Genomic DNA, 49,241 nt, shown 5'->3' on the forward strand with positions numbered 1-49,241 from the left:
GCTCCGGCCACGCCGCCGGCGACCAGCGCGCCTGCGCCCGCGACGGCCAGGCCGCTGGTCAGGGCCGCGCCCGCGCCCAGGGCCGGACCGCCGGTGACTAGCGCCGAGGCGAGGTTCGGAATGAAGATCGCCAACATGGCCAGCAGAAGTGCGGCGACCAGGATGGTCAGGGCTTCGTAGATGTCGGGGTTCGCCGATGGCTGGAGCTGGTCGAAGATCGTGCGGGCGCCGGAGACGACGATGGCCAGCGCCAGCACCTTGAGGCCGGAGGAGACGACGTAGCCCAGCGGCCGCTCGGCCAGGAAGGCGGTCTTGTTCCAGATGCCGAAGGGCAGGAGAACGAAGCCGCCCAGGGTGACGATCTTGAACTCCAGCAGGGAGACGATGATCTGCAGGGCCAGGATGGCGAAGGCCAGCATGATGCCGATCATCGCCAGACCGAGGATCAGGGCGTCGGCCATATTGCCCATGACATCGAGCGGGTTCTCGACCGGGGCCGGGGTCTCGCCAAGCGCCTTCACGATCTCCCATCCCTGCTGGAGGATAGCCCCGGGGTTCAGGAATTCCTCCCGCGACAGGGAGCCTCCTCCTGCCGTCAGACCGAGTTCCAGAAACCCGGCATAGATGGTTTCGGACAGGGCCTGCCAGTCGTTGATGATCCAGGCGAAGGCGCCGATCAGCAGCACCTTTCCGAAGCCGGACGCCAGGACCTCGCGATTGGGCGAGAGCGCCCACTGGATCCCCGTCAAGGCGACGACCAGGGCGATCAGGAGACCGAAGACGCCGTTGACCGATCCGGACAGGGCGTCGAAGCCGGCCGTGACGGTGTTGGAGAACACCACCATCAGCTCGTTCGGAGTGTCCATTCCGGGACCGGTCATGGCGGCGCTCCTCAGTCTCTCGCGTGGGGAAGCGGATTGAAGGAGGGGGCCGCGGGCGTGGACGCGCCACGCGCCCAGAAGCGACGCCGCGCCTCGATCGCGGCCTCCCGGTCGGCGGCCTGACGCGCGGCGCCTTCGGCCATGAGTCGGGACTGGGCCAGCAGCACGGTCCGCATGCTCGCCAGATCCTCGGCGAGGATCGACAGCATCTGAGTGGAGGACTGGATCGCGGCCGTCTCGCCTTGCGCCGCCTCGCTCGCGGCCATGGCGCCCCGCAAACGACCATCCCGGCTCTGGGCGAGGCGCTCAAGCTCCGCCGCCGTACGCGCCAGATCCTCCGCCGTCCGCCGGGCTGTCGTGGAGCGGTCGGCGCCGAGGGCGGTCAGGTCCGAGAGCGACAGGTCGTCCGGATAGAGGTCGGCGAACTGACGCTGCACGCCGTCCAGGGTCGCGGCCGTTCCGCGGACCGTTCGCGCCAGCTCGCCGATGTCACGCAGGGTCTCAGACGACTCCGCGAGATGACTGTAGGGCGAAGCGGCGAGGCTGCGGGCCTGATTGGCAAGGGTCCTGGCCTCGTTGGCCAGGCTCTCGACCTGCCGCGCCGCGGCGAGCGTAGCCTCCAGGTTTGCTCTCGCATCGAACACCGCAAGCTGCGCGACGGCGGGCTGCGGGGCGACCCAGCCTGCGAGAAGCGCCGCGGCGGTCAGCGCACCGAACCAGGTCCGCCTATTCTGCGGCGATGCTGTGCGGGACGGACGGATCGAAACTGTCGAAGACGTTGTCGACATGGTGGACTCCCTTGGCTTTGAGGAATTCGCGGGCGAAGCGGTCCGGCCGCGGATCGGCCGGATCGAGAGCCGCCAGCACGCTCTCGATGAGGGTCTGGTCCTCGGGAGACGAGGCGCCGCAGAGGGCGAGCCCGGCTCCGCTGAGCTTGAGGTCGAAAAGCCGCCGCCCTTCGGGCTGACGCAGGTAGTAGGTGCGCTTGGGGGTGGCCCAGGCGATGAGCTCCAGCTGACGGCGATTGAGGCCGAACATCCGGTAGAGGTCCGCCGAGGCCGGCTCGAGCGCGCGGGGGTTGGGCAGGAAGATCTGGGTCGGACAGCTTTCGATCAGGGCCGACGCGATCGACGAGCGCACGACGTCGTCGAGCGACTGGGTGGCGAAGACCACCGCCACGCCCTTCTTGCGGAGCGTCTTCAGCCACTCGCGGATACGGGCGGCGAAGGCGGTCTCGCCGAGGAAGAGCCAGGCCTCATCCAGGATCAGGAGCGTCGGTCGGCCGTCGAAGCCGCGCTCGATCTCGTGGAACAGGGCCGCAAGCACCGGCGCCACGGCCGAGGGCGTCGCCATCAGGCTCTCGAGCTCGAAGCATTCGAACGCGGCGAGCATCTCGTCTTCCGGAGCGACGCCGTCGATCAGCGTCCCATGCGGTCCCTTGAGCGTCAGGGGTTCCAGCGCCGCGGCGACGGCCTTGTCCTGAACCAGGGCGGTGAAGACCGTCAGCGTCCGCTGGGCGACGGGCGCCTCGGCCAGGGCGCCGAGCGCCGCCCAGATCTCCTCGCGAATACGCGGCGTGGGTTCGAGCCCCGCGAGCCGGACCGCATCGGCCAGCCATTCCGAGGCCCAGGCCCGTTCGGCGTCGTCGTCGATCCGCGCCAACGGCTGCAGGGTGAAGGCGCCGCCCGGCTGGAGCGGGTGCCAACGGCCACCGGCCGCCAGAGCGACCGCCCGTGCGCTGCGGCCCTTGTCGAACACGACGACCCGGGCCTGCGGATAACGGAACCACTGCAGGGCCAGGAAGGCGAGGAGCGCGCTCTTGCCCGAGCCGGTAGGCCCGACGACCATCGCGTGGCCGACGTCGCCGACGTGCAGGGCGAGGCGGAAGGGGGTGGACCCGCTGGTGCGCGCGACCGCAAGGGGCGGTCCGCCCAGCCGTGGATCGGCGATCGGGCCCGCCCACACGGCCGACACCGGCAGGAGATCGGCGAGATTGAGGGTGGAGACGAGAGGCCGTCGGACGTCCGCGTAGGGCTCTCCCGGCAAGGATCCGAGCCAGGCTTCGACCGCGTTCAGGTCTTCGGTCCGGGCCACGAAGCCCTGGGCGTTGAGCGTGGCCTCGATCGCCCGCGCCCGCTCCGCCGCCCGCTCGGGATCGCGCGCCATGACCGTGACGGTCGTGGTCAGATAGCCATAGGCGCTGGCGTCCGAACCGAGCGCCTCAAGGGCGCCGTCGCATTCGTCCGTCTTGGCGGCCGCATCGGTGTCGAGGAGCGGGACCTCTTCCTTCGTGATCGCCTCACGCAGAAGGACCCCGACGCCCTTGCGTTTGGCGAACCACCGCTTGCGCAGCTTGACCAGCTCGACCTCGGCGTCCGCCTTGTCGAGCCCGATCCAGCGGGCGCTCCAACGATAGGGGAACGGCAGGGCGCCGAGCGCATCGAGGAGGCCCGGACGGGTGCTCGCGGGAAGACCGCGCACCGAAACCACCTTCAACGTCTGGCCGTCGAGGGTCGGCGCGACGCCGCCCAGAAGGGGCGCGTCCGCCAGCCAGGCGTCGAGAAACATCGGCGTGGCCGGCAGTTCGAGCTGCACCTGTCTGGGGGAGACGCAGTCATGCAGCCAGGTCAGGACCTCCCCGTCCGTCAGCATCGCGACCTCCGGCAGGGCGTCGGCGAGGAGATCGACGATCTGCGCGGTCTCGCGCCTGAAGGCGTCGAGCGCCGTGCGCCAGTCCCGGCTCGCGGGGTCGGCGCCGTCGAACAGGACGCGCTCCACCCGGCGGGTCTGATCGGCCGGCGGCAGCCAGGTCAGGGCGGCTCGGTAGTCCGTCTCGTAGGTCGGCTCGCTGGTCTCGAAGAGGGAGCGCCGCTCTGCGTCGACCAGCCAGGCGGCCGCGATCCCGAAGTCGCTCTTCGGATAGGCTTGGGCGGGACGACGACGCGCCTCGACATGGAGGCACCATCCGCTGCCCAGCCGCTTCAGGGCGTTGTTGAGACGCGCCCGCACCGACATCAGCTCCAGGTCAGAGGCCGATTCCAGATCGGGGCCCCTAAACCGCAGGCCGCAGGTGAAGGAGCCGTCCTTGTTCAGCACCACGCCGGGGGCGACCATGGCCGCCCAGGGGAGGTGGTCGGCCAGAAGCGCGGGCCGGCGTCGATGTTCATCCAGAAACCGCATGATCAGCTCTCACGCATCGAGATGGGCGGGCAGGGCCAGGTGGCGTCGAAGGACGTCGAAGAACCGCTTGTCCGCGCGGGCGGCGTAGAGGCCGATGGCGTGGGCGACCGCCCACCACAGCAGGCCGAGCCACCAGATCCGCAGCGCCAGTCCAAGCACCACCGCGACGGTGCCCATGAGGATGGCGTAGTCCCTCGGCATGCCCGCAAGGGTCACCGGCTCCGTCAGGGCGCCGGCGACCGGCAGGTCCCAACCGGGCGGACGGTGATCGGACGACGCCTCCGACATCAGGCGATCTCCGCCCCGCCGGCAAAGCCGAAGAACTGCAGGAAGAAGGTCGAAGCGGCGAAGGCGATCGACAGACCGAACAGGATGCCGAGCCCGCGACGCATGGAGGATCCGTTCTCGCTCATGGCGACGCCGGCGCCGAACAGAACCACAGCCACGACGGCGGCAGCCTGGACCACGGGGCCGGTGATCGACTCCACGATCTGCTGAAGCGGACCCTCCCACGGCATGCCGGATCCGCCTGCAAGAGCTTGCCCCGCGAAGAACAGGCCGCAAGTTGCCGTCGCGGCCGAAAGGCCACGTTGAAGTAAACGTCGCATAGTTTGAGTTCCTGTGGTCGGGCCGGAAGATCGGCGTTGACGATCCACAGCAAGCAAAACCATCCACAGGGTGTCAACGCAGTCCCCGGAATATATTTTGGCGACGCGATTCTCAATTGAAGCGTTACAGATTTCACCGCCAGATGCGTTGTGATCTACCTATGGACGGCAAGTCGTCGACGAGTTGCGCATCCATAGCTAAACACCTTGGGCGCAACAGGTTTGCCGTTGGTCGTCGTAAAGCAGCCTTCTTTCTGCCATGGGCGCACAACGGCGATCAGCGCAGTCATTGGGCAGTGGAGACCATGCTCGCGCATCCCTGCGGACACTGCCTCTATATCCACATCAGCGCTTCGACTTGTGCCCCAGCGCCGAAACGACGGTGTGGAGGCCACCTGCGATCATCCCCTCAACGCTGACGCTTCGCTCACGCGGCGGCCGCTTGGCAAGACTCACCCTAAGGTCGCACCGCAATACAACTCTCGCTAAACTTGACATTCGGACACAACAATATCATTGTGTGAATATGATCCCTGATTTCGTCGATCTGGGCTCGCCGGCGCCTTGGCCGGTCCTGCCGCCGGGCATCCATGACGCGACCCTCGCCGAGGTGTCGGCGCGGTTCGCCACGACGCCCCACCGAGCCTGGCTCTTCGGAGGCTTCCTGCGCGTCGTCGAGAATCTGGAGGTGGCGGGATGTCGGACCGTCTTTTTGGACGGCAGCTTCATCACCGCCAAACCCCACCCCGGAGACTTCGACGGGTGCTGGGATCTCACGGGCGTCGATCCGCTGAAACTTGATCCGGTTCTTCTGGACTTCGCCGATAAGCGGGCGGCCCAGAAGGCAAAATATCTAGGCGAGATGTTTCTCGTGGAGCTCCCTCTGAATCCCGGACTGCTGGGTTTCTTCCAGACCGAGAAGTTCACTGACCGACCCAAAGGGATCATCCGCATCACCCTCAACGCGCCGAAAGGAGCGACCCTGTGATCACCAACGACAAACAGTACCGCTCGGCCCGCGCGGCCGTAGAAAGGCTCAAGGCTGATCTCGTCCGCATCGGCGAGGCGGCGACCGAGGTTCATCCGCTCCTGCGCAAGGCCCAGTCGGATGGGCTGGAGAGCCAGATCGACGAGCTGGAAGCCGAGGTGGCGGAGTATGACGCTCTCCAATCTGGCGCCGTCACCGACTTCGAGGCCGAGGGTCTGCACGACCTTCCGGACATCCTCATCCGCGCCCGGATAGCGCGGCGGATGAGCCAGAAAGATCTAGGCGCCTTCCTCGGGATCGCCGAACAGCAGGTGCAGCGCTACGAGGCTGAACGCTATCGGTCGGCCAGTCTCGAACGACTATCCGAAGTGACGGCGGCGCTCGACATCGCCGTGCGGGAAAGCGCCCAGCTTCGCGCTGCCCCTCCGGCCGCCGACGCTGCCCTGGCCACCTATCCGGTCACAGAGATGTTCAAGCGCGGCTATTTCGACGACTTCGGTGGCAATGCCGCCGAGGCGAGGAAAACCGCCGAAGTGCTCGTTCCCGCCTTCTTCCGGCAGGCCGCCTACGCCATACAGCCGATGGCGCTGCATCGCCGGACCTTCCGCAGCGGTTCAAACCCACAGATGGGCGCCTTGGCGGCATGGGAAGCGCGGGTCTGTATCCTGGCGGACCGGCAACGCCCGCCTTCAGCCTTCGACCCGGCGACGGTTACTGCAGACTGGCTGAACGGCCTAGTGCGGCTGAGCGTTCACGAGGACGGTGTTGGGCGTGCGCGGCGCTATCTCTTCGACGCCGGCATCGCCCTGGTGCTGGAACCTCATCTGCCCGGCACCCTACTCGATGGGGCGGCGATGCGCAGTCCGTCGCATATCGCGATCGCCGCCCTCACCCTCCGCCATGACCGGCTGGACAATTTCTGGTTCACCCTGCTGCATGAAGTCGGCCACTTGGCACTGCACATTCGGGAGGGCGGCTACCAGGCCATCTTCGATGATACGGACGCGTCAGACAGCTCCCCGGTTGAGGACGAGGCGGACCGCTTCGCCCAAGAGGCGCTGATCCCCGAGGAACACTGGCGCCTCTGCGTGTCGCGCTTCACCCGCACGGAGAAGGCCGTCGCGACCGACGCCGCCCGCCTGGGCGTCCATCCGGCGATCATCGCAGGCCGAATCCGCCGGGAAGCCGGGGACTACACCCTGCTGCGCGGCCTCGTGGGCGCCGGCGAAGTTCGACGGCAGGCGGCGCAGGAGGGGCTGGAATGGGAGTAAGCGCCAAGACCTATGTCCCGGTGCTGAAATGGCGGCAAGGCGAGTACCAGGCCCTGATGCGGCTTCACGCCGCCACCAAGGCGCAGGTCATGCCCCTGATCGAGGTGACGCCGCCGGAATGGGACTTCGAGACCCACAAGTTCAAGAAGACCATCGACAGTCAGCTGGCGCCCTTCGCCTCACGGCTCGAGAAGAAGTGGGGGACGCGTCCGGCCTTCCTCGACACGAGCCTGCTCGATCCCGTCGCGCGGATGATCGGCGGCGTGCATCCCCTGACCTATCTGTTGGATGGGGTTCGGACACGGGGTGGAACGGTCACTCCGGTCACAAGCCCGGGTCGAGATCTCGCCCACTACAATGCCGTCGCATCCGCCCTGGCGATGGACGGCCGGGGCGTTGCCGTCCGGGTCAGTCTGGACGACATCGCCGACCCGGGCTTTCCGGCGGCCCTGATGAGCTTGGTCGGATCCCTCGGCGCGGCCCTGCCGCAGACCGACCTGATCATCGATCTGGCCGCAAAGAATTTCGAGCCGCTCGCTGATCTGACCGTCTTGGTGAGCACCCTGCTGCAGTCGAACCTCGTCTATTTCGAAGTGCGAAGCCTGATCCTGGTCGGAACCTCGTTCCCGGCGTCGATGGGCGAGATTAAGGTGGGCAGCCACACCCTGCCGCGGCAAGAATGGAAGCTGTACAAAGGCGTCGTGGCCGCCTTGCCCGCAGGCTTCCGGGCCCTCGCCTTCGGCGACTACGCCATCGCCTCCGCCGACATTCCCGGAGGCGACATGCGGCTGCTCAAGCCCTCGGCCACCATTCGCTACACGGTCACGGACGGCTGGTTCATCACCAAGGGCAACAATGTCCGCGACAACGGCTTCGACCAGTACCGGGGCCAGTGCGCGACCGTGATGTCGTCAGGCCATATGGCGGCGACGGGCTACTCGGCCGGCAGTGACTACATCCGTGACTGCCACGCCAAGACGAAAAGCACGGGCAATCTGACGACCTGGCGATGGGTGGGCACCAATCACCACGTCACGCGGGTCGTGGACGATCTCGCCAGTTTCCACGGTCCTTGAGGGTCCGGCGAACGAGGTCGGCCAGCTTTGTCTTGGGATAGCGAGCCACCAGCTCGGCGTAGAGGATCGCCCGCGGGGCCCGTAGGAGACGGGCGTCGCAATCATGGCGTTCGAGAATGGCGCGGACCTCATCGCGCCAGAGTAACCGCGCCACGGTCATCGGATCCGTCGAGCGATTGGTGCGCTCTGCACGAAGACGCCGGAAAACGACAGCGCCATTCGCCGCCCGGCGCGCCGAGACGACACCCCACCAGTCCGGGAGCAACGACATCGCGACAGGGAGGTGACGCTCATCGGCGATGAGCGTCGCTCGATCGACGACCCGGCCGTAAGCCTCCACCTGTCTCGGCAGCCTGTCGAGGCTATCGGCCTCTGCCTTGATCTCGACGCCGCGGATGTGACCATTGATGACCGCGATATCCACGCGCGCGGCCCCATGGGCCAAGCCGAGCTCGTTGACGATGAGCGTGTCTGGCGCGGCGACCGCATGAGCCAGCAGACGGCCCATCGCCGCCGTGCGCAAATCCGCGTCCTTCAATCTAGGTCTCATTTCGATGTCATGCCGGAGCCGCCGGTCCGGCGCAATCGACATCCGAGGCGAGCGCGGGAGGTTTATCAGATTGCGTTTTTGCACACCTGGACGACGCAAACCGGCCCGTTCGTAAACCGAAAGTCGTCACGAGCCGACCGCCGTAAGCGAATAGCGGCCTGCCTTGTCGGCAGAGACCAAAAGAATGTCCTCGACTCTGCGCCCGTCTGAGGTGCGGGCGATATGGACGATCACGTCGATCGCCTGAGCGATGGTGCGGCGGGGGATGGCCGGTCCAACCTCGGCGACCAGATCCTCGATCCGCGACACGGCTTCCCGTGCGGAGTTCGCGTGGATCGTCGAGAGTCCCCCGGGATGACCGGTGTTCCACGCCTTGAGGGTCTCGAGCGCCGCGGCCCCCTCGCGCATTTCCCCGACGACAATCCGGTCGGGGCGCATGCGGAGCGCGTCCCGGACCAGATCGACCACGCCGATCTGAACAGGGTGCCGCCGTGTCAGCGTGGCGACGAGATCCCAGGCCGAGCACTGAAGTTCGGGCGTATCCTCGATGAGGAAGACGCGATCGTTCGCGAACGCCCGTTCCGCAAGAAGCGCATTGGCGAGCGTCGTCTTGCCGGACCCGGTGCCGCCGGAGATCAACAGGTTCTTGCGTGTCCGGACGGCTTCTCGCAGACGCTCGGCCTGAACCTCGGTCATCACGCCGTCGCGAACGTAGTCGTCGAGCGACCAGATGACGGCCGGCCGCTTGCGGATGGAGAACGCCGGGGCGGCGGTGACGGGGGGAAGGAAGCCTTGAAACCTCTCTCCGGTGACCGGCAGCACGCCGGCCAGCCGGGGGTTCTCTCGCGTGACCGGGTCTCCGACATAATCCGCCACCAGCCTGACGACGCGCTCCCTCGCCTCGGTCTCAAGGAAGACGCCGGTGTCCTTTCGCCCGGATTTCACGCGATCCACCACGAGACGGCCATCCGGATTGGCGAGGATCTCCACGATCTCTGGATCCGTCAGAGCGGCCAGGACGTCCGGCCCGAGGGCGTGGCGAAGCGCCTCGAGCTTTCGTTCGCCGACAATGGGATGGACCGTCATTCCGCCGCCCCTGCTGATGGTCCCTGCGGGCTCGCGCGCGGCGATCTGGCGCTCGAGATCAATCGAGCGGCTGTATCGTCCAGGAGCCGTTCGATCCGTTTATCCACCGCAGCCCGAGCGACGGGGTCCTGATCCGTGACGGCGTCGGGCAGCCGCATGAAGAAGGCGCGCGCGACTTCGATGACGAGTTCCTGGATAATCTGGACGTCGCGCGCCGTGGACCGCATGTGATCCCGGAGCGCCCGATCCAGCTGAAGCAGCCTGTCGTCCGGATCCGCCGGAAGGCTTCTGGCCAACCCCTTGGCGAGAGATCGGCCGGCCGCCTGGCTGATGGGGATATTGGCCGAACGCGCCTCGCGCTGCAGCGCCGCCACGACCCGAGGGTCCGTCACATAGACCTGAATCCGCGTGGCCGTCGTTTCACGCGCGCCCATCGGAATCTCCCTGCAAGCCGTCGAGCACGGCCTGTTCAGCCGCGAAGGCCGTCGAGATCCTCTCGTAGGTCTCGGCCGCCTTCGCCGCGACGCGGCGGTCATGGATGGCCGCCTCCACCTCCTTGAACAGCGGCAGCGCGGCCTCCGGATCCTCTCCCAGACTGCGACGCCCCGCCCACGGCTGGACCGGCGCGCCCGGTGTATCGATGCCCACCGCCTGATCGGGTGGCGGCACATCGGCGCGCCCGCGAAACGGCCTCTCCTTGTCGTAGCGAACCTTCCGGGTGCGTAGCGGCCGATGGCCGGCCGCGAACGTCAGCTGCACATCGTCAGGGAGAGCGCGCACCTCGCCGGGCTCGAGGAGTGGGCGTTCGACCTCCGACCGCGAGACCGAGTTCCGTCCCGCGCCCAGGCTGGCAGGCCCGCTCCGGCTGACTTTCCTCTCGAGCACGGTGCCGGTGAGCTTGGAGACCTTGTCCTGGGTCAGCGGGTCGAGCGCGCTGAAGGCGGTGTAGACGTGGCAGTTGTCCAAGATGGTGTTGTTGGCGCCATAGGTCTCGACGATGTCGTTCAGGGATTGCGCCACGAACATCGTCTTGATGCCGTAGCCGCTCATCAGCCGCAGCGATTTTTCGAAGAAGGCGAGCCGCCCCAGCAGGGGGAACTCATCCATCAACATCAGGAGATGGCGGCGCTTCTCTCGCCCTGCGTCGTCGGCGCGCTCGTCGGTCGTGAGGGCCTGGGCCGCCGCGTAGAAGAGGAGCCGGATCACCGGCCGCAGGGCGATGGCGTCCGCGGGTGCGACCTGGACATAGAGGGAGACCGGCGCTTCGGCGCACATCAGGTCCCCCAGTGCGAAGTCCGAAGCGGACAGCGCTCGCACAAGATCGTCCCCGGCCAGCCATTTGAGATAGCTGCGCGCAGTCCCCTGCACCGAGGTCCGGAAGCGATCATGCATCGCCGCGTAGCCCTTCACCGCGGTCGAGATGAAGGGATGGACCTCCGGAGCGCCATCGGGACCGTGACGGTGAAGCGTCCGCACCATGATGTCGGCCGCGGCGTCGAGATCGGCCAGCAAGGTGCGCACGGTCAGAAGCGTCTTGTCCGCGTCCGGCGCCGTGTAGAGCACGTGCAGGATCACCGCCTCGAGGATTTCCGAAGCGGCCTTGTCCCAGATCGCCTCGTCGTCCCGCGCGCCCCCGGGATCGCTCAGAATGGCGACCAGCCGCTGGACCTGGGCGAGCTCCTGTGGTCCCGGCCGGATCTCCGCCAGGGGATTGAAGCGGGCGGACAACGGGTCTCGGGGATTGAAGTAGAGCGCGTGGCTGTGTCCGGCTCGCCAACCGGCCGTCACCCGCCAGAGTTCACCCTTGGGATCGTGGACGAGAACGCTGTCCGTCCAGCTCAACAGCGTAGGGACGACATGGCCCCGCCCCTTCCCGGCCCGTGTCCCGCCCGTCACGAGCGTCGGACGAAGATCCGTGGTCGCCAGCAAACGCCCCTGCAAACGCCCCAGCACGCATCCGGCGTCGTGCCTCAGCCCGGCCCGGCTGGCCTCCGCGAGACCGCCCCATCCGCGCGTCCGTCGAACCGCGCCGCCGTCGAACAACAGCATTGTTCCCGCGCCGGCGGCCATCACGAGCATGAAGACCGAGAGCGGCAGGGCGAAGGCGTCCGCTTCCGCCTCGCCGAACCGCTGTCGCCAGACAAGGATCATCCAGGGCCAGTAGACGCCTGTCTCGTCCAGCCGCAGCGCCGACCCCAAACCCGGGTGGTAGCGGTAGAGCCAGGCGAAGGTCTGGGTGGCCGCCTGGAGCGCGACGAGAAAGGCTGCGGCAAGACTGGCGAGGCGCGCCTGTGGCATGGACAGCATCCTTTCGAAGACCATCGAGCCTTCGAGGGAGGGCGCTGTTTGAGGCGACTTTCTGGCAGGGCCACGGCCCGACGAGCGCCCGCGAGACGGATATAGAGGGCGCCCTCCGGATGAGCGGTTCAGACCTGTTCAGATCGCCCGAAATATATTCTCGTGCGACGGGTCGCCGATGACGCGCGAGCGGTCAGTTACCGCCTTCGCGGATCCCGGCGGCTCGCATGAGGTCGCCGATGCGCCGGCCGTTCAAGCGGCAGGTCGCGATCACCCGATCATAGACGATCACTCTCCCGCTGCGGCCACGCGTCGCCACGCAGTCCAGGCGCCGCCCCATCACCAGACGCCGGAGTTGGTCCAGCGCGGCGCGACCGCCCGTTGCGTTGAGCTCGGGCGCGTTGAAGTCGGCGAGGCGGACCTCGATCCAGGTGGAGGGGTCGGCACGGTCGCCGACGCATAGCCCATCCCCGTCGCCGACATAGCGAACGACTCCAGAGAAGGGCTGCCCCGCCTGGTTCGGCAGTCGTCCCTCGCAGGGATCGGCATGCGCGGTCGCCGGTACGGCGAGGATCGGAAGGAAGAGCCACCATTTCATGCGCTCAGGGTGAGCCGATCCGGCTTGATCGGAAAGAACGGCCAGGAAGAAAGGAAGGGCGGCCGGGAATGCTCCGATTGGGAGCTTGCTGGAGACCGCCATGCGCCCGCTACCTGACCTCGGACCCGCATTCGACCCAACGGCCCGTTCACCCGACGCAAGCGCGCTCGCCAACCTCGATGACCGCGCTCTCTTGGGCCTCCTCCTCGGCCGCAATCTGAGACAGGCGCCCGGTGCATCGGTTGACGCGCTGTTCGACCACTTCGGTGACCTGGCGACGATCGCCTCCGCCGATGTGCCGGAGCTGGCCCGCGCCGGCGGGTTGGGACCGATGGCGCTGACCGATCTGAAGCTGTTCCGCATTCTGAGCGAACGGCTCGCCCGGGCCGAAGCTTCACGGCGGCCGGTCATCACCACCTGGTCAGCGCTTCTGGCCTATGTTCGCGTGGCTCTGGCCGGGGAGCCCAGGGAGCAATTCCGCGCCCTGTTCCTCGACAAACGTAACCGGCTCCTGCGCGACGAACTCGTCGCGTACGGCACGATCGACCACGCCCCTGTCTACCCCCGGGAGGTCGTTCGCCGGGCGCTGGAGGTGTCGGCCGCCTCCATCATTCTCGTGCACAATCATCCGTCGGGAGACCCCGAGCCCTCGCGTGCGGACATCGAGATGACGCGCAAGGTCGTGGAGGCCGCCAAGGTCTTCGACATTCAGGTCCACGACCATCTCGTCGTCGGGCGAGACGGCACCGCCAGCCTGCGCTCGCTCGGACATTTCCGGTGAGCCTGCGTCAGATCGTGGCGGTCCTTGGGGGCGACGTCTACCAGAACGGGCTGCGCGCAAACGTTCCGGCGCCGGGGCATGGGAAGGCTGACCGGTCCGTCTCGCTTCTCCTGAGCGACGGCCGGGTGGTGATCCACACGTTCGGCGCGGCGGAATGGCCGGAGGTCCGGGACGACCTTCGGCGTCGGGGGCTGATCGACCGCGATGGACGGCTTGTCGGCGCCGGCGCCGCGCCGGCCGAGGCGGTCGTCGACCACCCCCGACGACGGGCCGTCGCACGCTCGCTCTGGCACGCCGGCATACGGCCCTCCCGGAACGGCGTGGTTGGACGGCACCTGCACCTCCGGGACGTGACATGGCGGCCCGACCTGGACGATCTGCTCGAGCACCCTTGCGCGCCCTTCTCGGTCTATCGGCCGGGCCGAGCAGGCCGGGCGATGATGGCCGGGATCCGCGCCCCATCCGGGGAACTCACGGCCGTCGAACTCACCTACCTCTCGACCAACGGACAGATCGCATCGGGTCTCAGGGTTTCGCGCAAGACCGTGGGCCAGGTTCCGCCTGGGTCCGCCGTCCGCCTGCGCCCCGCCTCGGCGAGAATGCTGGTGGCCGAGGGCGTGGTCACCACCCTGTCCGCCATGGTCCGCTTCGCCCTGCCGGGCTGGGCTTTGATGTCGGCGGGCAACCTGTCGCGGTGGCGCGCGCCCGATGACGTCGGCGCCGTCCTCATCGCAGGGGACCGCGGATCGGCGGGTGAAGCCGCCGCGCTGAGACTGGCGAGGCGACTGCGGAGCGAGGGCGTCGAGGCGATGCTCGCCTTCCCGCCCGCACCGTTCGGCGACTGGAACGAGGCCGCCCAAGGTCATGAGGAAGGCGGAAAGGAAGGGAGCGGCCGGGCGCCGGAAAGGCGGGGATGGGCCTCGCCGCCGGCGGGAGAGCCCTCATGACCCGTTCCACCGCCGACGCCATCGTCGCAACCCCTTTCCAGGTCGCCTCGACACGCAACCGCCCGCTGGTCCACTTGCGCGACCTCGACATCGCGCCGGAGAACCTGCGTTTCGGCGAGCCGCCCGATGATGACATTCCGCTGCTGGCCGAGACCCTGTTCGCCGCCGGCCAGCTTCAGCCGCTGACCGTACGGCCCGGTCGGAAGAAGGAGGCGGCCAACATGGCGCTCGACGGACGTCGGCGCCTGCTGGCCTTGCGACTGCTGGTCGAACAGGGCCGTATCGACGACGGCTTCCTCGTTGACGTCTTCGTCGAGTCGGATCCGGCCCGCCAGGCCGCGGCCGTCCTGCTGACGAATACCGCCGTCCCCGTGCATGTCGCCGACGTCATCGCCGCCATCGGACGGATGCTGAAGGGCAAGCTGGGCGTGCCGACCATCGCCAAGGCGCTCGGCTATGCGGAGCTCGACGTGAAGCGACTGGCGGCGCTCTCCTCGCTTCCTGACGTCGCGCTTCAGGCCCTGCGGCTTGGCCGGTTGAACCTGAGACAGGCGCGCCTGCTCGCCCGTCTGAACGACGCGGAGGAACAGGCGGAGCTCGCCAGGATGACTCTCGACGGTCACGGCTTCCAGGACTGGCGCGTGACGGAGAAGCTTGACGAGGGTCGCGTGACCGCCCGCGACGCCCGTTGCGCGTTGGTCGGCGCGGATCGCTACGCCCAGGCCGGGGGACGCACCGAGAGCGACCTCTTCGGCGAGCTACCGCCGGTGCTGCTCGACCCATCCATCCTCACCGAGGTCTGGACGAAGCGCGCCCGCGAAATCGCCCTGGTCCATGAAGCCGAAGGCCTCACGGTTCACGTCACGGCGGGTAACATGCCCGACCTGCCCGAGGACCTGGAACCGGCCGGCTATGTTTACGGCGGCATGCTTCCCGCAGCCGAGATGGCGGACTATCGCGACAAGCGGGACGCCTTCAACGCCGCCGCCGAGGCGGTCACCGAGCTGCTCACCGAGACCACCGACGCCGAGCCGGTCGACAGGGCCATCGACGCCATGATCCGGGCGCGACTGGCGATGGACCAGGCCGGCTGGGGTGGACGCGCGGCGACGACCGTCGTGTTGCGGCCGGCGGCGCGCACGGGGATCGAGATCCAGTGCTTCACTCCCGAGGAACCGGAGGAGGACGAAGAGACAGGCGAGCAGGATGTGGAAGCGGCCTCGCGCGTGCCGCCGGCGCCGGCCTATCAACCGCCTTCGGTCGAGACCCCCGAGCCCGAGACGGAAGGCGTGAACCACGCGCTCCACGCCGTGCGGACGGACGTGGCCACGCGCGGCCTCATCCGCGCCCTGGCTGACGATCCCGGCGCCGCCTTCACCGCCCTGATCGCACGACTGTTCAACCAGCTGGCGATCCGGACCTACGGTCAGCGTTCCGAGGCGGCGCTCGCCTTGACGGCTTCGGCCTTCAAGCCAGCAGGCGGGCGGGTGATCGACAGCCTGGATGGAGATGTGTGGCGCCGGATCGAGGATCGGCAAACCGCGTGGGAGGCTTCGGGTCAGACCGTGATCGGCTGGATCCACGCCCTCGCCCACGGCGACAAGATGGCCCTGCTAGCCGAACTGACCGCTCTCACCCTTGATCTGCGCGAGGAGCGGACGACCTTGATCCGCCGCGACGCCAGGGCCGAAGCGGCCGAACTCGCCGAACTTTGCGGAGCGGACATCGCACTGCATTGGACGCCCGATGCGGAGTTCCTGAAGTCCCACTCCAAGCCCCTCCTTCTGAAAATGCTGGAAGAGATGGACCGCGCGGACGTTCGGGCGGCGCTTCTGAAGAAGTCGGACCTCATTCCTTGGGTCGAGGAGAACGCCGCCGAGAAGGTTTGGGCGCCGGCTAGCCTGTCCTGGACCACCCCGCCCGAGGCGGACGCGGCGTCTGAGACCGGCGACCAGAATGACGATGCGGACCAGGCCCCACCGGACGATGGCGCCGGCGCGTTCGAGGTAACGCCGCTGGGCGAGGAAGCGCTCGGCGCTGCTGCCTGATCGGGCGGACCAGGAGCACGAGGCCCGTCGCGACATCGTCGCGGCGGGCCTTCGTCTTGGGGTGGGAGGAAGGGCGGCCGAGGCGAGCCTTGGAGGACTGGAGGGATGAGCCCGCCGCTCCAGGCGATCGGAGCCTCAGCCATGACCGACGCCTCATCAGCCAATCTCTCCCTGTTCGCCGTAGCGCGCGCCGGCGATCGCGCCGCCAATCTTCTGGCAGCCGCCCGGGCGCTCGCGGCACAGTTGGCTCGATCTCGTCCGCTGGACCGCAAACTGGTCTCCAGCGTCATGACCACCGGCTTCGGCGGGTCCGACGCCGAGGGCCTGTGGAACTGGCGGGACGCCTATGAGGCGATCGAGGCGGCGACCGTGCTGCAGATTCGTCGGCTGGCGCCACAGGTCGCTCGCCTTGAGGACGCACCGGCGGGCATCGCCGCTCTTCTGGCGACGGTCGGCGCGCTGGGCCTGACCCACAGCCGTCGCAGCGAAGACCAAGTCGCGCTCGACCAGTTCTCGACCCCGCCGGAGCTGGCGGCCCTTGTGGTGCTGGCTGCGCAGGTCAGACCCGGCGACCGCGTGCTGGAGCCGTCGGCTGGCACAGGCCTGATCGCCGCCGTGGCCGAGGCCTGCGGCGGCGAGCTGACGCTGAACGAGCTCGCCGACGGTCGCGCCGACCTGCTCGACGGCCTGTTCGTCTCGGCGACGCGGTCGCGGGTTGATGGCCGCCATGTGCAGGATCTGCTGCCCGGCGCAGGCGGGTTCGACGTCGCGGTCTGCAACCCGCCCTTCACCGATCTGGAGACACATCTGGTCGCCGCCCTTTCGGCTCTGGCGGATGGCGGGCGGGTGGCGGCGGTCGTGCCCATGACGGCCCTGACCGATGACGCCCTCATGCGCCGGCTGGGAGCCAAGGGCCGCGTCATCGCCCGCATCGGCTTCCCGCCGCGCGCATTTGCCCGACACGGCACAACCGTCGAGACCGGCCTGCTGGTCATGGACCGGCTGGACGGTGAGGCTGAGACCGCCCCCTTGGTCAAAGGCGAGGACCTCGCGGCCTGCGCCGTCCTGGCCTCGACCGTGACGGAGCGCACCGCCGCCAAACCCCGCGTCAGGCTGGAGGTCGCCGCCCACGCCTTGCTGGCGCCGAGGGACCGGTCTTTGGCCCTGCCGTCCGGCCGTCTCGGCTTCCTCGCGGGCGCTTCGCCCATCGCCTATGACACCCGAGCGTGGACGGGCGAGGGGCGGGATGTCGGCCTCTATCAGGCGCATCGGCTGGCGCGGATCGCTTTGGCCGAAGAGAAGCCCCACCCCTCGCCTCTGGTGGAGTCCGGCCCCATGGCCTCGGTCGCCCCGCCGGCGCCGACCTATCGGCCGGTGCTGCCGCCGTCGGTCCGGGAGGACGGCCGGATTTCCGACGCCCAGCTGGAGACGGTGATCTACGCCGGAGAGGCTCACGCCGGCATGCTGCCCGCCTGGTGGACGCCGGGAGAGGCGGCTCATCAACTCCGGCTGTCGCGGGAGGAGGACGAGGGTTCCGTCCAGCTCCGGCGAGGCTTCTTCCTTGGCGACGGCACCGGCTGCGGCAAGGGCCGGGAGATCGCCGCCGTCATCGCCGACAACATGGCCCAGGGACGAACCAAGGCCCTTTGGTTGTCCAAAACCGACGCCCTTCTCGACGACGCCCGGCGCGACTGGGGCGCCATCGGCGGCGGAGCCCACGACATCGTGCCGCTCAACAGTTGGAAGCTGGGCGAAGGCGTGCGGCTCGATCGCGGCATCGTCTTCACCACCTACGCGACCCTGCGCCAGCCGGCGCGCGGCCAGAAGATGTCGCGGCTCGATCAGATCGTCGCCTGGCTGGGCGAGGACTCCGACGGGGTCATCGCCTTCGACGAGGCGCACGCCATGGCCAATGCCGCAGGCGGCGGCAAGGGCGCGCGGGGGATGAAGAAGGCGTCCCTGCAGGGCATGGCCGGTCTGGCTCTGCAGAACCGGTTGCCCAATGCGCGGGTTCTCTATGTCTCGGCGACGGGAGCAACCACGGCGGAGAACTTGGCCTATGCGGCCCGTCTAGGTCTCTGGGGCGGGCCGGAGGCGCCCTTCGTGACACGGGACGACTTCTTGGACGCAATGGACAAGGGCGGGGTCGCCGCCATGGAGCTCGTCGCGCGCGAGCTCAAGGCGCTCGGCCTCTATGTGGCGCGGTCGTTGTCGTTCGAGGGCGTCGAGTACGAGCCGCTCTTCCACCCCCTGACCGAGGACGACATCAGCATCTGGGACGCCTGGGCCGACGCCTTCCAGCTGATCCACGCCAATCTGGGCGAGGCGCTGAAAGCGACCGGCTTCAATGATGAGGAAGGCAAGGCCAGGAGCGGCCTGGCCGCCTCAGCCGTCCATTCCGCGTTCGAAGGCGCCAAGCTGCGCTTCTTCGGTCACCTGCTGGCGGGGTTGAAGGCGCCGACGCTTGCGGCGTCGATCCGGGCGGACCTGACCGAAGGGCGTTCCGCCGTGGTCCAGATCGTTTCGACGAACGAGGCGGTGATGGAGCGAAGATTGGCGTCCATACCGCCCGAGGAGTGGAACAACCTCTCCATCGACCTGACACCGCGCGAATATGTCCTCGACTATCTGCGCGAGGCTTTCCCGGTGAATCTTATGGAGGCGATCGAGGGTGACGACGGCGCGGTGACGCTGGTCCCGGTCATGGTCGACGGCCGGCCCGCCGTGAGCCAGGAGGCGTTGCGCCGGCGCGAAGACCTGATCGAAAGAATGGCGCTCCTGCCGGCCGTGCCCGGCGTCCTCGACGCCCTTCTGGATACCTTCGGCACGGAGGCCGTCGCAGAGATCACGGGACGGTCGCGTCGCGTGATCTCGCGTGACGGACGCCGGCTCGTCGAGCGGCGCGGCGCCTCGGCCGCGCGGTCGGAGACCGACGCCTTCATGTCCGGGCGGAAACGCATCCTGGTCTTCTCGGACGCGGGCGGCACGGGACGCAGCTATCACGCCGACCTCTCGGCGTCGAACCAGCAGCGCCGCTCGCACTACCTGGTCGAACCGGGCTGGCGGGCGGATACCGCCATACAGGGTCTGGGGCGCAGTCATCGAACTCACCAAGCCTGTCCGCCGCTGTTCCGCCCGGTCACCACCGACATCCACGGCGAGAAGCGGTTCACCTCGACCATCGCCCGACGGCTGGATTCGCTGGGGGCCCTGACGCGCGGCGAACGCCGCACGGCGGGCGCCGGTCTGTTCCGGGCCGAGGACAATCTGGAAAGCCCGTGGGCGCGCCGCGCCTTGCTGGTCTTCTACGGCGCGCTCGGCTTCAGCGAACTGTCGTCCATGACCCTGGAGGACTTCGAGACCAAGACCGGCCTGAAGCTGCGGGATGCCGACGGCGGTCTCAAGCCGTCCGACGATCTGCCGCCGATCCATACCTTCCTGAACCGGCTGCTGGCCCTGCGTATCGCCGACCAGAACGCTCTGTTCGCCGACTTCGATGGCATCCTATCCGGCATCCTTGAGCGCGCCGCCGCCTCCGGCGATCTGGATCGTGGGCTGGAGGACATCGAGGCCGAGGAGCTTGACGTCGTCGAGGAGGAGACCATCCGTACTGACGTCTCGACGGGGGCGGAGACGGCCCTCGTCACCTTCGAACTGAAGGTGCGGCGCGAGATCATAACCTCGGGCGCGGCGCTCGACGGTGCGGAGGGGTCCGCGTTCCGCCTCGTGGTCAACGAACGCTCGGGCCGCGCCGCCCTGGCCGAGCTCGGTCTGACCACGACTACCGACGACGACCGGCTCGTCCCGGCCGTGCGGCTGCTGCGGCCTGACCAGCATCAGGTCATGCCGGAGAAGGCGTTTGAGGAATCGGCCTGGACCCACACCGATGAGGCAGCGTGGCGCGCGGTCTGGGACGCCGAAGTTGCCACGACCGATCCGTGGCGAACGCGCCGCCTGAGCCTGGCGACCGGCCTGCTGTTGCCGATCTGGGGAAAGCTGCCGTCTAAGGGCTGCTCGGTGCGACGCGTGCGCGCGCCGGACGGGCGGCGATGGCTGGGTCGGGTGCTGGACGAGGTTCAAGCCGTCAGTCTGAAGAAGGCGCTGGGCCTGACCGAGGTCGGCGACGCCTGGGCCGACGGCCGCAGGACGGCTGCGGCCGTACTCGACCGCAATGTGCAGCTCGCCCTCTCAGGCGGCCTATGGCTCAAGCGATCGCGGGTTATGGACCGCTGGCGGCTTGAAGTGGTCGGCGGCCGCACCGACCGTGACGCCCTCGTCGCGCTCGGCTGCTTCGTCGAGATTATCGCCTACGCGCCGCGGGTGTTTGTCGCGGTGGACCGGCCGGACGTGGTCGAAGCCGTCCTGCGCCGCCACCCCGTTCAGTCAGTGCTTGAGGGCTTCGCCGCCTGACCCGCTCGGCGTTGGACGGTCTTCATTAGGGCGGCATCAAGCTTGGGCCGGTCCCATGTCCGACCGCCTGGTATGGCGCCGAGAACCTCCGGAAAGCTTAGGTAGGTGAAAACGCGATCGACGACCTCGATCATCAGGGTCTTCATCTCTTCATCAGAGATGCGGCTCAGGTCGTTCCATGGAATCTCGCCGTCCGGCGTGACGACCCGCACATCGGAGTAGTCCCCGGCGCGGGATTGCGGATATCGACCGGCATGGAAATCCTCGAGCACGGTGTTTCGAACGCAAAGCTCGACCATCGACTTCGCCAGTTCCTCCAACTGGAGACGCTCCTGTGCTGACGGTTCCATACGTCCTCCGAAGATTCGCGGGTCAACGTCCAAGGCGTACATCGGTCTTCGCATCGAAGCGCAAGCAGGCCTTGAAAGACACGTCGACGGAGCGTCGTCAGAGATGGTCTTGTCGCTCCGAGCAGAGGACGAGGACTCGGAATTTTTGGAGCGGGCGTCAGACCAGAAGGCGAACTTTCAAATGTCAGAGAAGGGTGGGTCGCGGAAGTCGACCCAGTCTCAGCTCAGGAAGAGCCAGAGAACCGCAATACCTGCGACCGCTCCGATCGCTACGATACCCATGACGCCCGTTACGGTGAAGATTTTTCGGATGTAAGTCCGAAAATGCCTATTTGCGTCCATGCTGTCCCTCGCGCGTCGGAGCGGCGCTGATGTCTCGTACAAACAGGCCTGGCTCACCTTCCTCCACGGCGACGATGTCCGCAATAGATCGTGAGCCGCTATCGGTCAGGCTCCCAAGGCTTACATCGAAAAAGTTCTCCAAAGCGCACTGGATCGGTCGAGATCAGATCAGCCAGTGAAACGCGATCTCCGTCTCGCCGGCGACCGCGCCCGTCGCATCGAACCGCCGTTCCCAGATGCGGCCGCGTCCGGCCCGATCCACCGCGACGACCGTGCTGCATCGCGTGCCGTAAAGGTCATTGAGGAGAAAGATCGGTCGATCCACATCGGCTGATCGACCCTCAACTCGGTCGTCGAGAGGGCCGAGCAGTCCTTCGGGGCGTAACGGGTTCATCTCGAGCCAGGCTTGTGCGGCGGCGGTCAGCCGCTCCTTTCGATCCCAGGGCGCATCCAGAAGTCCGTTCGAAAGGGCGTGCCAACCTCGAGCAAGCGACCGGTCGAGCGGTTCGGGGCGATTGGTGCGCTCACGCGCCTGATCCTCGGCGACGATGATCAGATTGAAGGGGTTGTAGCGGGCGGCCTGCCCCGTCGCGAAAGGGGTCCGGCTGACCAGAGCGTCGTGCACGAGCCCGCCCCGGCTCAGCATATCTGGATCGGGCGCGCCCTGCCCGGTGACATTGGTGACGACGGCGAAGCGTGCGTGGGTCTCCGACACGCCCAGCCACATCCCGCCCGACAGAAGATCACGACCACCGACGACGCCGGAACCATCGGACCAGCGCGCCAGGGGCGCGGAGGGACGCGCATGGGCTTCGTCGCGGTTGCCCGCAGCGATCAGCAGCCAGTCCGGATGGACATCCCAGGCGAGGGTGAGAACGCACATGCCCTAGCATCGCGCGAAACACGATTGATGGCGACACTTGGGACCGTGACGCCCGGGCGAAAGCGCCCGGCCTGAAGCTGAGGAGGAAGGGAGGTCTCGGATGAAGCGGGATTGGGGAGATCGGCTCCCCGGCGGCTTCGGATCAACAGGAGACTGACATGCAGACCATGGTGTTCACGGGCCGCCTCGCGGCCGACCCCCAGATCAGCGACGACTTCGGCAAGGCGGTCTTCCGCCTGCTCGAGCAACGCGGAACCGACAACGCCGGCAAGCCCCGGCTGGTCGGTGTCAACTGCGTCAGCTGGTCGAAGGGCCTGAACGAGAAGGTCATCGCGCGCGGCCTGACCCAGGGATGCGAGGCCGTCGTGATCGGCGCCTTCATCGACACCGCCTACACCGCCCGCGACGGCTCGGAACGGACGGCCAAGGAGCTGGTCATTAACCGGCTCACCGTCCTCGACTGGGCCGAAGATCGCCGGAGCGACGTCGGCTCCGATGCGGCTGACGACCGCGTCGCAGCCTGACCCCCGCCCCCTCATCCAATCTGATTTTCAGGAGACTGACCATGCAAACCCTCACCCTCGAAGGCTATCTGGCCGCCGATCCGTCAATCCTGTCGGCGCAAGGGTCCGGCAAGAAACGGGCGAGCTTCCGCGTCGTGGAGACCACCCGCTTCCGTCGCGCCAACGGCGAACCGGGCGAGCGCACCACCGGCTTCAACTGCATCTGCTTCAACGAGGCGACGGCGGAGAACTACATCCAGCCCTATGCCAAGAAGGGCAGCCGCGTCGTGATCCAGGGCCATGTCGAAAACGACACCTGGACCGGCAAGGACGGGGTCGAGCACTACGACCTGCGTCTCGTCGTCAGCGACATCCGGTTGAAGAACCGGCGCGCCGGGAACGAACCGTCGGACGACCGCTCCGGTGTCGCCGACCGCAGCGTCGAGGCGGGCGGCGGCTACGACCTCAACGACGACATCCCGTTCTGATCCGAAGGGGAGATTTAAAGGGCTCGGGCGCGCTGCGCCTCGGGCCCTTCTTCGTGCTGCCGACGGGAAGGCCGGAGGAAGGACGCGGTCGGGCGAGCCATCGAGGCTCGACGAAGGAGACCGCCATGTCCGCCTGGACCCAAGACCGTATCAATCAGCTGAAGCGCTTGTGGCCCGAAGGGCGAAGCGCGGAGGTCATCGCCCGCGAGCTGGGCGGCGGCCTGTCCCGAAACGCCGTCCTCTCCAAGGTCGCCCGCCTGGGCCTGTCCGGGCGCCGCCCTGCCGGTCATGCACGACCGGGGGCGCAGGATCACGCCACGTTGACGCCGCCTCCGGATGGGGTCGCCACCATACTCTCGGTAAGGCGCCTGGACTGCCGATGGCCGTATGGCGATCCCGGCGACGCCGACTTCAGCCTGTGCGGTCGTCCCTCGGAGCGCGGCGCCTTCTGCGCCGCCCATGCTGCCATCGCCTATCGCCCGACCCCGGTGTCGGTGGAGAGCCTGATGCATTTGGCCGGCGTTTCCACGTGACGTTGGTTCACTGACCCGGGATGCGCCGCCGGCCCGCCGGCGTCGACCGACAGGAAGATCGATGCCTCATCTTCCGTATCGGCGCGAGGGCGCCGAATGGGGTCGTCGTCGCGAAGGGCGACGACGACTTGCCCCCACACAACGCCCTCCGACTTTGTCACGGCACCCCGGAAGTCAACGGCTGCGCCGTTCCCCTCCACGGAGGGCAAGCGGCCCTCCGCTCCGGTGACTGCCGGGGACCCCGCCGTGGCCAAAGCCGGGGTCGTTGCGCATGGGGCGCTTCGACATTCCCTTCTTCAAAAGGAATGGTTCGATGACCCACTTCAACACCGCCTTCTCCGCTTCCTCGAAGTCGGACTCCGCCTTCGACGACCTGACCGCGTCCCTGAGGGATGCGCGTCCGCACCCGACCGAGGACGCCCTGATCCAGCTGGGGCGCGCGCTCATGACCGAGCTCGTGGACGTGATCTCCGACACCGCTCTGGAGGACTTTCAGACGATCCTCGGTGAAGCCCTTATCGGCGCCTTCCACTCGGCCGCGGGACGGATCGAACGGGACGCCGACCGCGCCCGCGACGCGATGCGCGGCCTGGACCGGGACTTCGATGGATCGGAAGCGGCCGATGTCGAGCTTCAGGACGCAACGGCTAAAGCGAGATCCGGAGATGCGGCGACGCAGGCCTGCGAACTGATCCGGGATGCGGCGTCCGAAACCTGGACGATCGCGACCGGGGAGGTCTGGACCGCCTGGCGCGGATCACGGCGCGGCACCCATCTGACGGCGGCGCAGCTGGAGGCGAAACAGGCGATCCGGGCGATCCGAAATCGGCGGTCCGGAGACGCCGATCCGGGCGGTCCGGTGATCGCCTTCCGGGGCGCGCCGACGGCGGACACGGCCGAGGACGCCGGGCGGATCTTCGACGCCCTCAACTGGGCGAAGGGGGAGTGGCCGGACATGGCTCTGGCGACGACCGGAGCGAAAGGCTCCGAGAAGCTGGCGATCAAATGGGCTCAGCAGAAAGGGGTGAAGCTGATCCTCGCGCGAGCGGATTTCGACACCCACGGCAAGGCCGCTCCCTTCCGGGCGAACGACGAGTTGATCGCCCTCGAGCCGGAGGTCTGCCTGACCCTGGTCCATTCGCTGGCCGGTGTGCGGGAGGATCAGCGGCCGTTCGGACCCGCGCTCAACCTCGGGCAGAAGGCGATGGAGAACGGGCTGCGGCACGTGCCCATCAAGGCCCGGGCCGCCTGAGAGATTGCACCCTCGATCAACGACCCGCTCGGCTTCGGCCGGGCGGGCTTTTCTTTGTCGACCGGGGGATTTTTCACAGTCTTGTCGGGTGTTGATCGGTCGTGTCTTATGTTGGCTAAGGTGGGCGGGAATCGTCAGATTGAGGGCTTAGGGCAAGATAAAAGAGGGGTTTTGGCCTTCTGTTTTTCCCAGTCCCGGCAGACACTTGTGACAACCGCGGAGACGGTCGGCGACTTGCGTTGAGTTGGCGTCTGTTTCCGCGCCTGGAGCATGGTCATGCAGGTCCGCACCGCCATCGAAGTGCGCCTCGCCGAGGCGACCAAGGGCGACGTATCCACTCTCCGAGTGCGCCTTCCCCAGAGGCTGAAGTCGGACAAGACCAGCGTCCGCATCGCCATGTTCCAGCGCCTCGCGGCCTCGCGTCTGTTCGCCTATGGCGATCGCGCGGGATGTCTGCGCGCGGCCCAGAACCGCTCGGGTCGGCCCTTCCGTCTCGACGTCCGGCAGCGTGTGACGGTGAAGGCTCTGGTGTCGCGTCACATGGGCAAGGGGTTCGCCCGAGGCGCGGCGCTCGGCGCCCACATCGCCTACCTCGGACGCATGGGCGCCGGAGAGGATGGGGAGCAGGCCGTCTTCTTCGGACCGGTCCGCGAAGGTGTCGATGCGGCTGGCGCGACGGAGGGCTGGGCGAAAGACCGGCACCACTTCCGCTTCATAATTTCACCGGAGCATGGCGAGCGGATTTCGGATCTTCAGGGGTACACCAGGGAGGTGATGTCGAGGGTCGCCGACGACCTCGGAGAGCCGGGGCTGAACTGGATCGCCGTCTGTCATTTCGACACCGATCAACCCCACGCCCATGTGCTCGTGCGCGGTCGAAGAAGCGACGGCCGGGACCTCGTGATACCGCGCGACTACATCGGCTACGGCTTCCGCGCGCGGGCCCAGGAGGTGGCCCAGGAACGGTTGGGAGACCTCAGCCGTCAGGACGCCGAACGTCGCGTCTGGCGCGAGACCGAGGCCGACCGGTTCACGGCCTTCGACCGCCGCCTTCTGGCGGCCGCGGACGCGAACGGCTGCGTCGACGACGGGATCGGCGGAACGGATGCCTGGACCGCTCTGACGCGAGGTCGGCTGCGCCATCTGGAAACCTTGGGGCTCGCCGTACGGACAGGGCGGCGCTTCCGACTGTCCCAGGATATGGAAGCCCGACTTCGGCGACTCCAGCTTTCGAAGGACGTCATTCGCACCCTCAACCAACGGCGTCTCGAAGGCGCGCGATCGGCCGAACAGCTGGGCAAGGCTCCGGTTCAGGGCAAGGTGGTCAAAACCGGCTTCCACGACGAACTGGGCGGCTCCGCCTATGTGGTGGTGCGCGCGTCGGACGGCTCCGAACACTACGGCCGGCTGGGCGTCGGCAAGACCCCGCCGACGATGGGAAAGTCGGTCACCCTCTCTCTGGACTCGCGCGGCTTCGCCCAAATCCTCGGCGGCAAGCAACTTGGGCAGGACCTCGGGCGGTGACGGCTCGCCGGGCCTATGCCGCTTCGGGAAAGACCTTCTCGACCGACAAGCTGCCTTCGGGCAGGGCGTGCAGAAGCTCGGTCTCGGGCTTGCGCAGGTCCAGCCAGTCCAGGGCCGCCTCGGGCTTCAGCAGGACGATCTGACGATCGTGGTAGGGTTTGATGTCCGGCCCCGGCTCGGTGGTCAGCATGGCGAAGGCTTCGTCGCGGACCAGGCCGGCGATCCAGAAGATCGGCGCGCCTTTCATGGCGAAGCGCCACTTGGTCTTGCGCTTCTGACCCGGCTCCGCCTCCGTGAACTCGAAGAAGCCGTCCGCGGGAATGAGGCATCGGGTCGTCCCGGCGAAGGATCGACCGTCAGATCGGAAGTTGAAGACGGGTCGTCCCTGCGGCGATTTCCAGGCCCAGGGCGAGACGATCAGCTGCGCCCCGTCCGGACCTCGCGTGATGATGGGCGCCCGGTCGCCGATGCGAATCGACGCCATCGGTCCAAAGTTGGGCATGCCGCCCGGGAAGACGAGACGGTCGCCGGTCCTGTTGAACATCTCGATCACCTCATCGAACGGCAGGATGAGCTGGTACTCGTTGCACATGCGGGCCTCCGTTTCGGATTTCCATTGATCGCCGACTTCCCGAGAAAAGCCAGCACCGACCGTCTCCAGAGGGGTTTGAGCGGCCATCGCCGGCTCGTGCGAGCGGGGATAAGGGTTTGGCGAAGGTTGACTCCGCGCCCCATCAAGACCGAGAACATTACAAGAACATTCAACAGCCTTGGAACAGGAGGCCTCCAATGCATGCCCGCCTGCCTGCCGGGCTCGACGGCCTGCGCGATCGGATTCGCGCCCTGGAGCACGGGACGCGAGGCGTCCCCGGCGTTCTGCCGTTCGGAGTATGCGATCTGGACCGGCATCTGCCGGGCGGAGGCCTTCCGCTTGGAGCTCTCCATGAAGTCGCCGGCGGAGGAGAGGAAGCCGTGGACGGAGCCGCCGCCGCCCTCTTCGCCGCCGGGATCGCGGCCCGGCGGGAGGGCCAGGTGCTCTGGTGCGTCACCCGACCCGACCTGTTCGCTCCTGCCCTGCGTCAGTCGGGTCTCGGGCCGGATCGGGTCATCTATGTCGAGGCCGGGGACGAGTCCTCCCTCCTCGCCTGTTTCGAGGAAGGGCTTCGCCATCCGGGTCTGGCCGCCGTCGTGGCCGAGACCGCCCGCTTGAATCTCGTCGCCTCGCGGAGGCTGCAGCTGGCCGCAGAAGGCTCGGGAGGCCTGGGACTGGCGGTGAGACGATGGCGACGCGCGACCGACGCCGCCGAGTTCGGCCAGCACACCGCCTCCGCCACTCGATGGCGCATCAGCCCGGCATCCTCCTCGCCCCTTCCCGTTCCCGGCGTGGGGCGGGCGCGCTGGTTCATCGAACTCCTTCGCTGTCGCGGCGCCGAAGCCGCGGATTTCACCTTGGAAGCCTGCGATGAGACGGGTCGTCTCGCTCTACCTGCCGAACTGGCCCGTCGATCGTCTCCTGCGAGGGTTGGGCGAGGCCGCGCCGCCGCCTGACCTACCCCTGATCCTCGCCGGTCGGTCCGGCCGCCGACGCGTCGTGCTCGCCGCCAACCAGTCGGCTCTAACCCAGGGAACGCGCATCGGCATGGCCGCGACACAGGCCCAAGCCCTGATCCCCGGTCTGGATGTTCGTGATGCCGACCCGGCAGGAGATGATGCCGCGCTCGGCCGTCTCGCCATCTGGGCGATGCGCCGGTACGCCCCCGTTTGCCAACCTGATCCGCCTGACGGCCTCGCCATCGACGCCACCGGCGCCGCCCACCTCAAGGGGGGAGAGGCAGCCATGCTTGCGGACATGATCGAACGGCTCGAAGCCGAAGGCGTTCGCGCCGACGCAGCGATCGGACCGACTTACGGGGCGGCCCACGCGGTGGTCCGCTTCCGGGGCGTTTGCCGGGTCGTCGGGGATAACGCCGTCGACGCCGCGATCGGCGGCCTGCCCTTGGCGGCCCTACGCCTGCCGATGGAGCTGATCGCAAATCTGAACCGGATGGGCTTCGAGCGCATCGCGGACGTGGCGCATCGACCGCGCGCTCCCCTGACGCTTCGGTTCGGCCACGAGCTCGGCCGCCGGATCGACCAAGCCTATGGTCGTCTCGAAGAGCCGCTCATCCCCGTCGAGGCTCTCGAGGTCCCGTCGGTCGCGCGGGTCTTCGGCGAGCCGATCGGCGCCCCGGAGACCCTGGCCCGGCATATCGCGGCCCTAGTCGCCGACCTCTGCGGGGCGCTTGAGGCAGCGGGACTTGGAGTCCGGCGACTGGATTGGCTGTGCTTTCGGGTCGACAACCGGATCGAAGCCCAGAGGGTCAGCCTCGCCCGACCGACGAGGGATGCGCCCAGACTCACTCGCCTGTTGTTCGACCGGATCGACAAGGTCGATCCCGGGTTCGGCATCGAGCGCATGACCCTGTCCGCCGTGCAGGCCGAACCCCTCCATTGGCGGCCGGGGGAGAGCGCGCTCGGCGAGGCCGGGACGCCGGATCTTTCGGACCTTGTCGACATCCTGTCCAACCGTATCGGCCCTCAGCGGCTGTATCGACTGATCCCCATCGAGAACGACGTGCCCGAGCGCTCGGTCCGCAAGGCTCCGCCCCTGTCCGTCGCGCCGGCTCTGGACTGGTCGCCGGACTGGCCGCGTCCGGCGCGGCTGCTGAAGCGGCCCGAGCCCGTCGAGACAATGGCGCTCTTGCCTGACAATCCGCCGACCCACTTCACCTGGCGAGGCGTGCGACGCCGGGTGGTGCGGGCGGACGGCCCCGAGCGGATCTTCGGAGAATGGCGGCGGCGCGACGCCGAAGTCTGGGCCGTCCGTGACTACTTCCAGGTCGAGGACGAAGCCGGTCGGCGGTTCTGGCTGTTCCGGGCGGGCGATGGCGAGGATGGCCGCACGGGGTCGCAGGCCTGGTTCATCCACGGGCTGTTCGGATGATCGGTTGCCGCGTCACTCCGGGGCGACCTCGTTGGGCGCATCGGGATCGGTCTCGTCGGCCAACCAGTGCGAGGGGATTAGGAAATCAGCCTCGCCACGCCAGTTGGCCACCTGCATGACGCCCTCGATGTCGCCCCATGCGTGATGGTCCGCATGATCCAGTACGATGATCTGCAGACTGGAGTTAAACGACCTGTGGGCCCGGGCGAGGCTCGCGAAAATCTTGCGCGTACTCTCCAGATCGCCGAGCCGGCCTTTGCGCCGGCGAGCGGCGCCAATCGACTCTCCAGGTTCGTCAAGAGCGGCTTCGCCGCTGACAATCTGTTCGAAGGTGTCACTCGGGAAATAGACTTGGCTCGGCTGATCGATGACGAGAAAGGTCGGCACCGGATTGTTCTGGAGACGATTGAGGAAGACCCCGTGAAGCGCGAGCAGGGCGGCGAGATGGTAGGCCATCCAGTTCTCGCCGCTGCCGATTTCCCAGAGGAAATCCGCGCCCTTGGCGCCCTCGCGTTCGAACCGGAGATTCAGCTCGCGCTCGTCGAGCATGGGCCGACCTTCGGCGCCTTCGATCCCGAGATGCTCGATGAAGCGGACGATGTAGCTTGAGATACGGGCATGGACGTCCGAGGCGCGGCGGCGGCGTTCTTCGTCGTTGCCCTGCCGCTCGATATCCCGGATGTCGCCGCGAAGTTTGGCGACCTGGGCTTCTAGACCCTCGTCGCCCTGGATATCCCCGAGCATACGCAAGGCCTGTTCGGTCGATCCGATAAATCTGAAGATGTTCTCCAGGCTCTGCGACTGGCCGCGTTCCTTGTCGACCTGCGCCTCGAACTCGCGTCGGGTGCGTTGCAGCGCCTGAAGATCGTTTTCCGCCTGAAGCAGGGAGCTCTGAACAGCGATAAGGTCGCGGTCAACCATAGGCCGAGCGGTCGTCGCGCCAGTCGAGAGGCTCTGCAGCTCAGCGATCGGGTCGTTCAGTTCCTCCAGGGCGTCCCTTGCCGCTTCGGTGTCCGATCCGCACAGAACGCAAGACTCTGCGGCGACATGGGCCTTGAACCAGCCGACACCTTTCACGCTCGCCGACTGCTCGGCCAGCACGTCGGCATAGTCGACCACCGCTCGGGACAGGCTGCGCAGCTTGCGTAGGCGGCGCCGTTCGGCGCCGATCTTCTGGTCAAGCGCCTGCTCCTGGCGACGAATGTCGTCCAGCCGGGTCACCGCAGCGGTGACCCGGCCAGGAGCGGCGACAGATTGACCGCCGGCAGTTACCACCTCGGCGAGCACCGAGAGCAGTCCGCGCAGGTCTCCGGGCGGCTCTCCGGGCGGCACGAGACTGAGTTCCTGGGCGCGGAAGAAGGCGCCGCGGGCGTTTGCGCTCCAGTTGTCGATGGCGTTGCGCCGGGTCCGCAGCTCCGTCTCGACCTTGCGTAATTCGTCACGCAGCAGCCGGAGGCGATGGAGCCTTACCAGATCCTCATTGGTCACAATTCCCAGGGCGAGGGGCAGCACGTGGCGCAGGGTCTCGCGATGCTCCGAAGAGTCCGCCTTGAAGAAGAGCGTGTAGGGATTGGCCACGACATGTTGCGGCAGAAGGTTGAAAGCCGCCAGATCGCGGAAACTCGCCCGCCCGCCGAAGCCTTTGTCCTTCTCCGGATCGAGCGCCAGGTTGGACAGCCCGGAATAGATGTCGAGCAGCGCTTTGAGGCGCGCGACGTTGGAGTTGGCAGCCGGGCGCATGGGCAGAGCCTGCTCCACCTCAGGCCCCTGCTGCAGCCATATCTCCTCGGACACCTGACGCGCCGCCGGCTTAGGGCAGGCGATCCTCATAAGGCCGGCGTCGGTTTCGATGGTCAGTCCGAACCATGAAACCGCGTTGCGGATCACACCGACAGCGATCGAGCAGGAGCCCGACCCGAGCACATAGTCGATGATGTTGACGATCGAGGATTTGCCGGTGCCGCTCCATCCGGTCACCACCGACACCGCGCCAGGATCGAAGGTCAGCGTCCGGGGTTCGAAGCGAACGTCTTCCGGCCAGATGATGATTTCGCGGATGAAGAGCTTCATGGGTCAGAACTCGATGTTCAGCTGTCGCTGGGCGGCTTCAAAGCCGTCCATGGCGAACCAGGTCCCGAGCCGCTTGGCGGCGCTCAGGACGTGAGAGACCGGAGGGTCGAGATCCCGGATGGCTTGCGGAAGATCGGCGCCGCTCATCGCCCGGAAGCGAGGAAAGCCTTCTCCCCCTTCGCGGATCAGGAGGCCCGAGGCCACACCGACCTGCAGCGCCTTGAGCGCGGTATCGGCATGCGCCTCCACGCGGCGTTGCAGGCCAGCGAGCAAGTCGGGCCGCTCCACAACGGCTTTGAGGAAGCCACTGTCGAAATTCATGCCGTGGACCTTGTCCACCGTCGCGCGGTGAAGAAGCAGGGCGGCGCTGACCACAAATATGGGCAGGATGGGTGGCGCGCCGTGGGCCTTGCCGGCGTGGCGCTGGGCGACATGCCAGAAGGCGCTGGCCATCAGAGCCGGGTTCCTGGCCAGCAGTTCCTCGTGATCAATCTTCACCGGAGGGCTCCGGCGAATAGCTAGGGTCCCACCATACCTGGTTCTCGTCTGCAAGACGGTGGTAGTGGCCCGACGTCATGTAGAGCTCGCCGCAGGGCTGACCATCCAGCGGTTCCTGATGATCGTATGTGGCGTCGGCGAGCACCGTCTGTCCGATCTCCCACGACGGCCTGGGCTTCATCTCCCGGGTTCGCCGCCGCATCAAATTCTGCCATCGGGTGCGCAGGCGGTCACCCCGATCACGCCACTCCCCGTCGGCGACCTCACCCTCGATGACGAGCCGGTGCTTTTCGGCATTGAACTTCAGGAAATGATCGACGGCGTCGAAAACATCCTCGTCCTGGGCTTCGATCCGGCCGAGGTGCTCGACGAACGTCCGCGACAAGGCGCCGGCACGATCGGCGTCGGACACCCGCACATCCGAGGCCGCCCTCGGAAGAAGGCGGCTCCGCGCCTGGCGGGCCTGGAGCGCATCCTTCTGGAGTAGAACCGCGGCACGCGACACCATGCCGGGGCGCCCCGCATTCCATTCCTCACGCACCAGCCGCGTCAGCCATCCGAGCAGGCCGTCCAGAATGTCCTCTGCATTCGCCCTGGGACTCAAACCGAGGCCGTTCGCCATGGCGGCGCGATCCTCTGCCGGGTCGCCGGCCTCGACGATCTCGATGCGTCCAATCAGGTCGAGCAGGTCGTCGTCAGAGCGTTGGAGCACCCGGTCGATCAAGGCCTGCGCCTGCGTGACCTTGGTCGTCTTTTTGGACGGCGCGGTGCCTTCGGCTCGCAGGGCGACCAACGCCTCCGCCGCGCTCGCCTCGCCAAGCTTGCGCTTCTTCAAGAGGGTGGAAATGGCCGTCTCCACCGGCCGATTGACGAAGAAGAGATATCGCTCGCAGACGATCGCCTCAGGCGCCTCCTGCTGGAGCAACCAGATTTCCAGCGTGCGCCAGATCGCCTTGCTGCGGTCAGAGAGCAATCTGGCGCTGGGCGTCGCCGTGCTCTTGTCCTGTTCCTGAACGACGGCTTTACCGTCCTTGAGGACGACCACATCGTCCAGATGTTCCACGGCGATCACGGCGCCCACACCGGCATGGGCCAGATGGTGAAGCGCCCTTTCGAGTTGAAGGATATAGCCGGCCGCCTGCGGCGCCGCCGTGTTGTTTATCGCCGCCAACCCCCGACCCTAACTTCAACGGCGCTCTGCTTCGCCGGACATCGGTTAGTTGTACGGATTCCTGCAAGAACGCCAATAGCTGGCTGGAACGACGCCCTGAAATCCAGGCCGCCTCGACAGTTGGGATAGCGTCGGTCTGCGTTTCGCGTCTAGATTGCGGATCGGGCCGGATGGGAGGGAGGGACATGGAGCAATACACCAGCCGAGTGCGCGACAGCATCCTGCCCCTGTCCGTCGCGAAAACCTTGCCGGCGGCGTTCCGGGAATGGCGGTTCACCGAGCGGACCGAGGACCACGGCGCGCCGGTCGAGACCTGCCGCCTCTGCGGTCAGGAAGGGCTCCGCTATCATTTCGAGATCGGCAACGAGCGGACCGACGAGACCCTTTGGGTCGGGTCACACTGCATCCTGAAGTTCGACGTCGCCATCGTCCAGGAAGGACGCCGACTGACGCCACAGGAGGCCAAGCGCCGTCTGAACGACCTGACCCATGAGATGCAGCTTAAGTCCTGCATCGCGGCGCTGGAGAAGCTGGCTGCTGCGGAGAACAACGCGATCCTCGAAGGCGCGTTGGATTACTACAAGCGGCACGGGACATTGACGCCGAGATACGCAAACGTGGTCTTCTGGCGTCTGAAGACCAATGGGATCGACCACCAGCCCAGCTTCTTCAAGGTCGAGCTCAAACGTCAGCAGCACATCGAGGATCTACAGGCGATGCCCACGCGGCGCGTCCACAGGTTCTGGGCCGCGCTTAGTCCCGCCCAGCGAAAGAAGGCCATCGCGCTCGGTCACACGCCACCGCCACCTGAATAAGAAAGTGATCTCGCTTCCCTGGGGGCGACCAATGTGAACATAACGGGAACGAACCTCCCGTGAGCCCATGTCCTACGTCGAACTCCAATGCGCGTCCCACTTCTCCTTTTTGAGAGGGGCGAGTTCTTGCGAGGAGCTCTTTTCACAAGCGGCCGTGTGCGGACTGGAAGCGCTGGCGGTGACGGACCGCAACAGTCTGGCCGGGATCGTCCGGGCCCATGTGGCGGCCAAGGTGACGGGCGTTCGCCTGATCGTCGGTTGCCGTCTGGTTTTGGAAGATGGGGCGGAGGTGCTGGTCTATCCGCGCGATCGACCGGCCTACTCGCGCCTCTGCCGGCTCCTTACCCTCGGCAAGCGACGCGGCGGCAAGGGCGCCTGTAGGCTCGGATGGGAAGACGTCGCCGCCCACGCCGAAGGGCTGATCGCCGTGTTGATCCCCGAGCGGGTGGATGCAGCGCTGAGACGGCGTCTGGGCTTGATGGCCGATACGTTTGGTCGGGAGGCCCATCTGGCGCTGACCCTGTTCCGGCGACCCCGCGACCAGTTGCGGCTTCACCAGCTCTGGGAGATGGCGGCCGAGGCGGGTGTGACCACCGTGGTCACCAACGACGTCCTGTTCCACCATCCGGATCGGCGCATCCTGCAGGACGTGGTCACCTGCATCCGGGAAGGTTGCACCATCGACGAGGTGGGCTTTCGCCGAAGCCGGACGGCGGACCGGCATCTGAAGCCGGTCGAGGAGATGCACCGGCTGTTCGCTCGCTACCCGGAGGCTCTGGCGCGGACGGTGGAGATCGCCGGGCGCTGCCGCTTCAGTCTGGACGAGCTGGCCTATCAGTATCCGCGCGAGGCGGCCGCGGGACAGACGCCCCAGGAGGCTCTGGAGGCGCTGACCTGGGCGGGCGCGGCGGAGCGTTACCCCGAAGGCCTGCCGGATACGGTGCGGGCGTCGTTGAAACACGAGCTCGGCCTGATCGAGACCCTGGGCTATGCGCCCTATTTCCTGACCGTCCACTCCATCGTCCACTTCGCCCGCAGCCGGGACATCCTGTGCCAGGGGCGCGGCTCGGCGGCCAACTCCGCTGTCTGCTATGTCCTGGGCATCACCTCTATCGATCCGGGCCGCAACGACCTCCTGTTCGAGCGCTTCGTCAGTCAGGAGCGGAAGGAGCCGCCCGACATCGACGTCGACTTCGAGCATGAGCGCCGCGAGGAGGTGATCCAGTGGATCTATGACACCTACGGCCGGGACCGCTCCGCCCTGTGCGCCACCGTCATCCGCTACCGGTCGCGCGGTGCCCTGCGCGATGTGGGAAAGGCGCTCGGCCTTACCGAAGACCTGATCAAGACCCTGTCGTCCCAGGTCTGGAGCTATTCCAGCGAGGGCGTCGAGGATCGTCATGTCGAGGAACTGAACCTGAACCTCCAGGACCGTCGCCTTCGGCTGGCGCTCGACCTGTCCCGCCAACTGATCGGCTTTCCCCGGCACCTGAGCCAGCACCCGGGCGGCTTCGTCCTGACAGACGACCGGCTGGTCGATCTCGTCCCCATCGAGCCTGCGGCGATGAAAGATCGCCAGGTCATCGAATGGGACAAGGACGACATCGACGCCCTGAAGTTCATGAAGGTCGATGTGCTCGCGCTCGGCATGCTGAGCTGCATGCGGCGGGGTCTGGATCTGCTGCGCCAGCACAAGGCCGTGGACCTCGACCTGGCCTCGATCCCGGCGGAGGATCCGAAGACCTACGCGATGATCAGGAAGGCCGACACGCTCGGCGTCTTCCAGATCGAGAGCCGCGCGCAGATGGCCATGCTGCCGCGCATCAAGCCGCGCACCTTCTACGACCTGGTGATCGAGGTCGCGATCGTTCGACCGGGTCCCATTCAGGGCGACATGGTCCATCCCTACCTGCGCCGCCGCGAGGGGAAGGAGCCTGTCGTCTTTCCCAAGCCGGAACTGGAACGGGTTCTGGGCAAGACGCTCGGCGTGCCCCTGTTTCAGGAACAGGCGATGCGAGTGGCAATCGAGTGTGCAGGGTTCACGGCGTCGGAGGCGGATCAGCTGCGCCGGGCCATGGCCACCTTCAAGTTTACGGGCGGGGTCAGCCACTTCAAGGACAAGCTCGTCGGGGGAATGGTCGAGCGGGGCTATACGGCCGAGTTCGCCGAGAAGACCTTTAGTCAGCTTGAAGGCTTCGGGTCCTACGGCTTTCCCGAGAGCCACGCGGCCTCGTTCGCCCTGATCGCCTATGCGTCGTCCTGGCTCAAATGCCATCACCCGGACGTCTTCTGCGCCGCCCTGCTGAACGCCCAGCCGATGGGTTTCTACGCACCGGCCCAGATCGTGCGCGACGCGCGAGAGCACGGGATCGAGGTCCGGCCGGTCTGCGTCAACGCCTCGCGGTGGGACTGCACCCTGGAGCCGACGGGTCGGGAGGATCGGTTCGCGGTGCGTTTGGGCCTGCGCATGGTGCGGGGGCTGGCCAACGGCGACGCCGCCCGGTTGGTGACGAACCGGGGCGGCACGCCCTACGCCGGCGTCGACGATCTCTGGCGTCGGGCGGCGACGCCGGTGGGCGCCCTGACCCGGCTGGCCGAGGCCGACGCCTTTCTCGGCGGTCTGGGTCTGGCTCGACGGGAGGCGCTCTGGGCGATCAAGGCGCTGCGCGACGATCCCCTGCCGCTGTTCGCGGCGGCTTCAACGGACGCCGGTGAGATCGTGCCCGAGGTGAACGAGCCCGGCGCAGATTTGCCGGCCATGCCCGCCGGCCAGGAGGTGGTAGAGGACTACACCCATGTGGGCGTGACGCTCCGGGATCACCCGCTGGCCTTCCTCCGCGATGAGCTGCAGAGCCGCCACGTGATGACCTGCGCCGACGGGACGGCCATGCGCGATCGACGGCTGACCCGGGTCGCGGGTCTCGTCCTGGTCCGTCAGAAGCCGGGATCGGCCAAGGGCGTGATGTTCATCACCATCGAGGACGAGACCGGGGTGGCCAATCTGGTCATCTGGCCGAGCCTCTACGAGCAGCAGCGGCGCGTCGTCCTGGGCGCCAGCCTGCTCGTGATCGACGGCAAGGTGCAGCGCGAGGGGGAGGTCGTGCACATCGTCGCCCAGCGCTTGCACGACGGCTCGGACCTGCTGGCGTCCCTGAGCCGGCGCGGGGCGTTTCGCTTGCCGCATGGCCGGGGCGACGAGGTCTATCACGGCAGCGCTCCGGATGCCCGTACTCCCAAGGCGAGGGACATCTACATCCCCGATCTGTCGCTTGAGAGCATCCGGGTCAGGACGCGGGACTTCCGATGAGCAGACAGGTCATATCGGGGTTTCCGGCTACGTCGGCTCAACTCATTTCGGATCGCGGCATGGGCGGCGGGGGCGGCGTCATATCGAGGCTGTAGATCATGATGTCGATCTCGGCATGAACGACATCCAGGTCCGGTCCCTGAAACATTTGGCCGGCGGCTTCACGCCAAGCCGCGCGGAGGAGCTCGCGGGCGCTGTCAGGCGCTAGATCCTCAAGATAGTGCAGGCCAAGCTCCGCGAGCAGGCGTTGAGCGACGATGCCCGCGCGGATCGCGATGTCTTGGGATGGAGGCGGCGTGACCGAGGGGCTTGGCTTTCCTGCTTTTACTCGTCTTTGCACGCTACACCTGACCATTCTCGGGTTCGTCCGCCGCGGCGTTGTGGGTTTGCTTCGCCTTTTCAACCGCCGCTTCGAAAGCTGCCTGAAGGTCTCGAACGGACTGTGGGTCGAAACCGAGGATGGGTCCCAGAGCATCAAGGTCCTCGTCTCCCTTAGTGTACTCAAGCGTGGAAGCGACCAATGTGCCCGTCACCTGGAACAGCTCAGGCCGCACATCCGCGCGATGAAGCATGAGGTTCGTCTGCGGAGCTGTGCGGAGATGGCGCAGCAGGCCCTCAGGCGTTGGAGTATCGCCGCGCCACTGATCGTAGATCGCGATGCGGTGCATCACCTCCAGTTTCGGGGAAATCCGATGGTGGTGGAGACGCTTGAAGTAGCGGTCCTCGAAGAAGCGGGTCAGGCCAGACCAGTCCGAAATCAGGACACCGTCGCGACCGTCCGGCTCGGAGAAGGGCTGGCTGAAGAGAATGCAGGGCACGATCTCGTACTCATCGAGCGATATGCCGCCGGCCAGCTCGACGAGCTCCGGGTGGGCCTTAATCCCCTCGACCTGGCGCTGGGTCTGATCGACGAACTCGTCGATCTGCCGGGCGAAGTAGAAGCCCGCCTCGGGATGGTTGTCCGACAAGCCTCGATTCTTGCACTCGATGACGAAGAGAAAACGTCCCCAAGGAACAAGGACGTCCAACTGGTAGGTCTCACTCCCGCGCTTTGCGTCGATCGTGAACGGTTTCAGACCTTGGCTCTCGAAAAGGTCCATCACGGCGCGTTCAAACACCGTGCCCTTATCCTTCGGCGCGACTTCCAGGCTGTTGAGGCGCGAAAGCGTGAGCTGACCTGGATCGGCGTTCAGGGCCGCCATTCCGATCAACAAAAACTCACCGTCGGGCAGCTGCAGAAGAGGCGTGTCGAACAGGTCTCCGCTCCGGCGATGGACGCTTGCATGACGGATGAACGCCTCCGCTGCTTCGACGCCGAGCCCCGCGCCAGTCAAATGAGCCTCAAGCTCGCCCTTCCGAAAATGCAGCAGATGGCGATCCAGCGTCGTTTCGCCTGCTGCTGCCGCTCGATCCGCCAACAGGCCTAGCAGAGCGTATCCACGAAGCCACTCCACCAACCGTAGGCCAGCGAAGCGACGGTCATCGTCGAAGATGTCCTGCCCGAGAACCGTGACGAGGTAGCCGGCGCCGTTCAGCTCATGGTCCCGAACCGCCGCCACCGGCAACAGGTCCACCGGCCCATCAGAAATGTCCTTGATCGGCGGCATCCCCTGCTTCAGCAGAAGCGCCTTCGCGAAACTCTGGATCGCGACCTCCTTGCTGCGCTCGAACGCCGCCCAGTCGAGCAACTCTGCCTCTCCGGGCAGATACTCAAGGACATCAAGTCCGTCGGGAGACGGACCGGGTCGCGCAGCAACCAACTCAGCAGGCGCGGGCTGACGGGTCCATTCGCCAGCCCAAAACCGACGACGGCGTTCGAACCTTGCCCAGCGGCGCCAGATCGCGGCCAACGCCTCGCAGCCGGCCGCAGCCTCCGGCATAGCCAAGCTGAGGCCATCGACGCCAGGAGCGACGATCACATCGTCGGTGGCAAACCATGAACCTTCATAAGCGAGCATCGAAAGGTGAATGCGAAAGCCTTCGAGGAAGGCGCCCGACACGCCGTCGATCGAAAACTCCGCGCCGTCGTCATCGACGCTGCGGATTTCGTTGCCCAGATTAAGTCGGCCTTGGCGCTCCATCGCGCGCTGCGCGTGCACGAACATCTGCTCGGAACGGTCCGCGAGCCTCGCAAGCAGAACCTCGAGCTCCGCCTGCGGCGCAAGCTTGCGCAGCGGTTGCTGAGCCAGCACCGACCCAATCGCATGGTAGGACGCTTCGACCGTTCGATGGACTTCGAATGCCGCCTCAACAGCTGCGGCGACATCCACGCCATACCGGGACCCAATCTCGGACAAGACTTCCACGACGAAAGCGTCGCGGCGGGTTTGCCGCGAGGGGTTAGGCATCTGCGAGACGAGGTCATTCGACCTCAAGAGGATGCCGACCAGCTTATCCACCTCCGCCTGCGAAAGACCGCCGGTAGGAAGAGCAGCAAGAAACCGGGACGCCGACAGCGCCTTCAGGGCTGGTGTCAGTGTGGCTTGCGATACACCAGCTGAGCTCGCCGGCATGTCTTCTAGCTTCATTCCGGTCGTCCCAATGTCCATAGCCCTATTCTTAGGAAACTGCGGAGGCGAGCGCATCAGGATACCCGCAGCACACGCTGACTACCTGCAAACTGCCCTGAAGACCCGAGCCAAGGCGTGACGCTGGGTACGTGTCATCACAAGGGCGTGAGAAAGCAGAGGAGACCGACCCAATAGAAACCGAGCGGAACGGATCGGACAAGGCGGCGATAATTTCCTCAATAATCTCTGAATGTTCGTCGGTTGCAGTTCATTCCCGCCAGTGCTTGCTTGATTACAGTTCTGGTTCAGACGGAAAGGAGCGCCACATGGCCGGTCTACATCTTCACGGAACTGAGGAAATGCTGCTGACCCGTAAGGAAGCTTCCACCGAGCTTCTACGAATGGGCATCCGCCGGTCGCCATCGACACTGGCGAAGGTGTTCTGCACCCGGTCCGACGGACCACCCTGCACCCATCTCGGGCGAACCCCCTATTACCCCAAGAGCCTGCTGCACGAGTGGGCGCGCAGCCAGCTCTCGGGCCTTAGGTCCTCTTCGAGCCAGCCACGCCAGGCTGGACATTGGGGCGAGGCCGCTCAAGAGGGCGCTTAGCCACCAGTCCATCGCAGTGTTCGGCCGCCCGGTGCCCCCGCCGGGCGGCCCTTTTCAGTGGGCCGTCTGTCCTTGTTCAACCGACCAGCCCGCGAGAGAGGCGGCGACGCTCTCGCTGATCCTGTCGGCGGCCGCACGGACCGGGTCGTCCGCCAGGTGGGCGTATCGACTGGTGGTGCTGACGTGACTGTGGCCGAGCAGCTTGCCGATGAGCTGGAGCCCTTCACCGCCGGCAAGCCCCGCGCTCGCGAAGCTATGCCGAAGATCATGGATCCGCAGGTCTTCCATACCGGCGCGTTTGCGGATGCCGACCCAGGCCCAGTCCAGATTGGCGATCGGACGCTTTGGATCCCGCCGATCCGGGAAAACGTAGATGCTTCCGTTGGCGAGCAGGTCTTCGATCAGCTTCAACGCCGCGCTACCGAGGCGGATGACCTTGGCTCCCGTCTTGGAGTCCTCCAGCCGCAGCATCCCCATGGTGCGGTCGATCTCTGACCATTTGAGTCTGGCGATCTCGTTCTTGCGGGCGCCGGTCAGCAACAGAAGGCGGATGATGTTGATGTGGCGCGGGTCGCCGCCGTGCTTTTCGAGTTCCGCCAGGACGTCACCGAGCCGGGCCAGTTCAGCCGGCGAGAGGAAGCGATCCCGGCGGTTGTCCTTGTAGCGCTTCACGCCCCGCGTGGGGTTAGTCTTCAAGAACTCCCGCTCAACGGCGAAGGTGAAGATCCCGCCCAGCAGACCAACGGTGCGCGAGGCCGCATGAATGCCGCCGCGCGTGTGCGGCGTCGCCTCTCCACGAATACGACCCGATCCGACGTCGACCATCAGCCGCTCGATGTCCGCTCGGCCGATGTCGGTGACCTTCATCCTGCCCAGGCGAGGTTTGATGTGGCGGGCGATGCGGATGCGGTCGATCCGCAGGGTCGTCGCCTTCTTCATCGTCACGCCCTCCTTCATGTAGAGGTCGCAGAGCTCCGACATCGTCAGTTCTTCGCGTCGTTCGACTTTGGTCCCCTGAGGGTCACCACCTGACGCGACTTCGGCCAGTACAGCGGCCGCTCGTTCACGGGCTTCCTCGGCGGTCACGACGCCATGGCGAGCGATGTGAAGGAGGCGGTCAGCGCCGCCGATCGTCCTGTATCGGACGACGTAGGTTTTGGTGTCGCTGACGGCTACGCGCACCCCGAAACCCTTGAGCTGCGTGTCCCAGAGGGTGAAGCGCACCTCTTCGGACGTCAGCGCGTCGACGAGGCGTTTGGTGATCTTTCCGGACCTCGGGTTCTGAACCATTCGATCTCTCCTCGGGCCCACGAGGGGTCCCGTTTCTGGTCCCGGTTTTGGTCACCACATGGTCACCAGCCGGGAGGATTTCGGAGGATAATCGAGAAATCAGCGGTAAAAGAACGAACCCTGAACCTGCCCACCACAAGGGTGTTTGAGCCATTTCGAGCAACTGAAAAGAACCCTAAGGTTCGAGCTCTATGTCCCAATACAGGTAGTCAAGCCAGCTCTGGTGCAGGAAGTGGGGCGGAAAGCGCCGTCCCGCCTGCTGCAGCTGCCAGGCGCTGGGTTGGTGGGCGGTGCGGCGCAGGGGCATGTGCGCCTGACCGGGCGTACGGCCGCCCTTGCGCAGGTTGCAGGGACCGCAAGCGGCGACGATGTTCTGCCACGTCGTGCGCCCGCCGCGCGAGCGGGGGATGACGTGGTCGAAGGTCAGATCCTGGGACGTGCCGGGCGCGCCGCAATACTGGCAGGCGAAACCGTCGCGCAGGAAGACGTTGAAACGGGTGAAGGCCGGCTTGCGGTCCTGATCCACATAGGACTTCAGACAGACCACGCTGGGCAGCTGCATCTCCAGCGAGGGGCTGCGGACGACCTTGTCATAGGTGGCGACCACGTCGACGCGGTCCTGCCACACGGCCTTGACCACTTCCTCCCACGGCCACAGCGACAGAGGAAAATAGGACAAGGGCCTGAAATCGGCGTTCAGCACCAGGGCCGGAAAGCCGGACGGCGGGCGGGACAGGACCTGCATCAGGCCCTCCCGCTCATACGGGGGGTTATCGACGCGACAGGACTGAAGACACGTCTCCTTCCTTGGTCTGATGGCGAAACCCTACGCCTGATTCTCCCGCATCGCCATGACAGATACGGCGCGTTTTCGTGACGCGCCCCTAGAAGACCTCGACCAGTTCGAAGCGTTCGCAGACCACCTTCATGCCCGGCGCCCAGGTGCCTTCGCGGCGGTAATAGGCCTCATGGGCGTCGCGCCACCATTCGTAGGTCAGGTCGCCCTCCCCCTCGGCGCGGGCGAAGTCATCGCTGACCTGCTCGAAGGGCATGATCTCGACCTCGGTCGTGCGGATCGCGCAGCGAGGAACGCCGGCGCCGTCCAGAATGACGCTGACCTCGCCCACGGTCGGCATGATGTCGGCCTCGCATGACGCCAGCGACGAACAGGTCGCACGCTTGCCGCCGGCCAGCACCAGGGCCAGCAATTCATCAGCCAGTTCGGGGCTGTCGCCAAAGGGCCAACGGGGCGCGGCCGCATAGGCGGCGGGAAGGTCGTGCATCTGCGTTCTCGTCAGTTGGGTTCAATATCGCGAAGCGGCGGTCGGGAAGGCGGGCAGGCTCCAGCCCCACTTCAGGGCGCCGGCCCGCACGCCGAACCCGGCCACGACAGCCACCGCCACAGCGGGCCATGTGGGAAGGCTCACGGCCTTCAGTCCGACGAACAGGGCCGCCGAAACCAGGGCGGCGGTGATGTTCAGTTCGCGCCTCAGCAGGATGGAGGGCTGGTGCGCCAGCACGTCGCGCACGATGCCGCCGAAGCAGGCCGTCAGCACGCCCATGACGATGCAGATCAGCGGCGTCACGCCATAGGACGCCGCCTTGGCCGCCCCCATGACGCCATAGGCCGCCAGCCCCACCGCATCCAGCCACAGCAGGGCGCGGAAACGCCACGACCGCGACCCCAGCATCCAGAAGCCGACCGCCGCCACCATGCAGACAGCGACATAGCGCCAGTCCTGCACCCAGAAGACCGGCGCCCCGATCAACAGGTCGCGCAGGGTGCCGCCGCCCATGCCGGTCACGGCGGCGAAGAAGGCGAAGGTCAGGACGTCATGCTTCTCGCGCGCGGCGGCCAGGGCGCCGGTGGCGGCGAACACGGCCACCCCCGCAAAATCCAGCAGCGGCAGCACCGCAGCCGGGCGAACCAGGTCTGCGCCCGCGATCGGCTCCAACATCGTCATCATCCCCAGGGCGCCGCGCGGCGCCGTCTTCGGGGTCGCCCCCAGCCTTCATGAAATGCCGAAGGCTAGACGCCTTCGTCCAGCGCGATCTCGCCGCGCCGAACGCCACCATACCATCCCCAGAGCAAATGCGCCGCCACCCCGCGATGCGGCCGCCAGATCTCGGCGCGGGCATAGGCCTGTTTCTCGTTCGGACGGGCCTCGGCGCGGTCGGCCCAGCGCATGGCTTCCTGCAAGGCCACGTCTCCACCGGGGAAAACGTCCAGCCGCCCCTCGCAGAACATCAGAAAGGTCTCGGCCGTCCACTTGCCCACGCCCTTGATGGCGACCAGGGCGGCGATGGCCTCGACGTCGTCCAGCCGCTCCAGATGGTCGAAGTCGATATGGCCGTCGGCATGGGCGCGGGCGATCTCATGGCCGTATTTCGCCTTCTGCCCCGACAGGCCGAAGGTGCGCAGCGTCTCGACATCGCGCGCCAGCACGGCGTCCGGCGTCACCTGACCGTCCAGCCCCTCGACCACTCGCTTCCAGATCGAAGCCGCGGCGGCGACCGAGACCTGCTGCTCCACGATCATGCGGAACAGGCCCTCATAGCCGCCGGGCCGTAGCCGCCATTCGAACACGGGCGTCGAGGCGTGCGCCTTGGCCAGCGCCGGATCGGCGGCGGCCAGAGCCTCACGGGCTGCGGCGACGGAAGCAGGTGACGGAGCAAGGGCCATGCCGCCATGCTAGGCTGGTGCCCCGCCTCTCGAAAAGAGCCGTTCGCCGCTAGGTTCTGACCACGGCCGGAAACCGCTAGTCTGTTCTCATGTTCGCCACCCGCTTCGCCCCCTCGCCCACCGGCCACCTGCACAAGGGACACGCCTTTTCGGCTCTAACGGCGTCGCAGGCGGCGAAGGCGGCGGGCGGGCGCTTCGTGCTGCGGATCGAGGACATCGACCCGACGCGGTGCAGGCCCGAGTTCGAGGACGCGATCTACGAAGACCTCACCTGGCTGGGGCTGGACTGGGAGATGCCGGTGCGGCGCCAGTCCGATCACCTGGCCGACTACGCCGCCGTGGTCGCGGCGCTGGAGGGACGCGGCCTGCTCTATCGCTGCTTCCGCACGCGCAAGGAGATATTGGACGCCATCGGCGACGCGCCTCACGGCCCTGCCGAGGCGGCCCGCCCCGGCCCACACCCGCTGGAGGAAGAGGCCCGCTTTCTGGCCGAAGAACGCCCCTTCGCCTGGCGGCTGTCGCTGGATCGGGCGAAGGAGGCGCTGGGCGGCGCGGCGTGGGAGCGCTTAAGCTTCATCGAGGAAGGCTCAGGCCCCGATGGCGAGACCGGCGTGGTCAAGGCGCGCCCCGAGACGGCGGGAGACGTAGTGCTGGCGCGCAAGGACGCCGGGACCGCCTATCATCTGGCCGTGACGCACGACGACGCCCTGCAGGGGATCAGCCATGTCATCCGGGGCCAGGATCTGTTCGAGGCGACGCATATCCAGCGGCTGGTCCAGGCGTTGATGGACTGGCCTGCGCCCGTCTATCGCCACCACCGCCTGCTGGCCGGGCCGGACGGCCGTCGCTACGCCAAGCGCGACCGCTCGGTCACGCTGGCTGAACTGAGAGAGGGCGGACTGACGCCCGAGGCGCTGAGGGCGGAACTGGGGTTCTGAGACTAAACCGCCGTCAAATCGGCATCCGCATGATTTCCTGATAGGCCGAAATCACCTGATCGCGGACGGCCATGACCGTCTCCAGCGAAGCCTCGGCCGAAGAAATCGCCGTGACGACGTCGATCAGATTGCCCTGCCCCTGCACCGACTGAGCCATCTGGGTCTCGGCGGCGCGGGTCTGTTGCGTCGTCTGAGTCATGACGTTCTGCAGCAGATCAGCGAAGCCCCCGGCCGCGTCCGGGCCGGTGCTTGCAGCCGCATTGGCCGAGGTGGCGACATTGACGCCGCCCCCGCCCTGAACGGAGGCGTAGGCGCGGGCGGCCATGATGGGGTTCATGCCCTAGACCCTCTTACTTCTTGATGATGTCGAGGGTGCGGGAGTCCATGTTCCGCGCCGTCTCGATGACGTTCAGGTTGGCCTCATAGGCGCGCTGCGCCTCGCGCATGTCCATCGCCTCGACCAGGGTGTCGACGTTGGGCCGCTGGACATAGCCTTCCGCGTTCGCCGCCGGGTGCGAGGGGTCGTAGTCCATGCGGAAGTCGCTCTGGTCCGGCCGCACCTCGGCCAGGACCACGCCGGTCGCGCCGTCGACATTGCGGGCCTGGAACACCGGGGTCTGGCGGCGATAGGGTTGGCCGCCCGCGACGTTGGCCGTGGATTCCGCGTTGGCGATGTTCTCGGCGATGATGCGCATCCGCGACTGCTGCGCCTTCAGCGCGCTGGAGGCGACGGCCATGGCGGTGTTGCGCGGAGTGACGGGGCGACCGTTGATCGGATCAGGCATGGTTCAGTCTCCCTCAGGCCGCGGGCTTCTTGGCCGCCAGGCGGATCATCTGCATCGACTTCTGGTAGAAGCCGATGGCGGCGTCATAGGCCATGCGGCTCTCGGCCATCTTGAGCATCTGCTCCTCGACCACGACCGAGTTGCCGTCCAGCGTGGTCTCGGAATCCGGGGCGCGGGTCGCCTCGAACCGCGCGGCCTGGCCGGGCGGCGAGATGTGCCGGGCGTTGGTCGCCGTCATGCGCAAGGCCCCGCCCGTCCGCATCGCCTCGGCGAAATCGGTCGGCGTCTTCAGGTCGCGGGCGACATAGCCGGGGGTGTCGGAGTTGGCGACGTTCTGGGCGATCACGCGCTGGCGGTCGTCCAGCCAGCCCAGGCGGCCCTTGATCTGGTTCAGCAGCGGCAGGTCGGTGACGGACACGCGAATCCCTCGGACGGTGATCGGCAGAATTTGCCGCCTGCATGGTTAATATCTCGTATCCCTAAACGCGCCGTTAACCACGTCCGTTGAAACATGCCCCCGAAGCGCCGCGTCCGCGCGCCGCCGCCGTATGCGTCTGGGGCTGCATCCGCATGAACTTCCTCGATCTGTTCCGGGCGATCTTCGGCCTGGCCATCACCCTGGGCATCATCGGCCTGGCCGCCTGGGCGGCGCGGCGCTATGCGCCCGAAATCCTGGCCCGCTTCCAGGGACCGCAGGGCCAGGTGCGGCGCATGAAGGTGGTCGAGACCCTGGTGCTGGACCCGTCGCGCCGCCTGGTGCTGATCCGCGTCGATGACGAAGAACGGCTGATCCTGCTGGGCGAAGGCCGCGAACTGATCGAGCCCCGCCAGCCGGGAGGCGTGAAATGAAACGCCCCGCCCTGTTCGGCATGCCGACCCGCGACGAGCTGAAGCGCGCGGCCCTGCTGTCGCTGATCACCACCGCCCTGTGCCTGATCTGGCCGCTGGGCGCTCTGGCGCAGGAGGCGGCGCAGGGCGGATCGGCCATCAACATCGACCTGGGCAGCGGCGCCGGCCTGACGCAGCGCGTGGTGCAGTTGGTCGGGCTGATGACGGTGCTATCGCTGGCGCCGTCCATCGTCATCATGACCACCAGCTTCGTACGAATCGTCGTGGTGCTGTCCCTGCTGCGCACGGCGCTGGGGATGCAGCAGTCGCCGCCGAACGCCGTCCTGGTGTCGCTGGCCCTGTTCCTGAGCGCCATCGTCATGGGTCCGACGTGGCAGGACGCCTATGATTCGGGCATCCGCCCCCTCATGGATCAGCAGATGGAGCTGCCTCAGGCCTTCGATGCGGCGTCCGAACCGGTAAAAACCTTCATGCTGGCCCAGGTGAAGCCGGACGACCTGGCGTTGTTCACTCGCCTGTCGCGTGTGGAGGCCCCGGCGGACGTGCAGGATCTGCCCCTGCGGGTGGTCACGCCGGCCTTCATGATCAGCGAGTTGAAGACCGCCTTCACTATCGGATTTCTTCTTTTCGTTCCGTTCCTTGTGATCGATCTGGTGGTCGCCAGCGTGCTCATGTCCATGGGTATGATGATGCTGCCGCCGGTGGTGGTCAGCCTGCCGTTCAAACTGATCTTCTTCGTGCTGGTGGACGGGTGGCGGCTGGTCGCCGGAAGCCTGGTCGAGAGCTTCCAGAGAGCCTCCGGAACCGGATAAATCCCCAGCCTGCAAGGCCTGCGCGCTGATGCGGGCTTGCCAAGCTCCCCAAAACCGTCGTTGATCCCCCGGTCCTCGTCCGGCGCTTCTTTCCGGGCGACCACCATCGGGAAAATACCCTCATGACCACTCAAGCTGAACTGATCGCCGCCGTCGCCAAAGACGCGGGCGTGTCGCAAGCTGACGCCGGCAAGGTGCTGACCGCCATTGTCGAGAACATCCACAAGGCCCTGAAGGGCGGCGACGACGTTCGCATCTCGAACCTGGGCGTGTTCGACACGGCCGAGCGCGCCGAGCGCGAAGGCCGCAACCCGGCCACGGGCGCGACGATCAAGATCCCGGCCTCGAAGGCCGTGCGCTTCCGCGTGTCGAAGCCTCTGAAGGACGCCGTCAACGGCTAAGCCTTTCAGGCGCGTTCGATCCCCCTCGCGGGGATAGACGCAAAAGACCCCTCTCCCGTCGGGAGGGGGGTTTTTTATTGGGCGGCGCCGCTCTTGACCCGGAACTCGGCCTTGGTCTGGGCGATCCAGCCGGCATAGGCGTCGGCCCCGGCGCTGAGGGCGGCGAAGTCCTGCGGGCGGCCCGAGCCGTCGGCGCCGTCCAGTCCCGCCAAAGCCACCCGAATCGCGCCGGGCGAACGCGCCCCCTCGGCGAAGCGGGCGTAGTTCTTCGACAGTCGGTTCAGCGCGGCCGCGTCGCGCGCCAGGGAATAGCCCGCGCCTGCACGGATCAGGCGCGTCTCCTCGACCTCGCTGAGCGGCACGGCCGTCTCCTTCCAGCGGTCGCCCAGACGCTGTTCATAGAGGGCGGCGGCCGCCCCCCACTGTTGCTGCTTCCACAGGATGTCGGCGCGCACGTCCCGCGCGGCGGGCGAGGCGTCCTTGCCCAGCACCTCCAGCGCGTGATCGTAGCGACCCAGCTCCATCAGGGCGCGAGCCTCCAGCGCGCGGCGCTCCAGGTTCATCGCCGTCGGCAGCAGGGTCGTGCGCGACGACCACAGGGCCTTCAGCGCCTCTTCCGGTTGGCGGTTCATCAGATAGACGGCGGCCAGATTGGTCGAGACCTGGGCCTTGGCCACCCCGTCCAGTCGGTTCTCGGCCTGATACTTCAGCAGCTCAGCCGCCTGATCCAGCAGGTCGACGTCGATCAGGCGTCGGGCCAGGCGCCGCACCATCTCGTCGCCGTCGGCGCCCACAGGCGTCAGTTCGCGGAAGTCGAAGAACAGGGCCAGGGCCTGCACCGGCTGCAGGCCGTCGGCCGCGCCTTCGAGGAACAGGGCGCGGAAGGCGTTGTCGAGATCGGCCTGAAGCCGGTCGCCGCCC

46 protein-coding genes and 1 pseudogene are annotated in these 49,241 nt (G+C 67.0%); 20 read left to right on the forward strand and 27 right to left on the reverse strand.

Features of this window, described 5'->3' with window-relative positions; translation table 11 throughout:
• From trbL to B2Y21_RS12270, 5 genes are all read right to left on the reverse strand, one after another.
• Nucleotides 1-881 (reverse strand): P-type conjugative transfer protein TrbL (gene trbL, locus B2Y21_RS12250; protein ID WP_292060109.1); only part of this gene is annotated, 881 nt, incomplete at its 3' end.
• Between the two features lie 11 nt (nucleotides 882-892).
• On the reverse strand, nucleotides 893-1,669 hold the full coding sequence (locus tag B2Y21_RS12255; RefSeq protein ID WP_292060111.1) for a conjugal transfer protein TrbJ: 777 nt from the start codon (nucleotides 1,667-1,669) through the stop codon (nucleotides 893-895).
• Complete coding sequence (gene trbE / locus B2Y21_RS12260) at nucleotides 1,608-4,061, reverse strand: conjugal transfer protein TrbE (protein WP_292060114.1); 2,454 nt, start codon at nucleotides 4,059-4,061, stop codon at nucleotides 1,608-1,610. The genes B2Y21_RS12255 and trbE overlap by 62 nt, the downstream gene beginning before the upstream one ends.
• 9 nt (nucleotides 4,062-4,070) lie before the next feature.
• Nucleotides 4,071-4,349, reverse strand: a complete 279-nt coding sequence (locus B2Y21_RS12265) for a VirB3 family type IV secretion system protein (protein ID WP_292060115.1) — start codon at nucleotides 4,347-4,349, stop codon at nucleotides 4,071-4,073.
• Nucleotides 4,349-4,669, reverse strand: a complete 321-nt coding sequence (locus B2Y21_RS12270; RefSeq protein ID WP_292060178.1) for a TrbC/VirB2 family protein — start codon at nucleotides 4,667-4,669, stop codon at nucleotides 4,349-4,351. The genes B2Y21_RS12265 and B2Y21_RS12270 overlap by 1 nt, the downstream gene beginning before the upstream one ends.
• Nucleotides 4,670-5,111: 442 nt before the next feature.
• Between B2Y21_RS12270 and B2Y21_RS12275 the strand changes: the two genes are divergently transcribed.
• The 3 genes from B2Y21_RS12275 to B2Y21_RS12285 are packed head-to-tail and all read left to right on the forward strand — an operon-like array spanning nucleotide 5,112 to nucleotide 8,004.
• Nucleotides 5,112-5,657 (forward strand): DUF6932 family protein, encoded by a 546-nt coding sequence (locus B2Y21_RS12275; protein ID WP_292060116.1) that lies wholly within the window; start codon nucleotides 5,112-5,114, stop codon nucleotides 5,655-5,657.
• The gene (locus tag B2Y21_RS12280; protein ID WP_292060118.1) at nucleotides 5,654-6,928 is read left to right on the forward strand and encodes an XRE family transcriptional regulator; all 1,275 of its coding nucleotides are present in this window, start codon (nucleotides 5,654-5,656) and stop codon (nucleotides 6,926-6,928) included. The genes B2Y21_RS12275 and B2Y21_RS12280 overlap by 4 nt, the downstream gene beginning before the upstream one ends.
• Complete coding sequence (locus B2Y21_RS12285; RefSeq protein WP_292060120.1) at nucleotides 6,919-8,004, forward strand: beta family protein; 1,086 nt, start codon at nucleotides 6,919-6,921, stop codon at nucleotides 8,002-8,004. The genes B2Y21_RS12280 and B2Y21_RS12285 overlap by 10 nt, the downstream gene beginning before the upstream one ends.
• Here B2Y21_RS12285 and B2Y21_RS12290 read toward each other — a convergent pair.
• From B2Y21_RS12290 to B2Y21_RS12310, 5 genes are all read right to left on the reverse strand, one after another.
• Nucleotides 7,961-8,542: a sce7726 family protein gene (locus B2Y21_RS12290; protein WP_292060122.1), complete on the reverse strand. Its 582-nt coding sequence runs from the start codon at nucleotides 8,540-8,542 to the stop codon at nucleotides 7,961-7,963. The genes B2Y21_RS12285 and B2Y21_RS12290 overlap by 44 nt on opposite strands.
• Nucleotides 8,543-8,680: 138 nt before the next feature.
• Entirely contained in the window at nucleotides 8,681-9,640 is a 960-nt protein-coding gene (gene trbB, locus B2Y21_RS12295; RefSeq protein ID WP_292060124.1) for a P-type conjugative transfer ATPase TrbB, read from the reverse strand.
• Entirely contained in the window at nucleotides 9,637-10,074 is a 438-nt protein-coding gene (locus tag B2Y21_RS12300; RefSeq protein WP_292060126.1) for a hypothetical protein, read from the reverse strand. Before B2Y21_RS12300 ends, trbB begins: the two co-directional genes overlap by 4 nt.
• The gene (locus B2Y21_RS12305; protein ID WP_292060128.1) at nucleotides 10,061-11,938 is read right to left on the reverse strand and encodes a type IV secretory system conjugative DNA transfer family protein; all 1,878 of its coding nucleotides are present in this window, start codon (nucleotides 11,936-11,938) and stop codon (nucleotides 10,061-10,063) included. The genes B2Y21_RS12300 and B2Y21_RS12305 overlap by 14 nt, the downstream gene beginning before the upstream one ends.
• Nucleotides 11,939-12,131: 193 nt before the next feature.
• Nucleotides 12,132-12,638, reverse strand: coding sequence for a thermonuclease family protein (locus tag B2Y21_RS12310; protein WP_292060130.1), 507 nt, complete (start codon nucleotides 12,636-12,638; stop codon nucleotides 12,132-12,134).
• Between B2Y21_RS12310 and radC the strand changes: the two genes are divergently transcribed.
• The 4 genes from radC to B2Y21_RS12330 all read left to right on the forward strand — a co-directional run bounded on the left by radC (nucleotide 12,637) and on the right by B2Y21_RS12330 (nucleotide 20,722).
• The gene (gene radC / locus B2Y21_RS12315; RefSeq protein WP_292060132.1) at nucleotides 12,637-13,317 is read left to right on the forward strand and encodes a RadC family protein; all 681 of its coding nucleotides are present in this window, start codon (nucleotides 12,637-12,639) and stop codon (nucleotides 13,315-13,317) included. The genes B2Y21_RS12310 and radC overlap by 2 nt on opposite strands.
• Nucleotides 13,314-14,264, forward strand: coding sequence for a toprim domain-containing protein (locus B2Y21_RS12320; protein ID WP_292060133.1), 951 nt, complete (start codon nucleotides 13,314-13,316; stop codon nucleotides 14,262-14,264). The genes radC and B2Y21_RS12320 overlap by 4 nt, the downstream gene beginning before the upstream one ends.
• On the forward strand, nucleotides 14,261-16,312 hold the full coding sequence (locus B2Y21_RS12325) for a ParB/RepB/Spo0J family partition protein (protein WP_292060134.1): 2,052 nt from the start codon (nucleotides 14,261-14,263) through the stop codon (nucleotides 16,310-16,312). Before B2Y21_RS12320 ends, B2Y21_RS12325 begins: the two co-directional genes overlap by 4 nt.
• Nucleotides 16,313-16,453: 141 nt before the next feature.
• Nucleotides 16,454-20,722: a strawberry notch family protein gene (locus tag B2Y21_RS12330; RefSeq protein ID WP_292060136.1), complete on the forward strand. Its 4,269-nt coding sequence runs from the start codon at nucleotides 16,454-16,456 to the stop codon at nucleotides 20,720-20,722.
• Here B2Y21_RS12330 and B2Y21_RS12335 read toward each other — a convergent pair.
• Entirely contained in the window at nucleotides 20,692-21,042 is a 351-nt protein-coding gene (locus B2Y21_RS12335; RefSeq protein WP_292060138.1) for a hypothetical protein, read from the reverse strand. The genes B2Y21_RS12330 and B2Y21_RS12335 overlap by 31 nt on opposite strands.
• A 535-nt stretch (nucleotides 21,043-21,577) precedes the next feature.
• On the reverse strand, nucleotides 21,578-22,297 hold the full coding sequence (locus B2Y21_RS12340; protein WP_292060141.1) for an NRDE family protein: 720 nt from the start codon (nucleotides 22,295-22,297) through the stop codon (nucleotides 21,578-21,580).
• Between the two features lie 167 nt (nucleotides 22,298-22,464).
• Between B2Y21_RS12340 and B2Y21_RS12345 the strand changes: the two genes are divergently transcribed.
• The 5 genes from B2Y21_RS12345 (at nucleotide 22,465) to B2Y21_RS12365 (ending at nucleotide 26,597) form a co-directional block, all read left to right on the forward strand.
• Nucleotides 22,465-22,821, forward strand: coding sequence for a hypothetical protein (locus tag B2Y21_RS12345; protein ID WP_292060143.1), 357 nt, complete (start codon nucleotides 22,465-22,467; stop codon nucleotides 22,819-22,821).
• Between the two features lie 41 nt (nucleotides 22,822-22,862).
• Nucleotides 22,863-23,288, forward strand: coding sequence for a single-stranded DNA-binding protein (locus B2Y21_RS12350; protein WP_292060145.1), 426 nt, complete (start codon nucleotides 22,863-22,865; stop codon nucleotides 23,286-23,288).
• Nucleotides 23,289-23,413: 125 nt separating this feature from the next.
• Complete coding sequence (locus B2Y21_RS12355) at nucleotides 23,414-23,821, forward strand: GcrA family cell cycle regulator (RefSeq protein ID WP_292060147.1); 408 nt, start codon at nucleotides 23,414-23,416, stop codon at nucleotides 23,819-23,821.
• 313 nt (nucleotides 23,822-24,134) lie between these two features.
• Nucleotides 24,135-25,073, forward strand: coding sequence for a DUF2493 domain-containing protein (locus tag B2Y21_RS12360; protein ID WP_292060179.1), 939 nt, complete (start codon nucleotides 24,135-24,137; stop codon nucleotides 25,071-25,073).
• Nucleotides 25,074-25,349: 276 nt separating this feature from the next.
• Complete coding sequence (locus B2Y21_RS12365) at nucleotides 25,350-26,597, forward strand: DUF3363 domain-containing protein (protein ID WP_292060149.1); 1,248 nt, start codon at nucleotides 25,350-25,352, stop codon at nucleotides 26,595-26,597.
• Nucleotides 26,598-26,610: 13 nt separating this feature from the next.
• Here B2Y21_RS12365 and B2Y21_RS12370 read toward each other — a convergent pair whose 3' ends face one another.
• Complete coding sequence (locus B2Y21_RS12370) at nucleotides 26,611-27,276, reverse strand: SOS response-associated peptidase family protein (RefSeq protein ID WP_292060150.1); 666 nt, start codon at nucleotides 27,274-27,276, stop codon at nucleotides 26,611-26,613.
• 110 nt (nucleotides 27,277-27,386) lie between these two features.
• Between B2Y21_RS12370 and B2Y21_RS12375 the strand changes: the two genes are divergently transcribed.
• On the forward strand, nucleotides 27,387-28,145 hold the full coding sequence (locus B2Y21_RS12375; RefSeq protein ID WP_292060152.1) for an ImuA family protein: 759 nt from the start codon (nucleotides 27,387-27,389) through the stop codon (nucleotides 28,143-28,145).
• Nucleotides 28,060-29,580 (forward strand): Y-family DNA polymerase, encoded by a 1,521-nt coding sequence (locus B2Y21_RS12380; protein WP_292060153.1) that lies wholly within the window; start codon nucleotides 28,060-28,062, stop codon nucleotides 29,578-29,580. Before B2Y21_RS12375 ends, B2Y21_RS12380 begins: the two co-directional genes overlap by 86 nt.
• Before the next feature lie 12 nt (nucleotides 29,581-29,592).
• Here the strand turns inward: B2Y21_RS12380 and B2Y21_RS12385 are convergent, their stop codons facing one another.
• Genes B2Y21_RS12385 through B2Y21_RS12395 form a run of 3 tightly spaced genes read right to left on the reverse strand, consistent with a single transcriptional unit; the run spans nucleotide 29,593 to nucleotide 33,319 of the window.
• A complete protein-coding gene (locus B2Y21_RS12385) occupies nucleotides 29,593-31,650 on the reverse strand; it encodes a DUF3732 domain-containing protein (protein ID WP_292060154.1) in 2,058 nt (685 codons plus the stop codon).
• A gap of 3 nt (nucleotides 31,651-31,653) precedes the next feature.
• Entirely contained in the window at nucleotides 31,654-32,148 is a 495-nt protein-coding gene (locus B2Y21_RS12390; RefSeq protein WP_035307862.1) for a three component ABC system middle component, read from the reverse strand.
• Entirely contained in the window at nucleotides 32,138-33,319 is a 1,182-nt protein-coding gene (locus tag B2Y21_RS12395) for an ABC-three component system protein (RefSeq protein ID WP_292060156.1), read from the reverse strand. The genes B2Y21_RS12390 and B2Y21_RS12395 overlap by 11 nt, the downstream gene beginning before the upstream one ends.
• Before the next feature lie 185 nt (nucleotides 33,320-33,504).
• On the opposite strand from B2Y21_RS12395, the gene B2Y21_RS12400 reads away from it, so the two are divergent.
• Together B2Y21_RS12400 and B2Y21_RS12405 are read left to right on the forward strand one after the other, a co-directional pair.
• On the forward strand, nucleotides 33,505-34,134 hold the full coding sequence (locus B2Y21_RS12400) for a hypothetical protein (RefSeq protein WP_292060157.1): 630 nt from the start codon (nucleotides 33,505-33,507) through the stop codon (nucleotides 34,132-34,134).
• 67 nt (nucleotides 34,135-34,201) lie between these two features.
• Entirely contained in the window at nucleotides 34,202-37,441 is a 3,240-nt protein-coding gene (locus tag B2Y21_RS12405) for an error-prone DNA polymerase (RefSeq protein ID WP_292060158.1), read from the forward strand.
• 37 nt (nucleotides 37,442-37,478) lie between these two features.
• Here the strand turns inward: B2Y21_RS12405 and B2Y21_RS12410 are convergent, their stop codons facing one another.
• From B2Y21_RS12410 to B2Y21_RS12440, 7 genes are all read right to left on the reverse strand, one after another.
• Entirely contained in the window at nucleotides 37,479-37,781 is a 303-nt protein-coding gene (locus tag B2Y21_RS12410; protein WP_292060159.1) for a hypothetical protein, read from the reverse strand.
• Between the two features lies 1 nt (nucleotide 37,782).
• Complete coding sequence (locus tag B2Y21_RS12415) at nucleotides 37,783-39,969, reverse strand: nuclease-related domain-containing protein (RefSeq protein WP_292060160.1); 2,187 nt, start codon at nucleotides 39,967-39,969, stop codon at nucleotides 37,783-37,785.
• 647 nt (nucleotides 39,970-40,616) lie between these two features.
• Complete coding sequence (locus tag B2Y21_RS12420) at nucleotides 40,617-41,852, reverse strand: tyrosine-type recombinase/integrase (RefSeq protein ID WP_292060161.1); 1,236 nt, start codon at nucleotides 41,850-41,852, stop codon at nucleotides 40,617-40,619.
• Between the two features lie 175 nt (nucleotides 41,853-42,027).
• Entirely contained in the window at nucleotides 42,028-42,600 is a 573-nt protein-coding gene (locus B2Y21_RS12425; RefSeq protein WP_292060181.1) for an HNH endonuclease, read from the reverse strand.
• 136 nt (nucleotides 42,601-42,736) lie between these two features.
• Nucleotides 42,737-43,135 carry an ASCH domain-containing protein gene (locus tag B2Y21_RS12430; protein WP_292060162.1) on the reverse strand — a complete coding sequence of 133 codons (399 nt, stop codon included), beginning with the start codon at nucleotides 43,133-43,135 and terminating at the stop codon, nucleotides 42,737-42,739.
• Nucleotides 43,136-43,156: 21 nt separating this feature from the next.
• Nucleotides 43,157-43,819 carry a trimeric intracellular cation channel family protein gene (locus tag B2Y21_RS12435; RefSeq protein ID WP_087141527.1) on the reverse strand — a complete coding sequence of 221 codons (663 nt, stop codon included), beginning with the start codon at nucleotides 43,817-43,819 and terminating at the stop codon, nucleotides 43,157-43,159.
• 62 nt (nucleotides 43,820-43,881) lie between these two features.
• Entirely contained in the window at nucleotides 43,882-44,535 is a 654-nt protein-coding gene (locus tag B2Y21_RS12440; protein WP_292060166.1) for a DNA-3-methyladenine glycosylase family protein, read from the reverse strand.
• Nucleotides 44,536-44,624: 89 nt separating this feature from the next.
• Here B2Y21_RS12440 and gluQRS point away from each other — a divergent pair, with 89 nt between their 5' ends.
• Entirely contained in the window at nucleotides 44,625-45,473 is an 849-nt protein-coding gene (gluQRS, locus tag B2Y21_RS12445) for a tRNA glutamyl-Q(34) synthetase GluQRS (protein ID WP_292060168.1), read from the forward strand.
• A gap of 13 nt (nucleotides 45,474-45,486) precedes the next feature.
• Here the strand turns inward: gluQRS and fliE are convergent, their stop codons facing one another.
• The 3 genes from fliE to flgB are packed head-to-tail and all read right to left on the reverse strand — an operon-like array spanning nucleotide 45,487 to nucleotide 46,676.
• Complete coding sequence (fliE, locus tag B2Y21_RS12450; protein ID WP_292060171.1) at nucleotides 45,487-45,810, reverse strand: flagellar hook-basal body complex protein FliE; 324 nt, start codon at nucleotides 45,808-45,810, stop codon at nucleotides 45,487-45,489.
• A 13-nt stretch (nucleotides 45,811-45,823) separates the two neighbouring features.
• Nucleotides 45,824-46,258: a flagellar basal body rod protein FlgC gene (gene flgC, locus B2Y21_RS12455; RefSeq protein WP_003165923.1), complete on the reverse strand. Its 435-nt coding sequence runs from the start codon at nucleotides 46,256-46,258 to the stop codon at nucleotides 45,824-45,826.
• A 13-nt stretch (nucleotides 46,259-46,271) separates the two neighbouring features.
• On the reverse strand, nucleotides 46,272-46,676 hold the full coding sequence (gene flgB / locus B2Y21_RS12460; RefSeq protein ID WP_200168175.1) for a flagellar basal body rod protein FlgB: 405 nt from the start codon (nucleotides 46,674-46,676) through the stop codon (nucleotides 46,272-46,274).
• Between the two features lie 152 nt (nucleotides 46,677-46,828).
• Here flgB and B2Y21_RS12465 point away from each other — a divergent pair, with 152 nt between their 5' ends.
• The 3 genes from B2Y21_RS12465 to B2Y21_RS12475 all read left to right on the forward strand — a co-directional run bounded on the left by B2Y21_RS12465 (nucleotide 46,829) and on the right by B2Y21_RS12475 (nucleotide 48,320).
• Nucleotides 46,829-47,107, forward strand: coding sequence for a FliO/MopB family protein (locus B2Y21_RS12465; RefSeq protein ID WP_046652103.1), 279 nt, complete (start codon nucleotides 46,829-46,831; stop codon nucleotides 47,105-47,107).
• On the forward strand, nucleotides 47,104-47,919 hold the full coding sequence (gene fliP, locus B2Y21_RS12470; protein ID WP_046652104.1) for a flagellar type III secretion system pore protein FliP: 816 nt from the start codon (nucleotides 47,104-47,106) through the stop codon (nucleotides 47,917-47,919). Before B2Y21_RS12465 ends, fliP begins: the two co-directional genes overlap by 4 nt.
• A 122-nt stretch (nucleotides 47,920-48,041) precedes the next feature.
• Entirely contained in the window at nucleotides 48,042-48,320 is a 279-nt protein-coding gene (locus B2Y21_RS12475; protein ID WP_200168177.1) for an HU family DNA-binding protein, read from the forward strand.
• Between the two features lie 74 nt (nucleotides 48,321-48,394).
• Here B2Y21_RS12475 and B2Y21_RS12480 read toward each other — a convergent pair.
• Nucleotides 48,395-49,241 (reverse strand): annotated as a pseudogene (locus B2Y21_RS12480) (hypothetical protein); the annotation flags it as partial.

Source organism: Brevundimonas sp. UBA5936, assembly GCA_002430835.1.
Lineage (GTDB): Bacteria > Pseudomonadota > Alphaproteobacteria > Caulobacterales > Caulobacteraceae > Brevundimonas.

Bases quoted from the DNA above. Each gene is read 5' to 3' on its own strand.
- B2Y21_RS12255 (WP_292060111.1), bottom strand. From the start codon at position 1,669: ATGTCGACAACGTCTTCGACAGTTTCGATCCGTCCGTCCCGCACAGCA.
- trbE (WP_292060114.1), bottom strand. From the start codon at position 4,061: ATGCGGTTTCTGGATGAACATCGACGCCGGCCCGCGCTTCTGGCCGAC.
- B2Y21_RS12265 (WP_292060115.1), bottom strand. From the start codon at position 4,349: ATGTCGGAGGCGTCGTCCGATCACCGTCCGCCCGGTTGGGACCTGCCG.
- B2Y21_RS12270 (WP_292060178.1), bottom strand. From the start codon at position 4,669: ATGCGACGTTTACTTCAACGTGGCCTTTCGGCCGCGACGGCAACTTGC.
- B2Y21_RS12285 (WP_292060120.1), top strand. From the start codon at position 6,919: ATGGGAGTAAGCGCCAAGACCTATGTCCCGGTGCTGAAATGGCGGCAA.
- trbB (WP_292060124.1), bottom strand. From the start codon at position 9,640: ATGACGGTCCATCCCATTGTCGGCGAACGAAAGCTCGAGGCGCTTCGC.
- B2Y21_RS12300 (WP_292060126.1), bottom strand. From the start codon at position 10,074: ATGGGCGCGCGTGAAACGACGGCCACGCGGATTCAGGTCTATGTGACG.
- B2Y21_RS12305 (WP_292060128.1), bottom strand. From the start codon at position 11,938: ATGCCACAGGCGCGCCTCGCCAGTCTTGCCGCAGCCTTTCTCGTCGCG.
- radC (WP_292060132.1), top strand. From the start codon at position 12,637: ATGCGCCCGCTACCTGACCTCGGACCCGCATTCGACCCAACGGCCCGT.
- B2Y21_RS12310 (WP_292060130.1), bottom strand. From the start codon at position 12,638: ATGGCGGTCTCCAGCAAGCTCCCAATCGGAGCATTCCCGGCCGCCCTT.
- B2Y21_RS12325 (WP_292060134.1), top strand. From the start codon at position 14,261: ATGACCCGTTCCACCGCCGACGCCATCGTCGCAACCCCTTTCCAGGTC.
- B2Y21_RS12330 (WP_292060136.1), top strand. From the start codon at position 16,454: ATGACCGACGCCTCATCAGCCAATCTCTCCCTGTTCGCCGTAGCGCGC.
- B2Y21_RS12340 (WP_292060141.1), bottom strand. From the start codon at position 22,297: ATGTGCGTTCTCACCCTCGCCTGGGATGTCCATCCGGACTGGCTGCTG.
- B2Y21_RS12345 (WP_292060143.1), top strand. From the start codon at position 22,465: ATGGTGTTCACGGGCCGCCTCGCGGCCGACCCCCAGATCAGCGACGAC.
- B2Y21_RS12350 (WP_292060145.1), top strand. From the start codon at position 22,863: ATGCAAACCCTCACCCTCGAAGGCTATCTGGCCGCCGATCCGTCAATC.
- B2Y21_RS12355 (WP_292060147.1), top strand. From the start codon at position 23,414: ATGTCCGCCTGGACCCAAGACCGTATCAATCAGCTGAAGCGCTTGTGG.
- B2Y21_RS12360 (WP_292060179.1), top strand. From the start codon at position 24,135: ATGACCCACTTCAACACCGCCTTCTCCGCTTCCTCGAAGTCGGACTCC.
- B2Y21_RS12365 (WP_292060149.1), top strand. From the start codon at position 25,350: ATGCAGGTCCGCACCGCCATCGAAGTGCGCCTCGCCGAGGCGACCAAG.
- B2Y21_RS12370 (WP_292060150.1), bottom strand. From the start codon at position 27,276: ATGGCCGCTCAAACCCCTCTGGAGACGGTCGGTGCTGGCTTTTCTCGG.
- B2Y21_RS12375 (WP_292060152.1), top strand. From the start codon at position 27,387: ATGCATGCCCGCCTGCCTGCCGGGCTCGACGGCCTGCGCGATCGGATT.
- B2Y21_RS12380 (WP_292060153.1), top strand. From the start codon at position 28,060: ATGAGACGGGTCGTCTCGCTCTACCTGCCGAACTGGCCCGTCGATCGT.
- B2Y21_RS12385 (WP_292060154.1), bottom strand. From the start codon at position 31,650: ATGAAGCTCTTCATCCGCGAAATCATCATCTGGCCGGAAGACGTTCGC.
- B2Y21_RS12400 (WP_292060157.1), top strand. From the start codon at position 33,505: ATGGAGCAATACACCAGCCGAGTGCGCGACAGCATCCTGCCCCTGTCC.
- B2Y21_RS12405 (WP_292060158.1), top strand. From the start codon at position 34,202: ATGTCCTACGTCGAACTCCAATGCGCGTCCCACTTCTCCTTTTTGAGA.
- B2Y21_RS12415 (WP_292060160.1), bottom strand. From the start codon at position 39,969: ATGAAGCTAGAAGACATGCCGGCGAGCTCAGCTGGTGTATCGCAAGCC.
- B2Y21_RS12420 (WP_292060161.1), bottom strand. From the start codon at position 41,852: ATGGTTCAGAACCCGAGGTCCGGAAAGATCACCAAACGCCTCGTCGAC.
- B2Y21_RS12430 (WP_292060162.1), bottom strand. From the start codon at position 43,135: ATGCACGACCTTCCCGCCGCCTATGCGGCCGCGCCCCGTTGGCCCTTT.
- B2Y21_RS12435 (WP_087141527.1), bottom strand. From the start codon at position 43,819: ATGATGACGATGTTGGAGCCGATCGCGGGCGCAGACCTGGTTCGCCCG.
- B2Y21_RS12440 (WP_292060166.1), bottom strand. From the start codon at position 44,535: ATGGCCCTTGCTCCGTCACCTGCTTCCGTCGCCGCAGCCCGTGAGGCT.
- gluQRS (WP_292060168.1), top strand. From the start codon at position 44,625: ATGTTCGCCACCCGCTTCGCCCCCTCGCCCACCGGCCACCTGCACAAG.
- fliE (WP_292060171.1), bottom strand. From the start codon at position 45,810: ATGAACCCCATCATGGCCGCCCGCGCCTACGCCTCCGTTCAGGGCGGG.
- flgC (WP_003165923.1), bottom strand. From the start codon at position 46,258: ATGCCTGATCCGATCAACGGTCGCCCCGTCACTCCGCGCAACACCGCC.
- B2Y21_RS12465 (WP_046652103.1), top strand. From the start codon at position 46,829: ATGAACTTCCTCGATCTGTTCCGGGCGATCTTCGGCCTGGCCATCACC.
- fliP (WP_046652104.1), top strand. From the start codon at position 47,104: ATGAAACGCCCCGCCCTGTTCGGCATGCCGACCCGCGACGAGCTGAAG.
- B2Y21_RS12475 (WP_200168177.1), top strand. From the start codon at position 48,042: ATGACCACTCAAGCTGAACTGATCGCCGCCGTCGCCAAAGACGCGGGC.